Source organism: Alsobacter sp. R-9, assembly GCF_054612375.1.
The window spans coordinates 153,857-209,431 of record NZ_JBTSWJ010000005.1; the positions used below are offsets into that span (position 1 = coordinate 153,857).

General features: G+C 69.8%; 54 protein-coding genes, 1 tRNA gene and 1 riboswitch (2 of these 56 only partly in view). Of the genes, 27 read left to right on the plus strand and 28 right to left on the minus strand.

What is annotated here, in order from left to right; genetic code table 11:
- The 6 genes in view from ACX9GQ_RS10310 to ACX9GQ_RS10335 are tightly spaced (at most 10 nt apart) and all read right to left on the minus strand, a layout consistent with a single transcriptional unit that may run on beyond the window.
- Positions 1-95, minus strand: partial view of an FAD-binding oxidoreductase gene (locus ACX9GQ_RS10310; RefSeq protein ID WP_459629443.1) — the start only. 1,279 nt of this gene lie to the left of the window's left edge; only the first 95 of its 1,374 coding nucleotides appear in the window; its start codon is at positions 93-95; the stop codon falls past the left edge of the window.
- Positions 92-616, minus strand: a complete 525-nt coding sequence (locus ACX9GQ_RS10315) for a V4R domain-containing protein (protein WP_459629444.1) — start codon at positions 614-616, stop codon at positions 92-94. Before ACX9GQ_RS10315 ends, ACX9GQ_RS10310 begins: the two co-directional genes overlap by 4 nt.
- Positions 613-1,494 (minus strand): HpcH/HpaI aldolase family protein, encoded by an 882-nt coding sequence (locus ACX9GQ_RS10320; RefSeq protein ID WP_459629445.1) that lies wholly within the window; start codon positions 1,492-1,494, stop codon positions 613-615. Before ACX9GQ_RS10320 ends, ACX9GQ_RS10315 begins: the two co-directional genes overlap by 4 nt.
- 10 nt (positions 1,495-1,504) lie before the next feature.
- Positions 1,505-2,014, minus strand: a complete 510-nt coding sequence (locus ACX9GQ_RS10325; protein WP_459629446.1) for a flavin reductase family protein — start codon at positions 2,012-2,014, stop codon at positions 1,505-1,507.
- Between the two features lie 7 nt (positions 2,015-2,021).
- Positions 2,022-3,116 carry an LLM class flavin-dependent oxidoreductase gene (locus tag ACX9GQ_RS10330; RefSeq protein WP_459629593.1) on the minus strand — a complete coding sequence of 365 codons (1,095 nt, stop codon included), beginning with the start codon at positions 3,114-3,116 and terminating at the stop codon, positions 2,022-2,024.
- Positions 3,116-3,871, minus strand: coding sequence for a GntR family transcriptional regulator (locus ACX9GQ_RS10335; RefSeq protein WP_459629447.1), 756 nt, complete (start codon positions 3,869-3,871; stop codon positions 3,116-3,118). Before ACX9GQ_RS10335 ends, ACX9GQ_RS10330 begins: the two co-directional genes overlap by 1 nt.
- A gap of 101 nt (positions 3,872-3,972) precedes the next feature.
- On the opposite strand from ACX9GQ_RS10335, the gene argE reads away from it, so the two are divergent.
- Together argE and ACX9GQ_RS10345 are read left to right on the plus strand one after the other, a co-directional pair.
- A complete protein-coding gene (gene argE, locus ACX9GQ_RS10340) occupies positions 3,973-5,163 on the plus strand; it encodes an acetylornithine deacetylase (RefSeq protein ID WP_459629448.1) in 1,191 nt (396 codons plus the stop codon).
- A gap of 31 nt (positions 5,164-5,194) precedes the next feature.
- Positions 5,195-5,764: a MarR family winged helix-turn-helix transcriptional regulator gene (locus tag ACX9GQ_RS10345; RefSeq protein WP_459629449.1), complete on the plus strand. Its 570-nt coding sequence runs from the start codon at positions 5,195-5,197 to the stop codon at positions 5,762-5,764.
- 4 nt (positions 5,765-5,768) lie between these two features.
- Here ACX9GQ_RS10345 and ACX9GQ_RS10350 read toward each other — a convergent pair whose 3' ends face one another.
- On the minus strand, positions 5,769-6,617 hold the full coding sequence (locus ACX9GQ_RS10350) for an ABC transporter substrate-binding protein (RefSeq protein WP_459629450.1): 849 nt from the start codon (positions 6,615-6,617) through the stop codon (positions 5,769-5,771).
- Between the two features lie 65 nt (positions 6,618-6,682).
- A riboswitch (cobalamin riboswitch) is annotated at positions 6,683-6,886 on the plus strand.
- A gap of 33 nt (positions 6,887-6,919) precedes the next feature.
- Between ACX9GQ_RS10350 and ACX9GQ_RS10355 the strand changes: the two genes are divergently transcribed.
- The 5 genes from ACX9GQ_RS10355 (at position 6,920) to ACX9GQ_RS10375 (ending at position 13,500) form a co-directional block, all read left to right on the plus strand.
- Complete coding sequence (locus tag ACX9GQ_RS10355) at positions 6,920-8,935, plus strand: TonB-dependent receptor plug domain-containing protein (protein WP_459629451.1); 2,016 nt, start codon at positions 6,920-6,922, stop codon at positions 8,933-8,935.
- 25 nt (positions 8,936-8,960) lie between these two features.
- Positions 8,961-9,992 carry a FecCD family ABC transporter permease gene (locus ACX9GQ_RS10360; protein WP_459629594.1) on the plus strand — a complete coding sequence of 344 codons (1,032 nt, stop codon included), beginning with the start codon at positions 8,961-8,963 and terminating at the stop codon, positions 9,990-9,992.
- Positions 9,989-10,774, plus strand: coding sequence for an ABC transporter ATP-binding protein (locus ACX9GQ_RS10365; RefSeq protein ID WP_459629452.1), 786 nt, complete (start codon positions 9,989-9,991; stop codon positions 10,772-10,774). The genes ACX9GQ_RS10360 and ACX9GQ_RS10365 overlap by 4 nt, the downstream gene beginning before the upstream one ends.
- A gap of 68 nt (positions 10,775-10,842) precedes the next feature.
- Complete coding sequence (locus ACX9GQ_RS10370; RefSeq protein ID WP_459629453.1) at positions 10,843-11,445, plus strand: TetR/AcrR family transcriptional regulator; 603 nt, start codon at positions 10,843-10,845, stop codon at positions 11,443-11,445.
- 57 nt (positions 11,446-11,502) lie between these two features.
- The gene (locus ACX9GQ_RS10375; protein ID WP_459629454.1) at positions 11,503-13,500 is read left to right on the plus strand and encodes a polysaccharide biosynthesis protein; all 1,998 of its coding nucleotides are present in this window, start codon (positions 11,503-11,505) and stop codon (positions 13,498-13,500) included.
- Here ACX9GQ_RS10375 and ACX9GQ_RS10380 read toward each other — a convergent pair.
- Both ACX9GQ_RS10380 and ACX9GQ_RS10385 read right to left on the minus strand, forming a co-directional pair.
- Positions 13,421-14,362 (minus strand): NAD-dependent epimerase/dehydratase family protein, encoded by a 942-nt coding sequence (locus tag ACX9GQ_RS10380; RefSeq protein WP_459629455.1) that lies wholly within the window; start codon positions 14,360-14,362, stop codon positions 13,421-13,423. The two genes, ACX9GQ_RS10375 and ACX9GQ_RS10380, sit on opposite strands and share 80 nt — an antisense overlap.
- A complete protein-coding gene (locus tag ACX9GQ_RS10385; RefSeq protein ID WP_459629456.1) occupies positions 14,359-15,405 on the minus strand; it encodes an MraY family glycosyltransferase in 1,047 nt (348 codons plus the stop codon). The genes ACX9GQ_RS10380 and ACX9GQ_RS10385 overlap by 4 nt, the downstream gene beginning before the upstream one ends.
- 156 nt (positions 15,406-15,561) lie before the next feature.
- Here ACX9GQ_RS10385 and ACX9GQ_RS10390 point away from each other — a divergent pair, with 156 nt between their 5' ends.
- From ACX9GQ_RS10390 to ACX9GQ_RS10435, 10 genes are all read left to right on the plus strand, one after another.
- A complete protein-coding gene (locus ACX9GQ_RS10390) occupies positions 15,562-16,161 on the plus strand; it encodes a tetratricopeptide repeat protein (protein ID WP_459629457.1) in 600 nt (199 codons plus the stop codon).
- A gap of 129 nt (positions 16,162-16,290) precedes the next feature.
- Positions 16,291-17,889, plus strand: coding sequence for an ABC transporter substrate-binding protein (locus tag ACX9GQ_RS10395; RefSeq protein WP_459629458.1), 1,599 nt, complete (start codon positions 16,291-16,293; stop codon positions 17,887-17,889).
- Between the two features lie 171 nt (positions 17,890-18,060).
- Positions 18,061-19,074 (plus strand): ABC transporter permease subunit, encoded by a 1,014-nt coding sequence (locus ACX9GQ_RS10400; protein ID WP_459629459.1) that lies wholly within the window; start codon positions 18,061-18,063, stop codon positions 19,072-19,074.
- Positions 19,064-19,975, plus strand: a complete 912-nt coding sequence (locus ACX9GQ_RS10405; RefSeq protein ID WP_459629460.1) for an ABC transporter permease subunit — start codon at positions 19,064-19,066, stop codon at positions 19,973-19,975. Before ACX9GQ_RS10400 ends, ACX9GQ_RS10405 begins: the two co-directional genes overlap by 11 nt.
- A 3-nt stretch (positions 19,976-19,978) precedes the next feature.
- Positions 19,979-20,968 (plus strand): ABC transporter ATP-binding protein, encoded by a 990-nt coding sequence (locus ACX9GQ_RS10410; RefSeq protein WP_459629461.1) that lies wholly within the window; start codon positions 19,979-19,981, stop codon positions 20,966-20,968.
- Positions 20,965-21,924, plus strand: a complete 960-nt coding sequence (locus ACX9GQ_RS10415; protein WP_459629462.1) for a dipeptide ABC transporter ATP-binding protein — start codon at positions 20,965-20,967, stop codon at positions 21,922-21,924. Before ACX9GQ_RS10410 ends, ACX9GQ_RS10415 begins: the two co-directional genes overlap by 4 nt.
- A gap of 67 nt (positions 21,925-21,991) precedes the next feature.
- Positions 21,992-22,342 carry a RidA family protein gene (locus ACX9GQ_RS10420; protein WP_459629463.1) on the plus strand — a complete coding sequence of 117 codons (351 nt, stop codon included), beginning with the start codon at positions 21,992-21,994 and terminating at the stop codon, positions 22,340-22,342.
- 60 nt (positions 22,343-22,402) lie between these two features.
- Positions 22,403-24,016, plus strand: a complete 1,614-nt coding sequence (locus ACX9GQ_RS10425; RefSeq protein WP_459629464.1) for a GMC family oxidoreductase — start codon at positions 22,403-22,405, stop codon at positions 24,014-24,016.
- 1 nt (position 24,017) lies between these two features.
- Positions 24,018-24,524, plus strand: coding sequence for an MmcB family DNA repair protein (locus ACX9GQ_RS10430; protein ID WP_459629595.1), 507 nt, complete (start codon positions 24,018-24,020; stop codon positions 24,522-24,524).
- 4 nt (positions 24,525-24,528) lie between these two features.
- The gene (locus tag ACX9GQ_RS10435; protein ID WP_459629465.1) at positions 24,529-25,224 is read left to right on the plus strand and encodes a sulfate transporter family protein; all 696 of its coding nucleotides are present in this window, start codon (positions 24,529-24,531) and stop codon (positions 25,222-25,224) included.
- 6 nt (positions 25,225-25,230) lie between these two features.
- On the opposite strand, the gene ACX9GQ_RS10440 is transcribed toward ACX9GQ_RS10435, so the two are convergent.
- Both ACX9GQ_RS10440 and ACX9GQ_RS10445 read right to left on the minus strand, forming a co-directional pair.
- Complete coding sequence (locus ACX9GQ_RS10440) at positions 25,231-26,226, minus strand: complex I NDUFA9 subunit family protein (protein WP_459629466.1); 996 nt, start codon at positions 26,224-26,226, stop codon at positions 25,231-25,233.
- Positions 26,227-26,324: 98 nt separating this feature from the next.
- Entirely contained in the window at positions 26,325-26,660 is a 336-nt protein-coding gene (locus ACX9GQ_RS10445) for a hypothetical protein (protein WP_459629467.1), read from the minus strand.
- 171 nt (positions 26,661-26,831) lie between these two features.
- On the opposite strand from ACX9GQ_RS10445, the gene ACX9GQ_RS10450 reads away from it, so the two are divergent.
- A tRNA-Leu gene (locus tag ACX9GQ_RS10450) sits at positions 26,832-26,916 on the plus strand.
- A gap of 453 nt (positions 26,917-27,369) precedes the next feature.
- Positions 27,370-28,047, plus strand: a complete 678-nt coding sequence (locus ACX9GQ_RS10455) for a Crp/Fnr family transcriptional regulator (RefSeq protein ID WP_459629468.1) — start codon at positions 27,370-27,372, stop codon at positions 28,045-28,047.
- A 7-nt stretch (positions 28,048-28,054) separates the two neighbouring features.
- Here the strand turns inward: ACX9GQ_RS10455 and ACX9GQ_RS10460 are convergent, their stop codons facing one another.
- Complete coding sequence (locus tag ACX9GQ_RS10460; RefSeq protein ID WP_459629469.1) at positions 28,055-30,430, minus strand: cytochrome c3 family protein; 2,376 nt, start codon at positions 30,428-30,430, stop codon at positions 28,055-28,057.
- A gap of 244 nt (positions 30,431-30,674) precedes the next feature.
- On the opposite strand from ACX9GQ_RS10460, the gene ACX9GQ_RS10465 reads away from it, so the two are divergent.
- The 5 genes from ACX9GQ_RS10465 (at position 30,675) to lptA (ending at position 35,519) form a co-directional block, all read left to right on the plus strand.
- Positions 30,675-32,231 (plus strand): arylsulfatase, encoded by a 1,557-nt coding sequence (locus ACX9GQ_RS10465; RefSeq protein WP_459629470.1) that lies wholly within the window; start codon positions 30,675-30,677, stop codon positions 32,229-32,231.
- Between the two features lie 92 nt (positions 32,232-32,323).
- Positions 32,324-33,319 carry an HAD family hydrolase gene (locus tag ACX9GQ_RS10470; RefSeq protein WP_459629471.1) on the plus strand — a complete coding sequence of 332 codons (996 nt, stop codon included), beginning with the start codon at positions 32,324-32,326 and terminating at the stop codon, positions 33,317-33,319.
- Between the two features lie 122 nt (positions 33,320-33,441).
- Positions 33,442-34,056: a ribonuclease D gene (locus tag ACX9GQ_RS10475; RefSeq protein WP_459629472.1), complete on the plus strand. Its 615-nt coding sequence runs from the start codon at positions 33,442-33,444 to the stop codon at positions 34,054-34,056.
- Between the two features lie 114 nt (positions 34,057-34,170).
- Positions 34,171-34,857 carry an LPS export ABC transporter periplasmic protein LptC gene (lptC, locus tag ACX9GQ_RS10480; RefSeq protein WP_459629473.1) on the plus strand — a complete coding sequence of 229 codons (687 nt, stop codon included), beginning with the start codon at positions 34,171-34,173 and terminating at the stop codon, positions 34,855-34,857.
- Positions 34,854-35,519 (plus strand): lipopolysaccharide transport periplasmic protein LptA, encoded by a 666-nt coding sequence (gene lptA / locus ACX9GQ_RS10485; RefSeq protein ID WP_459629474.1) that lies wholly within the window; start codon positions 34,854-34,856, stop codon positions 35,517-35,519. The genes lptC and lptA overlap by 4 nt, the downstream gene beginning before the upstream one ends.
- A 70-nt stretch (positions 35,520-35,589) precedes the next feature.
- Here lptA and ACX9GQ_RS10490 read toward each other — a convergent pair whose 3' ends face one another.
- From ACX9GQ_RS10490 to ACX9GQ_RS10510, 5 genes are all read right to left on the minus strand, one after another.
- Positions 35,590-35,904, minus strand: coding sequence for an HPr family phosphocarrier protein (locus tag ACX9GQ_RS10490; protein WP_459629475.1), 315 nt, complete (start codon positions 35,902-35,904; stop codon positions 35,590-35,592).
- Positions 35,901-36,302 (minus strand): PTS sugar transporter subunit IIA, encoded by a 402-nt coding sequence (locus ACX9GQ_RS10495; protein ID WP_459629476.1) that lies wholly within the window; start codon positions 36,300-36,302, stop codon positions 35,901-35,903. The genes ACX9GQ_RS10490 and ACX9GQ_RS10495 overlap by 4 nt, the downstream gene beginning before the upstream one ends.
- Before the next feature lie 71 nt (positions 36,303-36,373).
- Positions 36,374-36,856, minus strand: a complete 483-nt coding sequence (locus ACX9GQ_RS10500) for an HPr kinase/phosphorylase (protein ID WP_459629477.1) — start codon at positions 36,854-36,856, stop codon at positions 36,374-36,376.
- Positions 36,853-38,631, minus strand: coding sequence for a stimulus-sensing domain-containing protein (locus ACX9GQ_RS10505; RefSeq protein WP_459629478.1), 1,779 nt, complete (start codon positions 38,629-38,631; stop codon positions 36,853-36,855). The genes ACX9GQ_RS10500 and ACX9GQ_RS10505 overlap by 4 nt, the downstream gene beginning before the upstream one ends.
- A 39-nt stretch (positions 38,632-38,670) precedes the next feature.
- Positions 38,671-39,369 (minus strand): response regulator, encoded by a 699-nt coding sequence (locus ACX9GQ_RS10510; protein ID WP_459629479.1) that lies wholly within the window; start codon positions 39,367-39,369, stop codon positions 38,671-38,673.
- 184 nt (positions 39,370-39,553) lie between these two features.
- On the opposite strand from ACX9GQ_RS10510, the gene ACX9GQ_RS10515 reads away from it, so the two are divergent.
- Both ACX9GQ_RS10515 and ACX9GQ_RS10520 read left to right on the plus strand, forming a co-directional pair.
- Positions 39,554-40,279 carry a HugZ family pyridoxamine 5'-phosphate oxidase gene (locus tag ACX9GQ_RS10515; protein ID WP_459629480.1) on the plus strand — a complete coding sequence of 242 codons (726 nt, stop codon included), beginning with the start codon at positions 39,554-39,556 and terminating at the stop codon, positions 40,277-40,279.
- Positions 40,280-40,528: 249 nt separating this feature from the next.
- Positions 40,529-42,142: a phosphoenolpyruvate carboxykinase gene (locus ACX9GQ_RS10520; RefSeq protein WP_459629481.1), complete on the plus strand. Its 1,614-nt coding sequence runs from the start codon at positions 40,529-40,531 to the stop codon at positions 42,140-42,142.
- A gap of 86 nt (positions 42,143-42,228) precedes the next feature.
- Here the strand turns inward: ACX9GQ_RS10520 and ACX9GQ_RS10525 are convergent, their stop codons facing one another.
- The 11 genes from ACX9GQ_RS10525 to ACX9GQ_RS10575 all read right to left on the minus strand — a co-directional run bounded on the left by ACX9GQ_RS10525 (position 42,229) and on the right by ACX9GQ_RS10575 (position 55,229).
- Positions 42,229-42,966, minus strand: a complete 738-nt coding sequence (locus tag ACX9GQ_RS10525; protein WP_459629482.1) for an anti-sigma factor — start codon at positions 42,964-42,966, stop codon at positions 42,229-42,231.
- Positions 42,963-43,526 carry a sigma-70 family RNA polymerase sigma factor gene (locus ACX9GQ_RS10530; RefSeq protein WP_459629483.1) on the minus strand — a complete coding sequence of 188 codons (564 nt, stop codon included), beginning with the start codon at positions 43,524-43,526 and terminating at the stop codon, positions 42,963-42,965. Before ACX9GQ_RS10530 ends, ACX9GQ_RS10525 begins: the two co-directional genes overlap by 4 nt.
- 101 nt (positions 43,527-43,627) lie before the next feature.
- Positions 43,628-45,259 (minus strand): HAL/PAL/TAL family ammonia-lyase, encoded by a 1,632-nt coding sequence (locus tag ACX9GQ_RS10535; RefSeq protein WP_459629484.1) that lies wholly within the window; start codon positions 45,257-45,259, stop codon positions 43,628-43,630.
- A 108-nt stretch (positions 45,260-45,367) separates the two neighbouring features.
- Positions 45,368-46,465: a sn-glycerol-3-phosphate import ATP-binding protein UgpC gene (locus tag ACX9GQ_RS10540; protein WP_459629485.1), complete on the minus strand. Its 1,098-nt coding sequence runs from the start codon at positions 46,463-46,465 to the stop codon at positions 45,368-45,370.
- 4 nt (positions 46,466-46,469) lie between these two features.
- Positions 46,470-47,321: a sn-glycerol-3-phosphate ABC transporter permease UgpE gene (gene ugpE / locus ACX9GQ_RS10545; RefSeq protein ID WP_459629486.1), complete on the minus strand. Its 852-nt coding sequence runs from the start codon at positions 47,319-47,321 to the stop codon at positions 46,470-46,472.
- A gap of 16 nt (positions 47,322-47,337) precedes the next feature.
- Positions 47,338-48,219: a sn-glycerol-3-phosphate ABC transporter permease UgpA gene (gene ugpA, locus ACX9GQ_RS10550; RefSeq protein ID WP_459629487.1), complete on the minus strand. Its 882-nt coding sequence runs from the start codon at positions 48,217-48,219 to the stop codon at positions 47,338-47,340.
- Positions 48,220-48,335: 116 nt separating this feature from the next.
- Positions 48,336-49,646 carry a sn-glycerol-3-phosphate ABC transporter substrate-binding protein UgpB gene (ugpB, locus tag ACX9GQ_RS10555; protein WP_459629488.1) on the minus strand — a complete coding sequence of 437 codons (1,311 nt, stop codon included), beginning with the start codon at positions 49,644-49,646 and terminating at the stop codon, positions 48,336-48,338.
- 179 nt (positions 49,647-49,825) lie between these two features.
- Entirely contained in the window at positions 49,826-51,361 is a 1,536-nt protein-coding gene (locus ACX9GQ_RS10560; protein ID WP_459629489.1) for a UxaA family hydrolase, read from the minus strand.
- 203 nt (positions 51,362-51,564) lie between these two features.
- Positions 51,565-52,596 carry an ABC transporter permease gene (locus tag ACX9GQ_RS10565; RefSeq protein WP_459629490.1) on the minus strand — a complete coding sequence of 344 codons (1,032 nt, stop codon included), beginning with the start codon at positions 52,594-52,596 and terminating at the stop codon, positions 51,565-51,567.
- A gap of 42 nt (positions 52,597-52,638) precedes the next feature.
- Positions 52,639-54,168, minus strand: coding sequence for a sugar ABC transporter ATP-binding protein (locus ACX9GQ_RS10570; protein ID WP_459629491.1), 1,530 nt, complete (start codon positions 54,166-54,168; stop codon positions 52,639-52,641).
- Positions 54,169-54,266: 98 nt separating this feature from the next.
- Entirely contained in the window at positions 54,267-55,229 is a 963-nt protein-coding gene (locus ACX9GQ_RS10575) for a substrate-binding domain-containing protein (protein WP_459629492.1), read from the minus strand.
- 266 nt (positions 55,230-55,495) lie between these two features.
- Between ACX9GQ_RS10575 and ACX9GQ_RS10580 the strand changes: the two genes are divergently transcribed.
- Positions 55,496-55,575, plus strand: the beginning of a protein-coding gene (locus ACX9GQ_RS10580; protein WP_459629493.1) for a hypothetical protein. The gene runs 682 nt beyond the window's last position; only the first 80 of its 762 coding nucleotides appear in the window; its start codon is at positions 55,496-55,498; the stop codon falls past the right edge of the window.

Consider the following 55,575-nt stretch of genomic DNA (forward strand, 5'->3'; position numbering starts at 1 on the left):
ACCTGGTCGTGCCAGTTGCGCTGGGGAATGTCGTCGCCGACCTTCACCAGGTCGGCACCCAGCGCGGCGCGCAGTTCCTCGACGGCGGCATTCATGCGGACGGTCCCCCCATGGTCTTGTCGTTCGGCGTCGCCTCGAAGAGGCATGATGGCGCACCGGCGGCGGCGCACGCCACCTCCCGTGCCGTCGCAGGCCGGTCGAACACGAGCGACGACACGGCCCGCACCATTCCCGTGATGGCGTGGCACACCGGTGTCGGCGACGAGCCGAAACCGGCGGCGAACGGGCTGTTGCGGACTTCGAGACGGATGAGATCGGGCGTGACGTCGAAGCGCCACAGGCCCCAGCCGAGCTGCGGCGCGGTCTCGGCGACGACGCGGGCCAGTTCGACGCCCTCCCCGCCCATGGTGCGGTAGGCGCGGGCGCTGTCGGATCCCTGCTCGAAGATGGACGCCTCCAGCGCATCGAGCGCCTCTGCCCGGGCCTGCGGCGGGAGGCGGCGGAACACGCCCATCAGCGCCTCCGGCCGAATCAGCATGTAGCGACGCGTCTGGTCGAGGATCTCGCCCCGGACGTCCGTCCAGGCCAGCCGCTCGCGGAAGGCGCTGGCGCTCATGGCCGGGCCTCGCTCGCGCTACCGGGCACGTAGCCGGCGCCGTTGGCAAGCTTCGCCGCTGGGGACGCCCCTTCGGCGGCGGGAGCGGGCTTCGGTTCCGCAGGAAGGCTGGGCGGCTGCGGCGTTCGGGCCGCGAAGCCGGCCGTCGCCTGCCCGAAGCCACGCGCGACGAGGTCGATGTCGTTGCACGTCACCACCATCCGGTAGCCCTTCTCGCGGCGGGCGCGGGCGGCGTCGAGCGATCCGGTGAAGGTGCCGCACAGCGTCCACTCAGCCCTGCAGGCGGCGTGGACGGCGGCGCAGGCCACCTCGTGACGTGCATCGAAGGTGGGGAACGTGCCGAGCGACAGCGCGAGGTCGCCCGTGCCGATGAACACCATGTCGACGCCGTCGACCGCGGCGATCTCGCGGGCGTTCCGAACGCCCTTGGCGGTCTCGATCATGACCACGACGACGATGCCGCGGTTGGCGCCCTCGACGTAATCCACGAAGTCCGACAGCGGCCGCACGCCGCCCCCGGAGCGCGAGCCGCGCGGCGGATAGAGCGCGGCGTCCACCGCCTTGCGCGCCTGCTTCGCCGTCTCGACGAGCGGCACGATGACGCCCTCGGCGCCCGCGTCGAGCGCCTGCCCGATGGCCATCGGCGAGTTCTCGGCCACGCGGACGAGCACCGGGATGTCCGACGGCACGGCACCGATCGCCTGCTCCATCGTCGTGCGCTCCCACAGGCCGTGCTGCAGGTCGAGGACGATGGCGTCCGGCCGGGCCTTCGCGGCGAGCTCGGCCATGGCGACGCTGCCGAGGGAGAGCCACGTGACCCCGAGCGTGTCGCCGCGGTCCAGCCGGTATCGGAGCGTGGGTCGGCGGGGGTCGAACATCCGGATACTCCTACTCGACGCTCTTGTACTGGCCGTCGCCGTAGACGAGCGCCTTGGAGCCCTCCGGCCCGAGGTGCACGTCGCTGACGCGGCCGATGACGATGTGATGGGAACTCCAGTCCATCACCTGCGCCACCTGGCACTCGAAACTGACACGGGCGCCGACGAGCAGCGGCACGTCGTGGTCGCTGCGCACCCAGTGCCCGAAGGTGAAGCGGTTCGGCCCGCGCACGCCGGTCTGGCCACCGAACGCTCGCGCCACGTCCATCTGGTCGTCGGCCAGGACGTTGACGCTGAACTCGACCCCCTCCCTCAGCGCGGGGGCGATCGAGGCGTTGCGGTTGACGCAGACGAGCAGCGAGGGCGGGTCGACGCTGAGCGAGCAGACGGCCGTCGCCGTGAGCCCCACCGCCATCCCCTCGTGGCCCTGGGCCGCGACCACGGTGACCGCGCCGACGAGCGAGCGCATGCCCTGCTTGAAGGGGGCCTGTCCGACGGTGCGGGGCGCGCGCATCAACATGAGGGCCTCAGTGGGTCCGCAGCCCGGCCTGCTTCATCAGCGGCAGGACGCGGTCGCAGAAGAACGGCAGCTCGTAGGTGTAGTTGACGAAGGTCAGGGCGGCGCCCGCATAACCCTCGTTCGAGATGCGGACCATGTCCTCGACGATCTTCTCCGGCGTGCCGACGAGCGGGTAGGACCCCGCGCCGCCGGCGAAGCGCTGGCGGTAGAGATCGTAGGCGCCCTTGTCGTGGGAGTTCGAGAACTCCTTCTTTCCGGCCATGTGCGCGTCGACGGCGGCGTGGTCGGCCTCCGTCACGGCGTAGCGGTGGTAGTAGTCCTCCGCCTCCTTCTGCGTCTCGCGGCAGACGACGTGGCATACGGTGTAGATGCCGACCTGCCGGCCGAAGTGCTGCGAGCGCTCGCGGATATCGGCGACGTGGCGGCGGCCGTCCTCGATGTCGGTGAAGGTGGAGAACAGATAGTCGCAGTACTTCGCCGCGAAGTCGCGGCCGGGCCCGCCGAAGGCGGCGTTCATGGTGACGGGGCGCGGCACCTGCACGCTGGCCGGGCGGCTGACGACGCCCTTGAGGTCGTAGTACTCGCCCTTGAAGTCGAAGGGCTCGTTCGACGAGTAGCAGCGCTCGATGATGTCGACCCACTCGGCCGCCTGGACGTAGCCCTTCTCGCCCAGCGCCACGCCGAACATGGCGAACTCCTGCGGGTTCCAGCCGCAGACGATGTTGAGGCCGGCGCGGCCCTTGGAAATGTGGTCGACCGTGGCGAGCGCCTTGGCGGCGTAGAGAGGATGCACGATCGGGACGTGCACGGTCATGAACAGGCCGATGCGCTCCGTGGCGCTCGCGAGGCCTGCGGCCCAGGTGAACGTCTCGAACGACCACTCGCGCACGCGGTTCTTGCCGCCGAAGCCCTTCCACCGGGCGATGGGCAGGAAGAACTCGATGCCGGCCCGGTCGGCGATGCCGACGGCGTTCAGGTTGTCGTCCCAGCGGGCGCGCCAGCGCTCCGGCACGTCGGTGATCGCGAGGCCGCCGTCGGCGTTGGCGGAGAAGACCCCCAGCTTGAAGCGGTTCGGCCCCTTCAGCGGGTGCGGCTTGACGATCATGGTCTCTGTTCCTCAGCGAGGGCGGCGCTTCTGGAGGCCGGCGGGGGAGACCCGTCCTCCCTCTCGAGTTCGGCCTTGCGGACGGCAAAGAAGGCCTGCTCGGCCGCGGCCATGAAGGTCGACATCCGGTCGGCCGCCGCCACGGGATCGCGGCGGACGAAGGCATCGTAGAGTCCCTCCAGCCCGTCGGCCACGACCTTGCGGGTCACCGGATCGCGCAGCGTGCCGAGGCGGACCGTCTGCACGTGATCGACGAAGCGGGCGATGGTGTTGGCGAGCCGCACGTTGTGCACCGCCCCGAGCCATGCAGCCCGGAACCGGATGTTGGCGGCGATGAGACGGTCGACATCGTCGGCGCGGGCGGCGGCGCGGGCCTCCTCGATGGCGGCCTTGAGCGCCTTGGCGGTCAGGGCGTCGAGGTCGCGCGCGGCGTTCGCGGCGGCGCGCGGCTCCAGCAGACGGCGAACCTCGAAGATGTCGCGGATGTCGTCGAGCGTCAGCTTCGGCACCATGAAGCCGCGCGTGGTGCCGACGAGATAGCCCTCGTTGGTCAGGCGAAGAAGCGCCTCGCGGACCGGCATCCGCGACGTGCCGTAGGCGCTGGCGATCTCGGTGTCGACGAGACGGTCGTCCGGCCCGATGTCGCAGTGCTGCAGCCGCTCGCGCAGGTCGGCGTAGATCCGTTCGCTCAGGCTGTCGGGCTTGGCGAGCCTGACCGGGCCTTCGGAGGATGCGCTGAGCCGTCGCGCCATGGGCCGCCATGCGGTTGCAGTGGATCCTGAATACCGTATACAGTTTGTCGATCAGCCGTCAACGTGACGCGGTTGCGGCGTCGCAGGGGGAGACGACCCGCATGGCACAGCCCGGCCCCGCAATGGCCCCGGATGCCCGGACGATGGCACGGCTCGGCGAGATCCTCGCCTTCGACACGGTCTCCCGCAATTCGAACCTCGCCTGCATCGACTGGGCGCGGGCACACATGGAGGCGCACGGCGCCACCTGCCGCCTCGACTTCAATGACGACCGGACCAAGGCGAACCTCTTCGCCACGTTCGGCGAGGGGCCCGGCGGGATCGTGCTGTCGGGCCATGTCGACGTCGTGCCCGTCGACGGGCAGGCCTGGACCGTGGATCCGTTCGCACTGACGGTCCGCGACGGCAAGGCCTATGGCCGCGGCGCCTGCGACATGAAGGGCTTCGACGCGGTGGTGATGGGCCACGTCCCCGACTATGCCGCCGCGGCGGCTGCCGCCGGCGAGCCGATCCATGTCGCCTTCACCTACGACGAGGAGCAAGGCTGCCTCGGCATCCCGCGGCTGATCTCCGCGCTGGAGGCGTGGGACATCCGCCCGCGCGGCGCCATCATCGGCGAACCCACCTCCATGCGGCTCGTCAGCGCCCACAAGGGCGGCTACGTCTGGCGCTGCCGCGTGACAGGCAAGGCGGCGCATTCATCGCTGACGCACCAGGCGGTCAACGCCATCGAGTACGCGGCGCGGATCGTCGCCCGCATCCAGGACATCAGCGACCGGGAGCGGACGTCGGGCCTGCGCGTCGAGGGTTTCGACGTTCCGTTCACGACGATCTCGACCAACCTCTTCTCGGGAGGAAACGGCCCGAACATCGTGCCGGCGCTGGCCGAGTTCCTGTTCGACTACCGCTACGTGCCGGGCTTCGACCCCGACACCATCATCGGGGAGCTGAGGGCGCTGGCGGCGGAGCTCGAGCCGCGGATGAAGGCGATCGACCCGGAGGCCGGCATCGCCTTCCTGCCCGTCAACCACATCCCTGCACTCGACGCGAGCCCGGAGGACGCCGTTTTCGGGCTCGTTCACGGCCTCCTCGAGGACCGGACCGTCGAGAAGGTCGCCTACGGAACAGAGGCGTCGTTCTTCCAGCGCTACGGGGTGCCGAGCGTCGTCTGCGGTCCGGGCTCCATCGCGCAGGCCCACAAAGCCGACGAGTTCGTCACGCTCGACCAGCTCGCCGCCTGCGACCGGATGATCGACGGGCTGCTGCATGCCATGGCCCGCCGGGGCGTTTGACAGCGGCGGGCGGGGGCGACACAAGCAGACCATGTCGGACACCATGCGCAAGACGCGAGCCACGCGGTCCGCCGGCCGGGCATCCCCGGCGGGACTGGCGACGCGCCGCGCGGTCGCACCGGCCGACGAGACGCCCGCGGTCGACCTGGAAACGCGCGTCGGCGCCGACCACCACCTATCCGTGCGGCTGTGGCTGCGCATGCTGTCGTGCACCAACATCATCGCGGCCGAGCTGCGCCGACGGCTGCGCGAGGAGTTCGATTGCACGCTCCCGCGCTTCGACCTGATGGCGCAGCTGGAGCGAGCGCCGGACGGGCTGAGCATGTCCGAGGTGTCGCGCCGGATGATGGTGACGAACGCCGCCATCACCGGCCTTACCGACCGGCTCGTGCAGGACGGGCACGTGGAGCGGGTCGGCGACAGCGCCGACCGCCGGGCCTTCCGCGTGCGGCTGACGCCGGAGGGCCGGCGCTACTTCCTCGCGATGGCCCGCAAGCACGAAGGCTGGGTGGTCGAGCTGTTCTCCGGGCTCGACGACCGCAAGAAGTCGCAGCTGCGCGATCTCACCGGCGAACTCAAGCGCAACCTGCGGAACGCCTGAGCGCCTACCGCGCCACCTTCGCGGCGGCCGCGAGCACGGTCTCCACCAGCTCGGGCACGGACGGACCGCCACAGATGGTCAGCCTGTCGGGGATCGTGATCCGCTTCGACGCGGGATAGCGTGCCGCCATGGCCGGATGGACGAGGAGGGCCGAACCCTGGTCCTCGGCGGAATCGTCGCCGTCCGAGACCACGAGGAAGTCGGGTCCCGCCCGGAGCAGGGCCTCCAGCGAGACGAAGCCTCCCTCCGAGAGGCCGAGGCCGGGCGCAGCGTCGGCGAAGCCGGCCGCCTTCAGGATGGAGACCGTCAATCCGCCCGAGGCGGGCACGTAGCCGCGGCGCTCGAACAGCAGGACGCTCCGCCCCGTGCGCGGCGCGGCGCGGGCCCGACCGAGGGCCTCGTCGATCCCCGCGACCAGCGCCTCGCCGCGCTCGGGGTGGCCGAGGCGGGAGGCGAGGGTCCGGATCTGCGCCCGACCGTCGTCGAGCGAGGTCCACGGGCCGAGTTCGAGCACGGCCAGCCCCTGCCGTCTCAGCATCTCGCGCGTCGCGCGGCTGTCATAGGGGCCGATCAGGACGAGGTCCGCAGAGAGGCGCGCGATGTCCTCGCCGCTGCCCCGGTTCTGCGGCAGCCCGCGGGCTAATGCGGCCATGTAGGAGAAGCGGGCGTCTGTCGCGAAAGGACTCAGCGAAGCGATCTGCTCGCGGTCGGCGAGCGCCAGCAGCAACTGGTCCGTGCAGAGGTTGGCGGATACGACGCGCCTCGGCGCCTGTTCAGCAGCGGCGTGGGCAACGCCGAGAAGCAGGGCCAGCGCGACCGCGCCGCTGCGTAGAAATGCGGACGTTGTTCCCAAGTCACACCGGTGGGGCTCGACCAAAGATGGCATTTCCGTGGCTTGCGGCCGACGGTCGCAACCCGTAACCATAAGGGGGCATGGGTGCCCCGGGTTCAAGCCGGGGTGAAACGGGAATGCGGTCGGATCCTCCGGGATCGATGCCGCAGCTGCCCCCGCAACTGTAGGCGGTGTGCCTTCTCCAGACGGCCACTGGGCGCGAGCGCCCGGGAAGGCGGAGGGAGGCGGAAGCCGCGAGCCAGGAGACCGGCCCGTGCTGTGTTCAACCCCGGATCCGTCGGAGGGACGGATGGAGGATAACCATGCACGCCGTACCCCGGCGTCGTGCATCCATGCACGGCGCACAACCTCCGATTGCCCCTAGCCGGGCCACAGGACGTCCCGCGCTGGCCGCTCTCGTCGCGGCCGGCCTCGCCGCCCCGGCCCTGCCGGCCCTGGCGCAGGACAGTGGCGAGAACGCCATCGTCGTCACGCCCTACCGCTCCCCCACCGCGATCAGCCGGGCCGGAACGGACATCACCGTCGTCAATCGCAAGGACATCGAGGAGAAGGGGCAGCGCAACATCCTCGACGCGATGCGCGGTCTTCCCGGCGTCGACGTCCGCCAGGCCGGCAACATCGGCAACATCGCCTACGTGACGCTGCGCGGATCCTCGCCCGGCCAGACGCTGATCCTCGTCGACGGTGTCCGCATGGGCGACACGACCTCGACCGACGGCTCCTTCGACTTCGGCACGTTCAACGCCACCGACATCGAGCGGATCGAAATCCTCAAGGGCCCGCAGTCCGCTCTCTACGGGTCCGACGCCATGGGCGGCGTGATCAACATCATCACCCGCAAAGGCAGCGGCCGGCCGAAGGGCTACGTCTCCGTCAACGGCGGCAGCTACGGATCGAAGGGCCTGCAGGCCGGCGTCTCGGGCGGCACTGAGACGCTGTCCTACTCCTTCTCGCTCAACGGGCAGGACACGACCGGATTCAGCAGCTACGGCTACCGCATCGGCCGCATCCCGCAGGTCCTGGAGAACGACAACTCGTCGAAGCTCGCCGGCACCGGGCGCATCGGCTGGAAGCCGGCCGACAACGTCGAGTTCGAGATCGGCGGGTCGAGCTTCTATACCTTCATCCAGTTCGACGACAACGCGGCCGACAACCCGCTGAACAAGCAGCAGGCCTACGTCTCGGCCGGCTACACCAAGGCGACGATGACCGGCTTCGACGGCCTGCTGCGGTCGAGCCTCCTCGTCTACCTCAACCGGACGGATCGGTTCACCAACACGTGGTTCCCTCCGGGCTTCTTCCCCGCCTTCTATGGCTCGACCGACTACCGTGGCACGCGCACGGGCGTGGAATGGCAGAACGACCTGAAGCTCGGGAACTATGGGCTGCTGATCTTCGGGCTCAAGTCGGAGACGGAAGCCGGCTACGCCAAGTACGGCGACGTTCCGCGCAACAAGTCCACCCAGACGATCTTCCTCGACGACACCCAGACGACGAACTCGGCCTTCACACTCTGGCAGGTGCCGGTGGGTGAGCGGCTGAGCCTGTCGTTCGGCGGCCGCGTGGACGACGTGACGACGGCCGGGACGTTCTGGACCTGGCGGACTACGGCCGCCTACCTGCTCGACGAGTACGGCACGAAGCTCCGCTCCAGCGCCGGCACCGGCGCGAAGGCGCCGACGCTCTACCAGAAGTTCAACACAGGCGACCCCAACGGGACCGACGACCTGCAGCCGGAGCATTCGATCGGCGTCGACGCCGGGATCGACCAGCGCTTCATGAACGGCCGCCTGACCTTCTCGGCGACGGCGTTCTACAACCGCTATCGGGATCTCATCGACTTCCGGTGGCTGCCGGGGTTCAACTTCGAGTACTTCAACGTCGCCCGCGCCGTGACGGCAGGCGTCGAGACCTCGGCCTCCTACGTCATCGTTCCGGACGAGTGGAGGCTCAACGCCAGCTATACCTACCTCTACGCCGAGAACCTCGAGACCAACACGCCGCTCCTCCAGCGCCCGCGCAACAAGGCCAGCGTCGGCCTCGTCTACACGGGCATCAGGAACCTGGAGATCGAAGGCCGCCTCATCGGCGTTTCGTCCCGCTACGACTTCCTGTCGCAGGACCTCGTGACCAACGACATCACGCGCGTGAAGCTGGCGCCCTATGCGCGGCTCGACGCATGGGTGCGCTACAAGGTCGACGACACGTGGTCGCTGTTCGCCAACGCGGTCAACCTGACGAACGCCCACTACCAGGAGGCCTACAACTACGGTACCGCAGGGCGGTCGTTCTACGCGGGGATCCGGGCGCAGTGGTGAGCAGCGAGGCAGCCGGGGCATGAGCATGGCGGCGGGAGCGCATCCGGCCGCTCGCGGAGCGGGAGACATCGGGCTCCTCGCCGGCCTCGTCGGCCTGCTCCTGCTGCTGATGCTGGTGTCGCTGGCGGTCGGTCCCGCCGGGCTCACGCTGCCCGAGGTCGTCCAGGGGCTCGTCGCCGGCGACGGGGTCGAGGGCCTCGTCATCCGCGACATCCGGCTGCCGCGCACTCTTCTCGCCGCCATCGTCGGCGCGACGCTGGGCATCGGCGGCGCCGCGCTCCAGGGGCTTCTGCGCAACCCCCTCGCCGACCCCGGCCTGTTCGGCGCGCCGCAGGCGGCAGCGCTCGGGGCCGTCATCGTCCTCTATGCAGGCCTTGCGGGCGCGCTGTCCTTCGCCCTGCCGGCAGCCGCCATCGCCGGAGCGGCGCTGTCGGTGATGCTCGTCGTGACCGTGGCCGGGCGCGATCCCGGCATCACGGTGCTGCTGCTCGCCGGCCTCGCCGTATCGAGCCTCGCGGGGGCCGGGACGTCGGTGGCTATCAACCTGTCGAGCAATCCCTTCGCCATCACGGAGATCGTGTTCTGGCTGCTGGGGTCCTTCGAGGACCGGTCGTTCCGCCACGTGCTGCTCGCGGCGCCCTTCGCGGTGGCGAGCTGGGCGCTGATCCTGTCGCAGGGGGAGGCGCTCAGGGCGCTGACGTTGGGCGACGAAGCGGCCGAGAGCCTCGGCGTGCCGGTGGCCCGGGTCCGGCTCCTGCTCGTCGCCGCGGTCGCCGTCGGCGTCGGGGCCTGCGTGGCGGTGACCGGAGCGATCGGCTTCGTGGGGCTCGTCGCCCCGCACCTCGTGCGCGGCGCGGTCGGCGCCGATCCGCGGCGCGTGCTGGTGCCATCGGCGCTTGCCGGCGCCGCGCTGACGCTCGCCGCCGACATCGCGACGCGGCTGATCCCCGCCACCACCGAGCTCAAGGTCGGGGCGCTGACGGCCATCATCGGCGTGCCGTTCTTCCTGTGGATCGTCTCCCGCAGCCGGGGGATGTTCGGCGGAGCGCCGGCATGACGGCGCAGCCGCTTCTCATCGCCGAGAAGGTGCGGGTCCTGCTCGGATCGCGCGTTGCCGTGCAAGGAATTGATCTACGGTTGTCGCGCGGCGAGTTCGCGTGCGTCGTCGGCCCCAACGGGGCCGGCAAGACGACGCTCCTGCGCGCGCTGGCCGGGCTGGTCGCGCACGAGGGCAGCGTACAGGTCGGCGTGGCGCCAGTGCGAGGGTTGCGTCCGGCCGAGCGGGCGCGCCGCGTCGCCTACCTGCCGCAGTCGGGAGCGGTGTCCTGGCCGCTGCCCGTGCGCGACGTCGTGGCCCTCGGGCGGATGCCGCACGGGGCCCGGATCGACGCGCTCGCGCCGGCGGACCTGGCCATCGTCGCCGATGCCATCGCACGAACCGGCCTCGAGGGCTTCGAGACGCGGCTCGCCACGGCCCTCTCCGGCGGCGAGCGCGCCCGCGTGCTGCTGGCGCGCGCCCTGGCGGTCGAGGCCGACGTGCTGCTGGCGGACGAGCCCGTGGCCTCGCTCGATCCCCGCCACCAGCTGGCGATCATGGGAGTCCTGCGGGCCGAGGCGCGGCGCGGGCGCGCGGTGGTGGCCGTGCTGCACGACCTGGCCCTCGCGGCGCGCTACGCGGATCGCATCGTGATGATGGAGGACGGTGCCGTCGTCGCCGACGGTTCGCCCCGTGACGTGCTCGATTCCGCCCGGATCGCCGCCGTCTTCGGCATCGACGCGATCACGGAGGACCGGGACGGTCGCCCACTCGTGATCCCGTGGTCCATTTCACGTCGCTGAGGGTGGTAAATCTTGACGATTGACGCCAATCGTCATAGATAAAGGCCCTCGGGGGAGACGGGAGAGCCATGTCCGACATCGCGGAGCACAAGGACGTCGACACGCGCTGTCGCATCATAGCACAGGCGGAGCGCTTCTTCCGCACCTTCGGCTACCAGAAGACGACCGTCGCCGACATCGCCAAGGCCCTGAAGATGAGCCCGGCGAACGTGTATCGCTTCTTCGATTCGAAGAAATCGATCAACGAGGCCGTGGCCCGACAGCTGATGGGCGAGGTGGAGGCCGCGCTGCAGGCGATCGCCGACGAGCACGGACCGGCCCAGGACCGGGTCGCACGGTTCGCCCGCACCATGCACCAGATGAACGCGTCGCGTTACGTCGGCGACCGGATGATGCACGAGATGGTGTCGGTCGCCCTCGACGAGAGCTGGTCGATCGTGCACGAGCATCTGGTGCGGGTTCGCAGGATGATGGCGAAGATCATCGCCGACGGCGTGGCTCAGGGCGTCTACACGGCAACGGACCCGATGGCGGCCGCAGGGTGCGTGCATGCCAGCCTCGTCAAGTTCTGCCATCCGCAGCTGATCGCCCAGTGCGCGGAAGGCGACCCGGGTCCCGACATCGACACGATGATCGGATTCATCCAGCGCGGGCTCGGCGCGCAGACCTGATCCGGCACAGCCGGCGGTCGATTGACATCGCCGGCTGCCGGACGGATACCCCAAGCCATGAGCGCACTCACCAGCCTCGGCCGGCACAAGAAGGCGGCGGTGGTCCTGCACGACGCGGTGGTGACCGCGGCGGCGTTCACCAGCACCTTCTTCCTGCGCTTCGAGGGACCGATCCTCGACGAGCGGCTGCCCTACCTGCCGTGGCTGGTGCCGCCGTTCGTCGCGCTCGCCGCGCTGGTGTACTGGTTCTTCGGCCTCTACCAGTCGCGCTGGCGCTTCGCCTCGATCCCGGACCTGTCCAACATCGTCAAGGCGGTGACGGTCCTCGCCGTCGCGCTCCTCGTGCTCGACTACCTGCTCGTGGCGCCGACGGCCTATGGCGGCTTCTTCTTCGGCAAGATCTTCATCTTCCTCTACTGGATGGTGCAGATCTTCGCGCTCGGCGGGCCGCGGATCGTCTACCGCTACGCGCGCTACATGCGCTCGCGCGAGCAGGGCGCGCGACGCGGCACATCCCCGGCGCTCGTGGTGGGGCGCAGCGCCGAGGCGGAGATCGTGCTGCGCGCCATGGAGGCCGGGCAGATCAAGCGTTTCCACGCCGTCGGCATTCTGTCCACGCGCGATGGCGATCTCGGCCAGACGATCCGGGGCGTGCCGGTGCGCGCCCACGTGCGCCGGCTGGAGGCCGTCGTCGCGGATTTCGTCGAGCGGGGCCAGTCGCCTCGCCGTCTCATCGTGACACCGTCGGCTCTCGCGCCCGATGCCCAGCCAGAAGTTCTCCTCGCCGCATCGCGCAGGCTCGGCCTCAGCGTCATGCGGTTCCAGACGATGGATGACACCGCCGCAGGCGACGTCGCCATGGCGCCGGTGGAGATCGAGGACCTGCTCCTGCGCCCGACGGTGGAGACCGACCGCGGCCGGCTGGACCGCCTCGTCCGCGGGCGCCGCGTGCTCGTCACCGGCGGTGGCGGCTCGATCGGCAGCGAACTTGCCCTGCGCATCGCGGCCTTCGCGGCCGCCGACCTCGCCATCGTGGAGAACGCCGAGCCGGCGCTCTACCAGATCACCGAGGCGCTGACGCGGCTCGACACGCCGACGCGGGTGCACGGGATCATCGGAGACGTGCGCGACCGCGACAGGATGCATCGGGTGATGGCCGAGTTCCGGCCCGACCTCGTGTTCCACGCGGCGGCGCTGAAGCACGTGCCCTACCTCGAGCAGGACTGGGACGAGGCGATCAAGACCAACGTCGTCGGGTCCGTGAACGTCATGGACGCCGCCGCGGCCGCGGGCGTGCGGACGATGGTGATGATCTCGACCGACAAGGCCATCGAGCCGGTGTCGATGCTCGGCGCGACCAAGCGCTTCGCCGAGATGTACGCCCAGGCGCTGGACGCCCGTTTCGCCGCCGAGGGCAAGGGCGATGCACCGCGCTTCGTCTCCGTGCGCTTCGGCAACGTGCTGGGCTCGAACGGGTCCGTCGTGCCGAAGTTCAAGGCGCAGATCGCCCATGGCGGGCCGGTGACGGTGACCCACCCCGACATGGTGCGGTACTTCATGACGGTGCGGGAGGCGGCGGAGCTGGTGCTCACCGCGGCGTCGCATGCCGATACCGACATGCGGGCGGCGGCTGCCGTGGAGGCGGGGGACCGCCCGTCCGTCTACGTCCTGAAGATGGGACAGCCCGTGCGCATCCTCGAACTCGCGGAGCGCATGATCCGGCTCGCCGGCTTCGAGCCCGGCACCGACATCGAGATCGCGTTCACCGGCGTCCGGCCGGGCGAGAGGATGCACGAGATCCTTTTCGGCAAGGAGGAGCCGACGGTCGAGACGGGCGTCGCCGGCGTCATGGCAGCGAAGCCGTTCTTTGCCGATGCGGACCGGATGGGCGCCTGGATCGAGCGGCTCAAGCGAGCGGTCGCGGACCACGATCGTGCCGCTGGCGAGGCCGTGCTGGCGGAGGCCGTTCCGGCCCTCAGCCGCGACGTTCCGGCGCCAGCCAGCGCTCAATCCCTTCCCGTGTCGACCCCACGGGTGGCCGCCAACCCTGCCTGACGAGCCGCCCTGGGCTCGCGACCAGCGGGCCTGCGACGCGGTCCCAGGCATCCCCGAGCCCGGCGAGGCGCAGCCCGGCGGCCAGAAGGGCCGACGGCAGCGGCAACAGCATCGGCGAACGACCCATGGCCTGGCGCATGATGCGCACCAGCTCGGCAAGGCTGACGGGAGCGGGATCGGCCACGATGAACGGGCCGCGCAGCGGCTCCGGCCGCTCGAGAGCGAACGCGGCCGCGTCGCAGACCGACCTCGCGGCGACCAGCGAGCGAGGAGCGTCGAGCCCCGCGAGCGGGAGCGGGACCGGCAGCCTCGCAAGCGAAAGGAGGCGGGCGACATTGCCCTTCACGCCGGGACCGTAGATGACCACCGGCCGCAGCGCCGTCACCGCGAGGTCGAGACGCGCGAGGCCTTCCTCCGCGGCGATCTTCGAGCGTCCGTAGGCATCGGTCGGGCGAGGCGCGTCGTCCTCAGTCAGGACGCCCGGCGCGGTCGGACCGGCCTGCGCCCGGATCGAGGAGACGAACACGAAGCGCCCGACGCGGCCCGCGGCGGCCTCGCCCAGGGCGAGTGTCGCGTCAGTATTCACGCGCCGGTAGAGATCCTCGTCCAGCCCCGGCCCGACATGGGCGATCGCCGCCGAATGGACGACGGCATCGACCCCCTCCAGCAGCGGGCGCCAGTCGCACGAGCCGCCGAGATCGGGCCCGGCCACGGTTTCCACGCCCGGTCCGAGGTCGAGCGGCTGCCGGAGCGGCGCGCGCACCTCCCAGCCCGTCGCCACGAGGGCCGGCACGAGCTGCCGGCCGAGAAAGCCCGACGCGCCGGTGACGAGGACCCTGCCTGGGCGGCGGGGCCCGCTCACGCGGCCACCGCCGCGCGCGGCCGCACGAGATCGGCCATGAGGATGGCGACGACGGCCACGGCTGCGCCACAGGCCGCAAGCACGCTGCCAACGGATCCCGCGAAGGCAGCCGCGATGGCCAGCGCCCCCAGCACGAGGTTCGCGGCGAAGATCCGGGTGACGATACCGCTGACGGTCAGGCCCCGGCCGGTCGCGCGTTGATAGAAATGCGTCCGGTGGGCCTCCCAGACCTTCTCGCCGCGGGCGAGGCGGCGCAGAAGCGTGATCGTGGCGTCGGCCAGATAGTAGAGCGGGAGGATCGCGGCGGACGCGAGCGCGCCCTGTCCGCCCAGGCGCACGAGAGCATAACCGGCAAGGAGGCCGATCGGGAGGCTGCCGACGTCCCCGAGGAAAAGCCGGGCGACCGGCCTGTTGTACGGCGCGAAGCCGAGCAGGGATCCGGCGAGGGCGGCGGCGACGACCGCCGCTGCCGCGGGCGCGATGCCCAGCACTCCCAGCAGCACGACCACGGCGGACAGCGGCACGAACTGCGCCGCCGTGATCCAGTCGATGCCGTCCATGAAGTTGGTCAGGTTGACGAACCACAGCCCCCCGATCACGAGCAGGCCCCGCTCGATGCCCGCGGGCAGCAGGCCCGGCAGAAGGCGGACCTCGGCCGGCAGCGCGGCCACCGTGGCGCCGACGGCGAGCAACTGGACGAGGAAACGCGGCAGGGCCGGCAGGGGCCGGATGTCGTCCCAGGCGCCGAGGACCGCCAGCACCACCGCCGATGCGAGAAGAACGGCGAGCGACCGGATCTCGTCCGCCGCCGGGGGACGGAGAACCGCCAGAAGAGCCAGGGTCACGACCGTCACGCCGACGACGGCGATCCCTCCCCCCTGCGGCGTGGGCTCGCGGTGGCTCGAGCGGGCATTCGGCCGCGCCAGGGCGTAGCGGCGCAGGAGCGGCATCAGCGGCGGGATGACCAGCGCCGCCGCCGCCGCGCAGGCGAGCGTCACCCCGGCGAGAGCCGGGACAGAGAGCAGCGTGTCGAAGTCGGTCATCAGCGCCGCACCTCCATGCCCGGCGATCCGGCGGCACCATAGCCAAGCCGCGACCGGCGACAAGCGGATTGCCGAACCCCGACATGCGGCGATTATCCGGTGCAACGTGTCCCCGGGAGCACTCCCTCCGCCGCCCCGCTGCCCTATGTTGGTGCCATGAGCATTCGCGTCGACGTCGCCCAGGATCCCGTCACCCGCCACGTCACCGGCAGCCGGATCGACGAGGTCTTCGCCCTCGTCATGGACCTCCCTCACCGCAAGCCGGCCGTCTCCCTGCCCCGGCGCCTCGACAGCCTGTTCCGGGAGCTCTCGCACCACGAGCCGGCGCGCCATCCCGACGACATCGAGGACCTGATCTGGGCGCACTGGATCTCGCACCCGGATTCCTCGGCCTCCGGTTCGATGGCCATCGCCATCGAGGCGATGGGCGCCGGGGCCCTCGACCTCGCCCTTCCGGTGCTCGACGACCTCGTGGAGGCGTTCCCGGACTGGGCGGAGGCCTGGAACAAGCGCGGCACGCTTCACTTTGTCGAGAAGCGGGACGCGGCGGCGGTCGACGACATCGCCCGCGCGCTTCAGCTCGAGCCGCGTCACTTCGGCGCGGTGTCCGGGTTCGGCCAGGTCTGCCTCCGGCAGGGACGGTTCGCGGAAGCCAAGGCGGTGTTCCAGGTGGCGCTGCGCATCAATCCGCATCTCGAAGGGCTTCGCGAAGCCATCGTGGAGATCGGCGACACCGACCGGGGCCTGCTCCATTAGGTCGCGGGCGCGACATTGTCCGTCGCGTCTGCGTGGATTGCGTGCCGCATTAAAACGAGATTAGTTTCTCCCCAGAACGCCCCTCGGACAGGCCATGAGGGCGCGACAATCGATCCAGAGGGGAGAACGATGAGCCTGAACGCGAAACGGGGACTGCTGGGACTGGGCCTCGCGGCCCTGCTGATGGGCACCACGGCGGTGTCCGCCAAGACACTCGTGTACTGCTCCGAAGGCAGCCCGGAGAACTTCACGCCGGCGCTGAACACCACGGGCACGAGCTTCGACGCCGCCCGCCCGGTCTACAACCAGCTTGTCGAGTTCGAGCGCGGCTCGACCAAGGTGGTCCCCGGCCTCGCCGAGAGCTGGACCGTCAGCGAGGACGGCACCGTCATCACCTTCAAGCTGCGCAAGGGCGTGAAGTTCCACAGCGTCACCGGCTTCAAGCCGACGCGCGACTTCAACGCCGACGACGTCCTGTGGTCGTTCAACCGCCAGTGGAAGGCTGACCACCCGTACGCGAAGATTTCCGGCGGCAAGTACGACTACTTCGCCGACATGGACATGCCCAAGCTGCTCAAGAGCATCGAGAAGAAGGACGACTACACGGTCGTCATGACGCTCAACGAGCCGAACGCGCCGATCATGGCCAACCTCGCCATGGACTTCGCGTCGATCCACTCTGCCGAGTATGCGGACCAGCTGCTCAAGTCCGGCAAGCCGGAGACGTTCGACCAGGTTCCCGTCGGCACCGGGCCGTTCTCCTTCGTCGCGTACCAGAAGGACGCGGTGATCCGCTACAAGAAGAACCCTGACTTCTACGGCGAGAAGGCGCTGGTCGACGACCTCGTCTACGCCATCACGCCCGACCCGACCGCGCGCTACTCGAAGCTGAAGGCCAACGAGTGCCAGTTCGTGCCCTATCCGCGCCCGGCCGACCTCGCCGAGATGCAGAAGGACCCGACCCTGCAGGTCATCAACCAGCCGGGCCTGAACATCGCCTACTGGGCGTTCAACAACCAGAAGCCGCCGTTCGACAAGAAGGAGGTCCGCCAGGCCTTCAACATGGCGATCGACAAGGCGGCGATCATCCGTGACGTCTATCTCGGCGCCGGCGTGGCGGCGAAGAACCTCATCCCGCCGACGCTCTGGTCCTACAACGACGCGGTGAAGGACTACCCGTACGACCCGGCCAAGGCCAAGGAGATGCTGCAGAAGGCGGGCGTGGCCTCGCCGCTGGAGATCGACCTCTGGTACATGCCGGTGCAGCGGCCCTACAACCCGAACGCCAAGCGCATCGCGGAGATGATGCAGGCCGACCTCGCCAAGGTCGGCGTCAACGCCAAGCTCGTGACCTACGAGTGGGGCGAGTACCGCAAGCGCGCCCAGCAGGGCGAGCCGATGACGGTGCAGCTCGGCTGGACGGGCGACAACGGCGATCCGGACAACTTCTTCTTCCTGCGCGGCTGCGCCGCGGCCCGTCCGGGTGGCCAGAACATCGCCAAGTGGTGCAACAAGGACTTCGACGACCGCATGAAGAAGGCGGCGTCGACGGCCGACGTGAAGGAGCGCACCAAGCTCTACGAGGAGATGCAGGCGATCATGAAGGAGGATGCTCCCGACCTGACGCTCGCGCACTCCATCGTCTTCGAGGTCATGCGCAAGGGCGTGACGGGCTACAAGCAGAGCCCGCTCGGCGGCCACAAGTTCAACGGCGTCGACGTCCAGTAAGGCGATCCTTGCCGGTCCCGTCGGGGCCGGCAGACCCTTCGCCGGCCCGCGGTTCGCCGCGGGCCGGTTCTTGCATGGAACTGCCGGTTCGGGGGCACACCTTGCCCCGGGGAATGACGCCTCCTCCATCAGCGAGCCCGCGTCCGCGCGGTCCCAGCCAGCCAAGGCCCGATGTTCAAGTTCCTGCTCCGGCGCGCCGCGCTGACCCTGCCGACCTTCTTCGCGCTGATGTTCGTGACCTTCGTCGCGATCCGCCTCGTGCCGGGCGATCCGGTGGAAGTGCGGACCGGCGAACGCGGCATCTCACCCGAGCGCCTCGCCCAGTTCCGCCACGAGCTCGGCCTCGACCAGCCCGTCTGGAAGCAGTTCCTCGACTACGTCTGGAACCTGCTGCACGGAGACTTCGGCACCTCGATCGTCACCAACGAGAAGGTGACGACGGAGTTCTTCCAGCTGTTCCCGGCGACGCTCGAACTCGCCTTCTTCGGCATGATGTTCGCCATCATCGTCGGCATCCCGGCCGGCGTGATCGCGGCGCTGAAGCGCGGCAGCATCTACGACCAGGCGCTGATGGGGCTGTCGCTGACCGGCTTCTCCATGCCGATCTTCTGGTGGGGCCTGCTGCTCATCATGTTCGTGTCCGAGCGGCTCGGCCTCACGCCGGTCTCCGGGCGCATCGACCTGATCAAGTACTATTTCGAGCCCGTCACGGGGTTCATGCTGATCGACGCCCTGCTGTCCGACCAGAAGGGCGCGTTCTGGTCGGCCCTGCACCACCTCGTGCTGCCGGCCATTGTGCTCGGCACCGTGCCGCTGGGCACGCTGGCGCGCATGACGCGCTCGTCGATGCTGGAGGTGCTGAGCGAGGACTACGTGCGCACCGCGCGGGCCAAGGGGCTGAGCCCGTTCCGCGTGATCGGCCTGCACGCCTTGCGCAACGCGCTCATCCCGGTCGTCACCATCGTGGGGCTCCAGGTCGGCTCGCTGATGGCGGGGGCCGTGCTCACCGAGACGATCTTCTCGTGGCCGGGCGTCGGGAAGTGGCTGATCGAATCCATCGGCCGGCGCGACTACCCGGCCCTGCAGGGCGGCATCCTGCTCATCTCGTCGGTCGTCATCCTCGTCAACCTGACCGTCGACATGCTCTACGGCTCGATCAATCCGAGAATCCGCCATGGCCGCTGACGTGACCCTCGCCAAGGCACCCGCAGCGGCGCCTGCGCCGCCCGGCCCGCTGCGCTCCTTCTGGCTGTCCTTCTCCGAGAACCGCGGCGCCGTCGCGGGCTTCGCGGTGCTGATGGCGATCGTCCTGCTGGCCGTCTTCGCGGACTTCATCGCCCCCCATTCGCCCGTCGAACAGTTCCGCGACTTCACCAAGCTGCCGCCGGCATGGGTTGATGGCGGCAACTGGAGCTTCCCGCTCGGCACCGACGCGCTCGGCCGGGACATGGTGTCGCGCCTGATCTACGGGGCCCGCATCTCGCTCTTCATCGGCCTCGCCGTGATGATCGTCTCGGTGCTGCTGGGCGTGGGACTGGGGCTCACCTGCGCCTTCCTCGGCGGCGTCTTCGACACGCTGGTGATGCGCGTCATGGACCTCATCATCTCCGTGCCCGGGCTGCTGCTCGCCATCCTGATCGTCGCGGTGCTCGGCCCGAGCCTCGCCAACACCATCGTGGCGGTGACCGTGGTGTTCCTGCCGCGCTACGTGCGCCTGGTGCGCGCCTCGGCGATGGGCGAGATCGGCAAGGAGTACGTCACCGCTGCGCGCGTGGCCGGCGTCGGGCGCCTGCGCCTCGCGCTGCGCACCGTGCTGCCGAACTGCCTCGCTCCCCTGATCGTGCAGGCGGCGCTCGGCGTCTCGGAGGCGATCCTGGAGGCGGCCGCCCTCGGCTTCCTCGGCCTCGGCGCGCAGCCGCCGATCCCGGAGTGGGGCGCCATGCTCGCCGACAGCCGCGAGTTCATCCGCTCAAACCCCTGGATCGTCACGCTGCCGGGCCTCGCCATCCTCGTCACGGTCATCTCGATCAACGTGATGGGCGACGGCCTGCGCGACGCGCTCGATCCCAAGCTGAAGAGGAGCTGAGCCATGAGCCTCCTCGAGATCCGCAACCTCTCGGTCTCGTTCACGACGCGATCCGGGCCATTCAAGGCGGTCGACGGCGTCGACCTCACGGTCGACCAGAACGAGGTGGTCTCCATCGTCGGCGAGTCGGGCTCCGGCAAGTCCGTGGCGATGCTCGCGGTCATGGGACTGCTGCCCTGGACGGCGACGGTGACGGCCGACCGGCTCGCCTTCGACGGCAAGGACCTGCTGAAGATGGGCGCGCGGGAGCGCCGCAGCATCGTCGGCCGCGACATCGCGATGATCTTCCAGGAGCCGATGACGTCGCTGAACCCATGCTTCACGGTCGGCTTCCAGCTCGGCGAGTCGCTCAAGACCCATCTCGGCATGGACCGGACCGCGCGACGCAAGCGCTCGATCGAGTTGCTGGAGGAAGTCGGCATCACCGACCCGACCCGACGCCTGACGGCCTTCCCGCACCAGCTGTCGGGCGGCATGAGCCAGCGCGTGATGATCGCCATGGCGATCGCCTGCCGTCCGAAGCTGCTCATCGCCGACGAGCCCACCACGGCGCTCGACGTCACCATCCAGGCCCAGATCCTCGACCTGCTGCTGCGGCTGCGGCAGGAGACCGGCATGGGCCTCGTGCTCATCACCCACGACATGGGCGTCGTGGCGGAGACCGCCCACCGCGTGGTCGTGCAGTATGCGGGACAGCAGGTGGAGCAGCAGGCGACGCAGGGCCTCTTCGCCGACCCGCACCACCCTTACACCTCGGCGCTGCTCGCGGCGCTTCCGGAGCGGGCCACGGGACGGGTGCTGCCGTCCATCCCCGGCGTCGTGCCGGGACAGTTCGACCGGCCCGCCGGCTGCCTGTTCTCGCCGCGCTGCGCCTTCGCCGACGAGCGCTGCCGCGCCGTGCCGCCACGGCCGGCGTCCCCCGCGGAGGGGTTGGCGCTGTGCCATTATCCGCTGGTCGGCGGCGTCCCCACCGGCAAGGAGCGCGCGGCATGACGGTCGTCCTGGAAGGGCGGGACCTCGCCCGCAACTACGAGGCGAAGCGCGGGTTCTTCTCGCCCGTCGCGCAGGTGAAGGCGCTCGCCGGCGTCTCCTTCGACCTTTCGGCCGGCAAGACGCTCGCCGTCGTCGGCGAATCCGGGTCGGGCAAGTCGACGCTGGCCCGCCTCGTGACCATGATCGAGCAGCCCACCGCCGGGACGCTGAAGATCAACGGCATCGACCTCGTCGGCGCCACGGCCGAGCAGCGGCGCACGCTGCGCCGCGAGGTGCAGATCGTCTTCCAGAACCCCTACGGCTCGCTCAACCCGCGCCAGACCATCGGCTCGGCGCTCGAGGAGCCGCTCGCCGTCAACACCGACATGCCGGCGGCCGAGCGGCGCGAGGCGGCGCGCGCCATGATGGCGCGGGTCGGGCTGCGGCCGGAGTTCGTCGACCGCTACCCGCACATGTTCTCGGGCGGGCAGCGCCAGCGCATCGCCATCGCCCGGGCGCTGATGCTGCGTCCGAAGATCCTCGTCCTCGACGAGCCGGTGTCGGCGCTCGACGTGTCGATCCGGGCGCAGGTCCTGAACCTGCTGGCCGAACTGCAGCAGGAGTTCGGCCTCGCCTACCTGTTCATCTCGCACGACCTCTCGGTGGTACGGCACATCGCCGACGACGTGATGGTCATCTATCTCGGCCACGCCGTGGAGGTGGGCACGCGCGAAGCGATCTTCAGCGCGCCGCAGCACCCCTATACCCGCGCGCTGCTGTCGGCCACGCCGGTGGCCGATCCCGGCGCCAAGAAGGAGCGGATCGTGCTGCAGGGCGAGCTGCCGTCGCCCTTCGACCCGCCGAAGGGCTGCCCGTTCAACCCGCGCTGCGCCCACGCGATGTCGCGCTGCAGCATCGAGAACCCGGCGCTGGCCGAGAAGCACGGGCGCAAGGTGGCCTGCTGGGCGGTGACCTGACGCGGGCGCAGTAGCGCAGCCGCCGGCGTCCTGCTACTCCACGGGTCCCATCGACAGGGAGTCCAGCATGACCATCCAGCGTATCGGCTGCGGCCCGCGCATGAGCGCCGGCGTCGTCCACGGCAACACCGTCTATCTCGCCGGCCACGTCGCCGACACCGCCCGCGGCAAGAGCGTCGGCGAGCAAACGCGCGACATCCTCGCCCAGATCGACAAGACGCTCGCCGAGGCCGGCACCGACAAGACGAAGATCCTGTCCGCCAACATCTGGCTGACGGACATCAAGACCTTCGCCGAGATGAATGCGGTGTGGGACGCCTGGGTGGTGCAGGGCCACACCCCGGCACGCGCGACGGTCGAGGCGAAGCTCGCGCATCCGGACTTCACGGTCGAGATCGCCGTCGTCGCGGCCCGCTGAGGCCTACCGGCGCCCCTCGCCGCCGCCTATCTTGGGCGGACGGGGGGCGCGGGACCGACCATGACGCAGGGCGCGGAGAGCTACGACTTCATCGTCGTCGGGGCGGGATCGGCCGGCTGCGTGCTGGCCAACCGGCTGTCGGCGGATCCCGGCCGGCGCGTCCTCGTGCTGGAGGCGGGGGGGCGCGACGACTGGATCTGGTTCCACATCCCCGTCGGCTATCTCTTCGCCATCGGCAATCCCCGCTCGGACTGGATGTTCAGGACCGAGCCGCAGCCCGGCCTCAACGGCCGGGCCATCGCCTATCCGCGCGGCAAGGTCATCGGCGGGTGCTCCGCCATCAACGCCATGATCTACATGCGCGGGCAGGCGGCCGACTACGACGGCTGGCGCCAGCTCGGTCTGCCGGGCTGGGGCTGGGACGACGTGCTGCCCGCCTTCATCGCGATGGAGGACCACGTCTCCCCGCCGAACGCCTTCCACCGCTCGGGCGGCGAGTGGCGCGTCGAGTATCCGCGCGTGCGCTGGGACATTCTCGACGCGTTCCAGGCGGCCGCGCAGGAGTGCGGCATCCCCCTCGTCGACGACTTCAACACCGGCGACAACGAGGGGGTCTCGTACTTCCAGGTGAACCAGAAACGCGGCCGGCGCTGGAGCGCGGCGCGCGGCTTCCTCAAGCCCGTGCTCGGCCGGCCCAACCTGCGGCTCGAGACTGGCGCGCTGACGGAGCGCATCCTCGTCGAGGACGGCCGGGCCGTCGGCGTGGTCTACCGGGTCGGCGGGCAGAAGCGGATCGCCAGGGCGCGCGAGGTGGTGCTCGCGGCCGGCGCGGTGGCGTCGCCGCAACTCCTCGAGCTGTCGGGCATCGGCAACGGGGCGCGCCTGCAGGCCCTCGACATCCCGGTGGTGCGCCATGCGCCGGGCGTGGGCGAGAACCTTCAGGACCACCTGCAGGTGCGCCCGATCTACAAGGTGCAGGGCGTGCGCACGCTCAACGAGGACTACCGCTCGCTCCTGAAGCGGGCGGCCATGGGCCTCGAATACGCGCTGTTCCGCACCGGGCCGCTGACGATGGCGCCGTCGCAGCTCGGCGCCTTCACCCGCTCGTCGGCCGACCACGCGACGCCGAACCTGCAGTTCCACATCCAGCCGCTGTCGCTCGACAAGTTCGGCGACCCGCTGCACCCCTTCCCGGCCTTCACGGCCAGCGTCTGCAACCTGCGGCCGGCGAGCCGCGGGCACGTGCATGCGACATCGCCGGACCCGACGGCCGCGCCGGCGATCAGCCCCAACTACCTCTCCGCCGAGGAGGACCGGCGCGTGGCGGCCGACGCCCTGCGGATCGTGCGCCGCGTCGTCGCGGCGCCGGCTCTGGCCCGCTACAGGCCGGAGGAGTTCCGCCCCGGCGCGCACCTGTCGGGCGACGATGAACTCGCCCAGGCGGCGGGCGACGTCGCGTCGACCATCTTCCACCCGGTCGGCACGGCCAAGATGGGCGTCGCCGAGGATCCGACGGCGGTGCTTGACGAGCGCCTGCGGGTGCGCGGCGTTCCCGGCCTGAGGATCGCGGACGCGTCCGCCATGCCGCGCATCACCTCGGGGAACACCAACTCGCCCACGATGATGATCGCCGAGAAGGGCGCCGCGATGATCCTGGAGGACTGCCGTGGCTAGGATCGTCGTGGAGCGCGTGATCGTCGGCATCGGGGAGGCCGCGCCCGCGCGGCAGGACGGCCGCCAGTCGGACACCTCGCTCGCGGTCGCGCGCGGCACGCGTCGGCTGCTCGCAGGGCTCGGCCTCGCCTCGCTCACCGAGGTGACGCTGGCCTCGGGGCGGCGGGCAGACATCCTGGCGGTCGGCGCCGACGGCACCGTCTGGATCGTCGAGATCAAGTCGAGCGTGCAGGACTTCCGTACCGACCGGAAGTGGCAGGACTACCGTGCCTTCTGCGACCGGTTGTTCTTCGCCATCCCCGAGAGCGTGCCTCCGGAGATCATGCCGGAGGACGCCGGCCTCATCCTCGCAGACTCCTACGGGGCCGAGATGCTGGCCGAGGCGCCCGAGCAGCGGCTCCCGGCAGCAACGCGAAAGGCGTTGCTGACCCGCTTCGGGATGCTGGCGGCCGCACGGCTGCACGGGCTCGAGGATCCCGACATCGCCGCCGTGCTCGCGGGGGAGTGACCGGATGATCGTCGTCGACGCCATCGCCGCCCTGGCTCAGATCCTGTCACCGCCCTTCCGCAAGGTGCTGTGGAAGTCGCTGGGGCTCACGCTCGCGCTGCTGGCGCTCGTCTGGCTGGCGCTCACCCGGCTTCTCAACTGGTGGCTGACGGGCAACCACCTCGTCGACAGCTACCCCTGGCTCGACGCCTATGCGGCGCTGCTGGCAGGGTTCGGGCTCGTCGTAGCGCTCGCCTTCCTCATCCCGCCGGTGTCGATGCTGGTGGCCGGATTCTTCCTCGACGACGTGGCCGATCTCGTCGAGCGCGAGTCGTTCCCGCAGGACCCGCCCGGCACCGCCCTGCCGCTCGGCCCGGCCATGATCGAATCCGCGAAGTTCGCGGCGCTCAGCCTCGGCGTGAACCTCGTCGCGCTGATGCTGCTGCTGGTGCCCGGGATCAACCTGCTGGCGTTCTTCCTCGCCAACACCGTGCTGCTCGGGCGCGAGTACTTCACGCTGGCGGCCGGCCGCTTCCGTCCCCGCGGGGAGGTGGCGGCGCTGCGGCAGCGCAACGGCGCGAGCATCCTGCTCGCGGGCGCCCTCATCGCGGCGCTGGTGCTCGTTCCGGTGGTGAACCTGCTCACGCCGCTGTTCGGCACGGCGCTGATGGTGCGCGTGCACAAGCGGCTGGCCTGGCAGGACGCCAGGCCAACGGCCTGACGGTCGTCAGGCCGGGCTGCGGTCGAACTGGCCCATGCGGCGATAGCGGGAGAGGTAGCTCGGCACGATTGCGGCGATCGCCTCCGGCTGGATCCCCAGCCCGGCGAGCGTGCGCCCCTCGGCGACGGCGGTCTCCGACACGACGTTGTCGCGGGCGAGCAGGTTGACCTGGTCGCGCGTCAGCAGGAACTCCTCGGGCAGAAGGCCGAAGCTCGCATACTTCACGAACTCGAGGACGCCGGCCTGCAGGCGCGCCACGCCGAAGGGCAGCGGAGCCAGGATGCGCCGGCGCCCGGTGACGGCGAGGACGTATTCGACGAGTTCGCGGAAGCTCTTCACCTCTGGACCGCCGAGCTCGTACACGGCGCCGGCCTTCGCCTTGCCGTCGATCGCCTGCGCGATCGCCTCGGCGACGTCGCCGACGAACACGGGCTGGAACCGCGTCTCGCCGCCGCCGACGAGCGGGATCACCGGGGAGATGCGGGCGAGCGTGGCGAACCGGTTGAAGAACCCGTCCTCCGGCCCGAACACGATGGAGGGACGCGTGACGACGGCGCCGGGGATGGCAGCGAGCGCCGCAGCCTCGCCGGCCGCCTTGCTGCGGGCGTAGGCGCTGTCGGAGGCCGCGTCGGCGCCGATGGCCGACATCTGGACGAAGCGGGTGACGCCGGCCGCGGCGGCGGCCTCCGCGACGGCGCGGGCGCCGTCTGCCTGGACCGCCTCGAAGGTCTGCTTGCCCTCCTCGGCCAGGATGCCGACGAGGTTGACCACGGCGTCGGCACCGTCCACGGCGCGCGCCAACGACGCGGGATAGCGCAGGTTCGCCTGCACGGCGTGGATCTGGCCGACATTGCCGATGGGCTGGAGGAACTGCGCGAGATCCGGCCGGCGCACGGCGACCCGGATCCGATAGCCGCGCTTCGCCAGCGCCCGCACGAGATGCCGGCCGACGAACCCGGAGCCGCCGAACACCGTCACGAGCTGGTTGGACGCGTGGGTCATGGTCGAAAGCCTCCGGAGATCCCCCGGAGGCTCTTAGTCAATGGCGTGCGTGCTGTACAGAGGCCGAAAAGTCGATGCCGCCGCGCCCCTGACGCCGGTCAGCGGTCGCGCCGGCTGCGCACCGGCACCCGCACGAGTCCGTCGCGGCCGCGCCGCCCGCCGCCCCCGCCGGGGCCGTCCTCGTCATGCGGCAGAAGCATGATGGCGCTGCCGGCGACGAGGCTGCCGAAAGTGATCATGAACCCCCCGGCGAGCAGCACGAACGCGACGAAACCGCTCTCCGAGCGCCACAGCAGCGATCCGATCCCGTGGGCGTCGACGGCCACGAGCACGACCGCGAACAGAAGTCCGAACAGCGAGCCCAGGAGGCTGTGCGACACCACCAGCCGCAGGGCGGGATTGCGGGAAAAGAGGCCGTCGCTGCGCTGCCGCATGGAACACTCCGGGGGCGTCACCGAGATGGTGGGGCGGCCCCTATAACGCGGCAAGTGGGAGTTCGGTCGCAGGGCCGCGCGAATTTCGATCACGCTCAATGCGTCATTTCCTTCCGGGCCCGGAGCGATGCCGTTGACAGGCCCCTCGACGCCCCGTAAGAACCCCACCGCGCCCAGGTGGCGGAATTGGTAGACGCGCTGGTTTCAGGTACCAGTGACGCAAGTCGTGGAGGTTCGAGTCCTCTCCTGGGCACCAATCCGCAGGTTTTTTATTCGTAGTCCAAGAGCTTCGGCTTTCGACCCCGGGAAGTCCCGCATTTGGGTCCACACGCCGGCTCCACTTCAGCCTTCAGACGCGCTTATGGCGGCCTCAGGCCCGGCGAACTTTATCGCCGAAAGAGTGCGCAGTCCGGCACGCTCCCCAAGCGCTGGCGCTGGCCGCCGGAGAACTGCGAAGGGAAGTGCCTCTCCGGGCCGCCGAGATGGACGAGCACGAGGGGCGGCGGTTTGGGCGCGCAGGCGTCAGGGCCGGCTCGAACCAGCGCTCGCGAGGCCAGTTCCATGGGGGAGGGTTCTCGCCATGAAGGTTCGCCGGATCTGCCGCAATCACGAAAGGACTATCCCGTCTCGGTCCGTTCCCCGATAATGGCTGCGCTGCAGCTGGCCATGCGCAGCAAGCCGCACGTGTGTCAGGGTCCGGAGACCGTCCGTGTCCATCCAGCACCTCCGCACCAGGCTCGATCCCCTGGACAGGGTCGGGTGGCTCGCCGAGCAGTCGGAGTCCTTCCGGACGTGGGTCGCGGAGGCGGCGCGCTGGCGGGAGTTCGACGCCGGGCAGTTCCTGTTCCAGGCGGGGGATCCCGCCGACGGCCTCTACGGGCTGGCGAGCGGCAGCCTCGAGCTGACGTTTCCGCTGGTCGCCGAGGAGCCGGTGATGATCTACAGGGCCGAGATCGGCTTCTGGATCGGCGACAACGCGGAGCTTGCGGATGAACCGCGCCTCGTCAGCGTCATGGCGGCGGAGCACAGCCGCGTCCTGCACCTGCCCTCCCACGCCATCCGGTCGCACCTCGCGGTCCTGCCCGAGGACTGGCAGGCCTTCTACCGCCTCAGCTCCAAGAACGTCCGCATGGCCATCATGGCGCTCTCGGAGGCGCTGGCCCTGACCGTGCGGGCCCGCGTGTGCCGGTGCCTCCTGCGGCTGGCCGAAAGGCCGGGACATGCCGCCATCACCCAGGAGGATCTCGCGAAACTCATCGGGGTGACGCGGACGACGCTCCGGCAGGTCCTGGCCCAGCTGGTCGAGGCCGGGGCCGTCGAGGTCGGATACCGAAGGGTCCTCATCCGCAACCGGGACGTCCTGCTGAAACTCCGTAACGAGCAGTAGCCGAGGGCTAGCGCGCTCCGCGCAGGCGAGCCGCGAGGCGCGCGAGCTCCGGATCGTCCGGGCGCAGGGACGACAGCCGCGCTGCGAGGGGCGCGGCCGCGGCGAGGTCGTTGCCCTGCAGCGCCTGCTGGAGGAGCGCGGCGAGGATCGAGACGTCCGACGGGTGGCGCCGGAGGGCGTCGTTCCAGACCTCCGCTGCGCGCGCCCGTTGCCCCGCCGATTGCAGCGCCACCCCATAGACATAGGCGAAGCGGGCGTTGCCCGGGTCGAGGCGCGCGGCCGCGGCGAGGTGCTCCATCGCCTCGGACGATCGCCGCGAGCGCACCAGCGAGAGGCCGAGGGCGTGACGCGGGGCGGCCGCTTCCGGCGAGACCGAAACGGCGGCGCGGAGCACCTGCTCCGCGGCGGCCTCGCGGCCACTGCGCTGGTAAAGGTCGGCGAGGTTGACCGACACCGCGACCGCCGAGGGCTCGAGGCGCAGGGCGGCGAGCAGCTCCGCCTCGGCCTCTGCCGTCCGGCCGCGCCGCGCGAGGAAGCTGGCCAGCCCGGCACGGGCCTCGGGCCTGTCGGAGTCGAGCCGGAACGAGGCCTCGAGCTCGCCGAAGGCCCGGAGCAGGGCTTCGCGCTCTGCGGGACCGAGCGTCTCCGGCCGCTGGTCGGCCAGTGCCGCGGCAGCGGCGAGGCGAACGATCCGCACGGGGTCGTTCGCGAGCGGCCCGAGCCGCCGCCAGCGGACGTCGAGCGGCTGCCCTTCCTGCGACCGCACGGCCGCGACCCGCACCAGCGGGTCGGGATCGGCCAGCGCGGACACGGCCGCGGCCTCGCCGTCGGCCGTGGGCCACGCCGCGAGGCCCGCCACCGCAGTGGCGCGGGCCACCGCCGGCGTCGCGGCGTCCCTCGCCACGGCGGCGAGACTCCTGACGGCCGCAGGGTCCTGCAGGCGCGCGGCGTGGAAGGCCGCCGCGTAGGTCTGGTGGCCCTTCCGGTTCGGCCCGTGCCAGCGCTCGACGGCCGCGGCGGCCCAGGCCGGCGGCTTGTCCTGGTGGCAGTCGTTGCAGGCATTGGGGGTGCCCAGCGTCACCGACAGGTCGGGCCGCGGAACCCGGAAGGAGTGATCGTGCCGGCGGTCGACCACCATGTAGGTGCGCGCGGGCATGTGGCAGGACACGCAGTCGGGCGCGCCCGCCGCAGGCGCGTGCCCGGTGTGCTCCCGGCTCGCGAACCGCTGCTGCTCGTGGCACTGGCTGCAGACCGCCGCACCCGCCGCGCGCAACCGGCCCGAGTGCGGATCGTGGCAGTCCCCGCAGGACACGCCCCGGGCGAACATCAGGCTCTGGCGGAAGGAATGGTCGTTGAAGACCTCGTCCTTCATCTGTCCATCGTCCTCGAAGAGGTCCGGCTCCAGCAGCACCGGCAGGTGGGTGTCGGCCAGCGGGCGGCCCGGCACCCAGGGCGCCCACACCTGCCCCCGCCGCGCGTGGCAGCGACCGCACGTCTCCACCTCGTCGCGGCGCGGCGACGCCGCCACCGGACGGGGCGAGCCCGTGGCGGGATCGATCGACCAGCGATCCGGCGCGAGGCGCGTCAGGGCCGCGGCGAACCCCTTGCCGGCCTGCTTCGGATCCGCCCCCGCCTCGGCCCAAGCGACGTGAGCACGTCCCGCGCCGTGGCACGCCTCGCAGCCGACGCTGACCTCCGACCACGTGGTCTGGTAGGTGTTCGCCCCGGCATCGTAGCCCTTCGACACCGCCGTCGAGTGGCACTCGGCGCACATGTGGTTCCAGGTCTGCTGGTAGCGGGTCCAGTGCCGGCTGTCCGACGGCGGGACCGCCTCGTCGCCATAGACGTGAAACCAGCGCTGCCCGCCGGACTCGCGCGGACGCGTGTCCCAGGCCCAGGGCAGTGCCTGCACGCGGCCGTCCGGGAAGGTGACGAGGTACTGCTGCAGCGGTTCGAGGCCGAAGGTGTGGGACACCGTGAAGGCCGCCGGCTTTCCGTCGCGGCCTTCCGTTTCCACGACGAAGGCCTCGCCGTCGCGATAGAACCGCCCGCGGCTGCCGGCCATCTCGGCGGTGACGCCGGAGAAGTCGCCGAGAACGCTGCGCGGCGTGGCCGCGGCCATGGCGTGGGCGTGATGGGAGGAGGTCCACGCGTCGAACTGGGGCTGGTGGCAGCTCGCGCAGGCGCGGGACCCCACATGGTCGGCCGGCGCCGCCGGGGAGCGGACCCCGATGTCCTCCCAGGGGAGTGCGGGCGGACCGCCGCCGCCGGCCGGGGCTGCGACCGCGAGGACCATCGCGACGACGAGTGCCACCGCTGCCGCGGCCGCGACGGCGGCCCATCGTGCCGGGAAAGGGCCGGGACCGCGTGCAACGTCGCTCAAGCCGCGCCCCCGTCGAAGGCCGCGGCCCGCGAGTTCACGCATCTGCAGCAGGCGCACAGGGCCATCGTCACTCCCCGTCGTGCGGGTCCGTTCTTCGTCCGGGTGCAGATATGCGACATGCACGTATTCAGATTGTGCAGATTTTGCCAATCTGCCGCTGGCTCGCCGTCATAATGCAGCGCCGACGCTTTGCCGTCGACAAGGGCGCGCGCCCTCGCACCGACACGCATCACCGGAGGTTGACATGACCATCTCACTCAGGAGGGGCTGCGCCGGCGCGGCGATCCTGGCCGTGGCCCTCGCGATGGCTGCGCCCGCCCCTGCCCAGCAGCCGGCCAAGAAGCCGAACATCCTCGTGATCTGGGGCGACGACATCGGCCAGTTCAACGTCAGCGCCTACAACATGGGCATGATGGGCTACAAGACGCCCAACATCGACAGCATCGCCCGGGACGGCGCGATCTTCACGGACTGGTACGGGCAGCAGAGCTGCACGGCCGGCCGCGCGGCCTTCGTGACGGGGCAGTCGCCGATCCGGACCGGCCTCACCAAGGTCGGCCTGCCGGGAGCGCCGGAAGGGATGAAGCCGGAAGACCCGACCATCGCCACGCTGCTCAAGCCGCTCGGCTACGTGACGGGCCAGTTCGGCAAGAACCATCTTGGCGACCGCGACGAGATGCTGCCGACCGCGCACGGCTTCGACGAGTTCTTCGGCAACCTCTACCATCTCAACGCCGAGGAGGAGCCGGAGAACGTCGACTACCCGAAGGACCCCGAGTTCAAGAAGCGGTTCGGGCCGCGCGGCGTGATCCACAGCTTCGCCGGCGGCACGATCACCGACACCGGCCCCCTCAACCGCAAGCGGATGGAGACGGTCGACGACGAGGTCACCACCCGCGCCCTGGCGTTCATGGACAAGGCCGTCAAGGACGACAAGCCATTCATGCTGTGGTGGAACTCCACCCGGATGCACATCTTCACCCACCTCAAGCCGGAGTCGGAGGGCAAGACGGGGCTCGGCATCTACGCCGACGGCATGGTGGAGCACGACGGGCATGTCGGGCAGCTGCTCGCCCGGCTGAAGCAGCTCGGCATCGAGGACAACACGATCGTGATGTACTCGACCGACAACGGCGCCGAGACCTTCACCTGGCCCGACGGCGGGACGACGATGTTCCGCGGCGAGAAGAACACCAACTGGGAAGGCGGCTACCGGGTGCCGACCATGATCCGCTGGCCCGGCGTCATCAAGCCCGGCACGGTGGTCAACAGCATCGGCGCCCACGAGGACATGCTTCCGACCCTGCTCGCCGCAGCAGGCGCGCCCAACGTCAAGTCCGAGCTCCTGCAGGGCAAGAAGGTCGGCGAGCGCACCTACAAGGTGCACCTCGACGGCTACGACCTCGGCCCGGCCCTGCGCGGCCAGGGCGCGTGGCCCCGCCGCGAGTTCATCTACTGGACCGACGACGGTTCGGTGGCGGCGCTGCGCTACGACAACTGGAAGGTGACGTTCCTCAAGCAGAAGGAAGAGGGCCTGAAGGTCTGGCAGGCGCCCTTCGAGGTGCTGAGGGCGCCCTCTCTGACGAACCTGCGCATGGACCCCTTCGAGCGGGCCGAGCAGGAGAACGCCATTGGCTACCAGCGGTGGTATCTTGAGCGGATGTTCGCGATCGCCCCCGCGGGCGCGTTCGTCGGCGCCTGGCTGCAGAGCTTCCGCGATTTCCCGCCGCGGCAGAAGCCGGGCAGCTTCAACCTCGAGCGGGTGATGGAAGCCGTCGTCACGGGCGCCGGCGCGAAGTAAGCCCTTCTCATCGGCGAAGCGCCGCGGCATCGGCCGCGGCGCTTCGTCCCGTCCCTCATGCGGGAGCCTCCCGCGTCGTCGGGGTGCCATCGATGCGTTTCATCGGCAGGTCCATCGTCGCCGCGCTGGCGTTCACCCTCTTTGCCGGGTCGGCGTTCGCGCAGGCGCGGGACGTCCTGTCCTCCTGGAACGAAGGGCCGGCAAGGCAGGCCATCGTCGCCTTCGTCGACGCCGTGACCACGGCCGGGTCGCCCGACTTCGTGCCCCCGGCCGAGCGGATCGCGGTCTTCGACAACGACGGGACGCTCTGGCCGGAGCAGCCCCTCTACGTTCAGCTCGCCTTCGCTCTCGACCGCGTGCGGGACCTCGCGCCGGCCAATCCCGACTGGAAGGACCGTCCGCCCTTCAGCGCCGTCCTGGCCAACGACGAGGCGGGCGTCGTCGCTGCGGGACAGCGAGGCCTGGTGGACCTCGTCATGGCCACGCACACGGGCATGACCACGGACGATTTCGCCGGGCTCGTGGAGTCCTGGCTTGCCAGGAGCCGGCACCCGCGCTTTGGACGTCCCTACACGGACCTCGCCTACCGACCCATGCTCGAAGTGCTGCAGTACTTGCAGGGAAAGGGCTTCCGCACGGTGATCGTATCGGGCGGAGGGGTCGAGTTCATGCGCCCATGGACTCCGCGGGTCTATGGCGTCGCCGCGGCAGACGTCATCGGGTCCAGCGTGCGGACCCGGTTCGAGATGAAGGACGGCCGGCCCGTCCTCGTTCGCCTGCCCGAGCTGAATTTCTTCGACGACGGCCCGGGAAAGCCGGTCGCCATCAACCTTCACGTCGGCGCGAGGCCGATTGCCGCCTTCGGCAACTCGGATGGCGACCTGCAGATGCTGCAGTGGGTCACCATGTCCGGGCGTCGCAGCCTCGGGGTCATCGTCCGGCACACGGATGCGGTGCGGGAATACGCCTACGACCGCCAGTCCCCCGTCGGGCGTCTTGACAAGGCGCTCGACGCGGCCGGCCCGAACGGCTGGGTCGTGGTGAGCATGAAGGACGACTGGAAGCGCATTTTCGCCTTCGAACCCTGACCCGCGAACCGCATGGCGCGCTTCCGGCCATTTTCGGGTGGTCGGCGGGCGCGCTCTCGTGGTAGGGCGGCGGCCAATCGTTTCACCGAACAGGGCGGGGATTTCCGCCGGGGCGTCCGCTCATGACCATCCGCCTGCATCACGGCGACCTGCCGGCTGACCTCGACCTCGGTCCCGTCGTCGCCGTCGACACCGAGACCCTCGGGCTCAACCCCCTGCGCGACCGGCTGTGCCTCGTGCAGCTGTCGCGGGGCGACGGCAGCGCCGACCTGGTGAAGATCCCCCGCGGTCCGGTGAAGGCGCCGCGCCTCGCGGCCCTGATGGCCGATCCGGCCGTGACGAAGCTGTTCCACTTCGCGCGCTTCGACCTTGCGGTGCTGTTTCACAACCTCGGCGTGATGCCGACGCCGGTCTACTGCACCAAGATCGCCTCGAAGCTGGTGCGCACCTATACCGACAGGCATGGTCTGAAGGACATCACGCGCGAACTGCTCGGCGTCGAAATCTCGAAGCAGCAGCAGTCGTCGGACTGGGGCGCGGAGACACTGAGCGACGCGCAGATGGCCTACGCGGCCTCCGACGTGCTGCACCTGCACGCCCTGAAGGCGGCTTTCGACGCGCTTCTCGCGCGTGAGGGGCGGCGCGACCTCGCGGACGCGGCGTTCGCGTTCCTGCCGACGCGGGCGCGGCTCGACCTGATGGGCTGGCCCGAGGACGACATCTTCGCCCACAGCTGACGGCATCCGGTCGGACCGCGGCCGACCTTAAGAAGCCCTCAATCGATCATCGACTTATCTTCGCCACACGGGTGATCCAACGCAGGGCTTCTCAACACGGGAACGGGACGCCGCATGACGCTGACAGCATCGCACCCCGGTTCGGCCCTGGTGGCGGCGTCGACGCCGGACACCCGCTATGCCGCCGCGCTGCGCCATTCGCGGCGTGTCCGTCTGCTGCGCAAGGCGATCCCGATCGGCTCGCTCCTCACCGTCATCGCGCTGTTCACGATCGTTTACATCGGGCCGTTCCGCGCGCTGCCGGACGGGGTGTCGATCGGCGCGGTGAGCCTCAACGGCAGCCGCGTGACGATGGAGCTGCCCCGCCTGACGGGCTTCAAGAAGGACAACCGGCCCTACGAGGTGACGGCGCAGTGGGCGTCGCAGGACATCAAGCAGCCGAGCATCATCGAGCTGCGCGACCTCAAGGCCCGCATCGCGCTGCAGGACCGCAGCACGGCGACCGTCGAGGCCGTCGATGGCATCTATGACAGCACGTCCGAGAAGCTCGACCTGCGCACCGACGTCCGCGTGCGGACCGAGCAGGGCTACGACGTGCGGATGAAGTCGGCGAACGTCGACTTCAAGGCCGGCAACGTCACCAGTGCCGATCCCGTGACGGTGAAGTTCAACGGCGGCACGATCGATGCCTCCCGCGTCGACATGTACGACAGCGGTGCGCATATTGTGTTCCACGGGCGCGTCAGGTCCGTGATGCAGCCCGCGGCGGGCGCCCCGACGAGCAAGGACAAGACGCCATGATCCGACCGATCCACCTCGCCGCCGCGCTGGCCGTGATCCTGGCCGCCGTCGCGCCGGGGGCCCCGGCCCTTGCGCAGGCGCAGAAGAAGGCGGCCGGCGGCCCGCCCGGCTTCGGGTCGAACTCCAAGGAGCCGATCCAGATCGACGCGGACAAGCTGGAGGTGTTCAGCAAGGAGCAGCGCGCGGTCTATTCCGGCAACGTCATTGCGGTCCAGGGCGAGACGACGATCAAGTCCGCCACGATGATCGTGTTCTACGATCGCCAGAACCAGACGCCTGCCGGGCAACCCGCCTCCGGGCAGGCGGCCGCGAGCCCGACCGCGGACGGCGAGGGCGGCACGGCGCTGCGCCGGGTCGAGGCGAAGGGCGGCGTCACCGTGATCTCCAAGGACCAGGTGGCGACGGGCAATGAGGGCGTCTTCGACCGCCAGTCGAACAAGATCATCCTCACCGGCAACGTGGCGTTGAGCCAGGGCGAGAACGTCACCAAGGGCGAGAAGCTCGTCTATGACACCGAGACGGGTGTCGCGGTGGTGGAGAGCGGCGCGACAGCGCCTGGCGGGCGCGTCCGCGGCGTCTTCGTCCCCGGCGAGGACAAGAAGGACGCGAAGCCCGGCGCGAAGCCGGCGCAGCAGGATCCCAAGCAGAAGCCGAAGAGCTGAACCGGCGACCGCGTTCCCGTGTCGCGGGTGCGCGGTTTCCGTCCCTCGGTGGGGAACCGCAGCGGCGCGGCTACTCGTCCTCGCCGAAGCGGTTGGCCACGAGCGCGGCAAGGGCCGCGACGGCCTGATCGGCATCCGGCCCCACGGCCGACACGGTGATCGTGGTCCCGATCCCGGCGCCGAGCGTCAGGATGCCCATGATCGACGTGCCGCCGACCGTCTCGCCGCAGCGGGTTACCTGGATCTGCGATTCGAACGCCTCGGCGCACTGCACGAACTTCGCCGTGGCGCGCGCGTGGAGGCCCTTCCGGTTGACGATGGTCAGCTCGCGCACGACGGCGCCCTCGGGCGCGACGGCGGGGGGACAAGGCTCGGTATCGTTCATTTGCCGGCGAGCACCCTGCTCGCCACGTTGATGTACTTGCGGCCGGCGTCCTGCGCCTGCACCACGGCGCGATCGAGGTCGCACTCCCCGCGGACGCTCGCGAGCTTGATGAGCATCGGCAGGTTGATCCCGGCGATCACCTCGGTCTTGCCACCGTTCATGACGGAAATGGCGAGGTTCGAAGGCGTGCCGCCAAACATGTCGGTGAGGATGACCACGCCGTCGCCGGTATCGACCGATTCCACCGCGGCAAGGATGTCCCGGCGGCGCTGGTCCATGTCGTCGTCGGGACCGATGGTGATGGTCTCAACCTGACGTTGCGGACCGACGACGTGCTCCATCGCGGCACGGAACTCGACGGCAAGCCGCCCGTGCGTCACGAGCACCATCCCGATCATGAAAGGACTCTCCAGCGCGCCAGCGAGGCGCACACTCCCATTTTGTGCGACGCAGCCAGAAGTGCAACCCCTCAGAACGCCGACCTGCTGTCGGCGGTTCCGCCGGGCACCGGCGGCGGCCATGCGGCGTCGAGCACCAGCAGCACGAGGTCCGGCTGGTCGTCCCGGGCCTCCACGCGCGGAAGCTGCAGGCCGCCGATCGTCACCCGGCGATGCTCGTCGTCCGGCAGGCGTGGCGGCGCGGCGCCGCCGACGTCCACGACGAGCCGGATCACCGCGGCCGGATCGTGCGACACGGCCGCGATGCCCGATCCGCGCACCTCCATGGCGCCAGCGATGGCGGCATGCGGGCGGGCGGTCAGGCGACCATTGGCGCAATCGAGGAGGACGCGGTCGTCCGCCACGAGGCGCGCGAATCGACCGCGCCGCCCTGCTTCCTCGACGATGCGGCGCGCCAGCGTCGACTTCCCCGCGCCGGACGGCCCGCGCAGGAGGATGCCCGCTTCCCCGACGAGGACGCAGGTCGCATGGACCGCAGAAGGGGGCCGGGTCACCGCGGCGCAGCCGGCAGCCGGACGAAGAACAGCGCCCCGGCGACCGACCCGTCGGGGCCCTGCCGGTTCTCGGCCCAGATGCGGCCGTGATGGGCGACCACGATCTGGCGCGAGATCGAGAGGCCGAGCCCGGAATTCTGCCCGAAGCCCTGGTCCTCGGGACGGTCGGTGTAGAAGCGCTCGAAGATCCGTTCGAAGGCGTGTGCGGGGATGCCCGGTCCGTCGTCCTCGACGCGGATCTCCACCTCGTCGCCGATGCGCCGCAGTCCGACGCGGACCTCGCCACCTTTGGGCGAGAAAGACCGCGCGTTCTCGACGAGGTTGCTGATCACCTGTCCCAGCCGGGAATCGTGCCCCATGACCCGGAAGGCGGCGCGCCCCATGGGCGAGGGCGCGATGTCGAGGCGGATGCTGACGCCGTCGTCCCGGCGCACCTCATTGGCGACGCCGGTCACCGTCTGGAGCAGGAGCGCCATGTCGACGGGCCGGGCATCGGCGCGCACCAGTTCCGCGTCGAGGCGCGATGCGTCGGAGATGTCGCTGATCAGGCGGTCGAGACGGCGCACGTCGTGCTGGATGACGGAGAGGAGCCGGCCTCGGCTCTCGTCGGAGCGCGCCAGCGGCAGGGTCTCCACCGCGCTGCGCAGCGAGGTCAGGGGGTTCTTGAGCTCGTGGGCGACGTCGGCGGCGAAGCTCTCGATGGCCTCGATGCGGTCGTAGAGCGCCTGCGTCATCTCGCGCAGCGAACCCGAGAGGTGGCCGATCTCGTCCGACCGCGCGGTGAAGTCCGGGATCTCCTCGCGCGCCTTGATGTCGCGCCGCACCCGGTCGGCCGCCGCGGAGAGGCGGCGGATGGGGCCTGCGATGGTCCCGGCGAACAGCACCGACAGCACGATCATGATGCCGGCGGCGACGCCGAAGACGCGCAGGATCGCCATGCGCTCCGAGGCGATGATGCCGTCGATGTCGCCGCCCTGGGTCGACAGGAGGAGCGCGCCGCGCACGGCCCGGAAGCGCTGGATCGGCACGGCGACCGACACGATCGTCTCGCCCGCGGAGTTGACGCGCACGACGCTCGCCGGGGACCCGCCCAGCGCCCGCGACACCTCCGGCAGCGTCTTCCCGTCGGTGGTGGTGGACGCGTCGTCATTGAGCGGCAGCCCGGTACGGCCGAAACTGCGCTTCATCTGGCTCCAGGTACGCTCGATCAGCGTGTTGTCGTCGTCCTCCGGCGGCGGCAGGGGCCGCGAGATGATGTCCGGGCGCCCCGAATAGGCGCGCGAATCGATCATCAGGAAGCCGTCGCGGTCGTAGATGCGGGCGCGGGTGCGCGTCGGCATCACGAGGCGGCGGAGCAGCGGGGCGACCCGCTCCGGGTTGATCGAGAACTCGATGCCGCCGTCCTCGCCCGGTCCGAGGCTCTCTCCGGCCTGCAGCTGCAGCAGCTTGTCGGGATCGATGGTGATCTGGTCGGTATCGACGGTGGCGGATGCGGCCACGGCGCCGGCGATGATCTCGCCCTGCGTCAGCAGGCTCTGCACGCGGGCGTCGATGAGGCCGGCGCGGAACTGGTTGAGGTAGAGGAACCCGCCCAGCAGGGCCACGAGGCCGGCGAGGTTCAGCACCACGATGCGGCGCACGAGGCTCGATGCCGCCCGCTGGCTGAAGAGGCGCGCGAGGCGCTGGGCGCGCAGGCGCAACAGGGCGCCCAAGGAACGGCGTCCCGTTGCGGGGGACCGGGTGTCCCGGACTCCGGTGTCGACGTTCGCCGTCATGTCCTCCGCCGGCCGCCGCGGCGGCCCGCCGTCACGGGATCAGGTTTCCTTGAAGCGATACCCGACGCCGTAGAGCGTCTCGATCATCTCGAAGTCGTCGTCAACGGCCTTGAACTTCTTGCGCAGGCGCTTGATGTGGCTGTCGATGGTCCGGTCGTCCACATAGACCTGGTCGTCATACGCGGCGTCCATGAGCGCGTTGCGGCTTTTGACCACGCCCGGGCGCATGGCCAGCGCCTGCAGGATGAGAAACTCCGTGACCGTGAGCGTCACCGGCTCGCCCTTCCAGGTGCAGGTGTGGCGCTCCGGGTCCATCTTGAGCAGCCCGCGCTCGAGCACCTTGGCGTCGCCTTCCTTGGGGGCGGCGGCCTCCTTGCCGGAGGCCCGACGCAGCACGGCCTTGACGCGCTCCACCAGCAGGCGCTGGGAGAACGGCTTCCGGATGAAGTCGTCGGCGCCCATCTTCAGGCCGAACAGCTCATCGATCTCCTCGTCCTTGGACGTCAGGAAGATCACCGGCAGGTCCGACTTCTGCCGCAGGCGGCGCAGCAGCTCCATGCCATCCATGCGCGGCATCTTGATGTCGAAGATGGCGAGGTCGGGCGGGTTCTGCTTCAGGCCGTCCAGGGCCGAGGCGCCGTCGGTGTAGGTCTGGATCCGGTATCCTTCCGCCTCCAGGGCGATGGAGACGGAGGTGAGGATGTTGCGGTCGTCGTCGACCAGGGCAATCGTCGGCATCTCGTTTTCCGTTTCGGCGCGGGTGGCGCGTCGGGCCGGGACGCTCCGTGACAAGCGCGGCTGAAATGTGGCTGGGCCGCCGCGACGGCCCTTGCCGGCTTCCTGAGCGGCGAATGTAATGCGGCACGCACGATTCCGCCACGATTTGCCGCCGTGATGGCGGAGACAGCCGAGGATGCGCCCGATGTCGTCGCCACCCGCCTTCAATGCCCGCGCCGAGGCCCGGCGGCTCATGCGCACGTCCCGATATGCGACGCTGGCGACGCTCGACCGCAGGACGGCCGGTCCGTACGCCTCCCTCGTCTCGACGGCGACCGACGTGGACGGCACGCCCATCGTGCTCATCTCGCGGCTGGCGCTGCACACGCTCAACCTCGAGGAGCGCGCGGCGTCGTCGATCCTCTTCGCCGAGGTCGGGGGCGGCGACCCGCTCGTCCACCCGCGCGTCAGCGTCACCACCCGCGGCGAGCGCACCGACGACGAGCGCGTGCGGCGGCGCTTCCTCGCGCGGCATCCGGCGGCAGAGATGTACGCAGGCTTCGCGGACTTCTCCTTCTGGCGCCTCGTCCCGGAAGGCGGGCACCTCGTCGCGGGGTTCGGTCGCATCGTCGACCTCGCTGCGACGGACCTCCTCGTCGATCTTACGGGGGCCGAAGGGCTCCTCGAGGCCGAGGCGGAGGCGGTCGCCCATGTCAACGAGGATCACCCCGACACCGTTTCGCTCTATGCCACGCGCCTCCTCGGAGAGGCCGCCGGACCATGGCGGATGACGGGCATCGACCCGGAGGGTTGCGACCTCGCCTGCGAGGACCGTTTTGCCCGGCTCATCTTCCCCGAGCGCGTCGAAGGGCCCGCCGGTTTGCGCAAGGCATTCCAGGCGATGGCCGAAACGGCACGGACGTTACAGTAGAAATCCGACTTAAAACGTTTCGACTCCTCGCGACGTTAAGAAACATCATGGAAACCGGGAGCGGCGCCGGTGGAACGTCTTGTTCTTCGGCGCGTCTCGTGATGATTGAACTGAAAGTCGCACTTGCCGGACGTGCGGCCGCTCAGTAGAGCAGTCGCGCCAGAGGTGGAGACCGCGACTTCGAGCGGCGTGCCGCCGTTCGGTCGAGACAGGGGGCGCCCGCAAGCCGCGGGCGCGAGGAGAGACGACGTGGACAATATCGGCACCTACAACGGCTCCCACGGAGCGGATGCCTTCGGCTTCAAGGGCCTGAAACGGGTCTTCTGGAACCTGCAGGCACCGCAGCTCTACGAGGAGGCGCTGCAGCGCCGCGAGGCGCGGGTCGCCGCCGGCGGCGCGCTGGTGGCCGAGACGGGCGTCCACACGGGCCGCTCGCCCAAGGACAAGTTCGTGGTCCGCGATGCCCTCACCGCCGACACCGTGTGGTGGGACAACAACGGGGCGATGGAGCCCGAGAAGTTCGACCTCCTGCTCTCCGACATGCTCGCCCACGCCCAGGGCAGGGACCTCTTCGCGCAGGACCTCTTCGGCGGGGCCGACCCGGCGAACCGGGTGAAGGTCCGCGTGTTCACCGAGTACGCCTGGCACTCGCTCTTCATCCGCAACCTGCTGATCCGTCCGGAGCGCGCGGAGCTCGTCGGCTTCGTGCCGGACATGACGATCGTCGACCTGCCGTCGTTCAAGGCCGACCCGGCCCGCCACGGCTGCCGCACCGACACCGTGATCGCCTGCGACTTCTCGCGCCGCATCGTCCTGATCGGCGGCACGAGCTACGCCGGCGAGATGAAGAAGTCGGTTTTCACCTACCTGAACTTCACCCTGCCTGCGAAGACCGTGATGCCGATGCACTGCTCGGCCAATGTCGGCTCGCGCGGCGACGTCGCGGTGTTCTTCGGCCTGTCCGGCACCGGCAAGACGACACTGTCCGCCGACCCCAACCGCACGCTGCTCGGCGACGACGAGCACGGCTGGAGCCCGGCCGGCGTCTTCAACTTCGAGGGCGGCTGCTACGCCAAGGCGATCCGGCTGTCGCGCGAGGCCGAGCCCGAGATCTACGCCACCACCGAGCGCTTCGGCACCGTGATGGAGAACGTCGTCCTCGACCCGCAGACGCGCGTGCCCGACTTCGACGACGGCTCGAAGACCGAGAACACCCGCATCGCCTACCCGCTCGACTTCATCCCGAACGCCTCCGAGACGGGCCGGGCCGGCGTGCCGAAGAACATCGTCATGCTGACCTGCGACGCCTTCGGCGTTCTGCCGCCGATCGCCAAGCTCACGGCGGCGCAGGCGATGTACCACTTCCTCTCCGGCTACACTGCCAAGGTGGCTGGCACGGAGAAGGGCGTGAAGGACCCGGAGGCGACGTTCTCCACCTGCTTCGGTGCGCCGTTCATGCCGCGCCACCCGTCGGTCTACGGCAACCTGCTGCGCGACCTCGTCGGCAAGCACGGCGTCGACTGCTGGCTCGTCAACACGGGCTGGACCGGCGGCAAGTTCGGCGTCGGCCGGCGCATGCCGATCCGCGTCACCCGCCGCCTGCTGACGGCGGCGCTGGACGGCTCGCTGAACCGCGCCGACTTCCGCACCGACCCCTATTTCGGCTTCGCGGTGCCGACCTCGGTGCCGGGCGTCGAGCCGCACATCCTCTACCCGGTCAAGACGTGGGCCTCGAAGGCGGAGTTCGCCGAGACGGCGAAGAAGCTCGTCTCGATGTTCCGGACCAACTTCCAGAAGTTCGAGCAGCACGTGGACGCCGACGTCCGCGCCGCGGCGCCGGCGAGCCAGCTCGCCGCGGAATAAGTCAGAAGAAACGACCCAAGGACCTGCGCGAGCCCGGGCCGGCGACGGCCCGGGCTTCGTCGTTCAGGGGTACGCTTCCAGGGCCTCTAGAGGGTCGGGCTCGTCGTGCCCTTCATGAGCACCGGTCCCGTCGGGCGGCCGGTCGGCGAGCCGGTAGCCGGCTCCAGCGTGATCTCGAAGAGCTGGTCCGGGCGGCGCGGCAGGCCGTCGAGCCTGAGATCGACACGGCGGGCGGCGTCGATGAGCCCGACCGAAACGGGGCCGCGCGCGCGGTCCCACAGCGTCCAGATCTCCAGCGCCTTGCCGGGCGGAACGGCGATGGCATCGAGCGGAATCAGCTCCGTGCGGCCATCGGCGAAGGCGTTGACGACGGCGGCGGGCCGGCTGGAGTCGGTGAGCAGCACCGCGACGAGCACGGGCGCACGCTGCGCGCGCTGCACCGCGACGCCGAGACCCACGGCCAGCAGCATCGCGGCAAAGCCCGCGGTGAGGGCCGCCGGTCGCCAGAAGCCCAGGCTGAACCACCAGCCCGGCCGGGCCGGCGTGGGTGGCGTCGGGACGGCGCCGGCCTCGGCTTGCATGGCCGAAGGCGCGACAGGGGCGCCGGCCGGCAGTGCGGCGGCGATGCGGGACCACAGCGCCTCGCCGACAGGCAGCGGCTGCGCGTGGCGGTCGAGCTCGGCGAGGCGGCTGTTCCAGTCAGTCACGGCCCGGGTGAAGGCCGGATCGGTCGCAAACAGCGCCTCCGCCTGGTCGAGGTCGCGTCCCTCCAGCACCCCGAGGGCGTACTCGGCCGCCAGCCGCTCGCGGTCGGACGGGTTCACGACAGGCACTCCTTCAGCGCCATCAGGCTGCGGCGGATCCAGGACTTGATGGTCCCAAGCGGAATCTGCATCCGCCCGGCGATCTCGCCATGGGTCAGGCCGTTGACATAGGCGAGCAGGATCGCCTGCCGGCGGACGGGGTCGATGCGCTCGAGGCAGTGCTTCAGCGCACCGGCGTCGGAGAGCCGAGCCATGGCCTGCTCGGGGTTTTCCCCCGGGGCCTCGAGTCCCATCGGCTCGAAATCGTCGACGAGGTCCGTCCGCGATTCGCCGCGCAGGATCGACAACGCCCGGTTGCGGAGGATGGTGTACATCCAGGCGCGCGGGTCGCCACGCGCCTCGTCGAACATCGCCGCGCTGTTCCAGATCTTCAGGAACGTGTCCTGCACCGCCTCCTCCGCGAGGTCGCGCCGGCGCAGCAGGCGCACCGCGATGCCGAGCATGCGCGACGCCTCCTGGTCGTAGATGGCGCGCAGGGAGGCGCGGTCGCCCGCCGCGCAGCGCCGAAGGGCGGCGCCCACGTCGAGAACCGGGGTCGAGAGCGTCTGGGCCTGGGTCACCCGCACCGTCCTGTCGGGAGGGACTACTCTCGACGGAGGCTAGCGGATGCAGTGGAAACGAAGTCTCACCACAACCTTGACTGGCAAGGACCCGTGACGGCTCAGTCGAGCTTGCCGACCGCCTGCTCGACCGCCTCCAGCACCGCGCCCGAGCGCACGAGGTCCAGCGCCTGCCGCATCTCGGTCGCGTACCAGCGATCGCCGTCGAGGGCCGGCGGGATGACCGCGCGGATCGCCTCCAGGGCGGCGCGGGAGCCCGTGCCGATGGGATGGTCCTTAGCGATCGGCTCGACGAGACTCAGCGCCTGCGCCGCCATGAGCAGCTCGCCCGCGACGATCTGCTCGACGTTCTCCACCACCGTGCGGGCCTTGCGGGCGCACCAGGTGGAATTGGAGACGTGGTCCTCGGCGTTGCTCTTGCCGGGAATCGAATCCACCGAGCCGGGCATGCAGAGCGTGCGGTTCTCCATGACCAGCGCCGACATGGAGCACTGCACGGTGGCGAAGCCCGTGTTGAGGCCCTTCTTGCCGGCCAGCAGGTTGCGCGGCAGGCCGTAGCTCATCGTAGGGTCGATGAGGCGGGCGAGGCGGCGCTCGCAGATCGAGCCAAGGTCGGCGACGGCGATGGCGAGCAGGTCCATGGCCTGCGCCACGTATTGCCCATGGAAGTGGCCGCCCGAGATCGAGACGTAGCCGTCCTTGCCGTCGTCGAAGATGAGCGGGTTGTCGGTCGCCGAGTTGATCTCGGTGCCGATGATGCGCCCGACATAGTCCAGCGCCTCCAGCACGGGCCCATGCACCTGCGGCGCACAGCGCAGCGAGTAGACGTCCTGCACGCGCGGCGGCGGCGGCGTGCCGGGGGCCCGGTTCTCCTCCGGATAGACGGTCATGCGGGCCGCCGCGGAACAGCGCTTCGAATCGCCGATCAGCTTCAGCACGTTGCGGGCGATGGCCGCCTGCCCCGGATGGGGGCGCGCTGCGTGGACGCGCGGATCGAAGGCGGCGAGCTCGCCGCGCATCGCCTCCAGCGAGAGGGCGAGCGAAATGTCGGCCGTACGCCGCAACCGGCGCGCGTCCTCCAGCGCCAGAACGCCGACGGCGAGCGAGACGGTCGAGCCGTTGATCAGCGCCGAGGCATCCTTGGCGCCGAGGTCGAAGTCCGGCGAGAACCCGGCCTTCGCGATGGCGTCGCGGGCCGGCATGCGGCGGCCCTTGTAGACCATCTCGGCCTCGGGGAAGCCGCACACCGCGCCGGCGAGGTGCGCCAGAGGGGCGAGATCGCCGGAGGCGCCGACCGAGCCCTTGGCCGGGATGACCGGGTGCAGGCCGGCGTTGAGGAAGGCGATCAGCCGCTCGACGAGCTCGACGCGCGGGCCGGAATAGTTGGAGGCGAAGGCGTTGGCGCGCAGCAGCATCGTGGCGCGCACCGCGTCCTCGGGCAGCGGCTCGCCAACGCCGGTGGCGTGCGCGAAGATGGTCTTGGTCTGGTAGGGGACCATCTCGGACATCAGCACGCGCTGGTCCTTGAACAGGCCGACGCCGGTGTTGAAGGCGTACATCAGCGGCGCGTCGTCGTGCATCCACTGCGCGTCGATGTAGCGCCGCGTCGCCGCGATGCGCTCGCGCGCGCCCGGGTCGAGCGCCGCCTTCTCATAGCGGCCGGACGGCCCCGGCCGCGCCACGCGCACCACGCCCTCGGCCTTCAGCCTGCGTCCGTCGATCCTGACCGTCATGGAATGCCCCCACCGTGCCGTCTCCCCTCCCTAGCGCATGCCGCAGGATGGGGGAATCCGGCATTTCGCATCCGGCATGCGAATGCCGGGCCAGCCTCGCGCCGAGGGTCAGGCGGCGATGGAGGCGGCCTCGCGGCCGATACGCTCGCCGGTCTCGCGATCGAAGACGTGGATCAGCGAGGGCGCGACGGACAGGGCGAGCGTTCTCGCCGTCACCGGGACCTTTCCGGTCGGGCACTGCACGGTGACGGGCGTGCCGCCGAGCAGGCCGTGGAACAGCTGCGTCGCGCCGAGTTCCTCGACGAAGTCGACGTCCATCACCGGGTGCGATCCGGCGGCGCCGGGCTCGACGACGAGGTCCTCGGGCCGCAGGCCGACATCGACCGCCGTCCCCGCCGGCAGGCCCGGGCGAAGGTCGTCGACGGGAAGCGGCACCCCGGCCACGGTCACCCGGCCATCGCCGGCCACCGTGCCGGGCACGATGTTCATCGGCGGCGAGCCGATGAAGGTGGCCACGAACTTCGTCGCCGGGCGGCGGTAGACGTCCGTCGGCGTGCCGATCTGCTCGACGCGGCCGACGTTCATCACCACGAGCTTGTCCGACAGCGTCATCGCCTCGACCTGGTCGTGGGTGACGTAGATCGAGGTGACGCCGAGGGCGCGCTGCAGCTTCTTGATCTCGACGCGCATCTGCACGCGCAGCTTGGCGTCGAGGTTGGAGAGCGGCTCGTCGAACAGGAACACCTGCGGCTTGCGGACGATGGCGCGTCCCATGGCGACGCGCTGGCGCTGGCCGCCGGAGAGCTGGCGGGGCTTGCGCGCGAGGAACGGCTCGATGGCGAGGATGCGCGCCGCCTCCTGCACGCGGCGGTCGATCTCGTCCTTCGGCGTGCCGCGGTTGCGCAGGCCGTAGGCGATGTTGTCGTAGACCGTCATGTGCGGGTAGAGCGCGTAGTTCTGGAACACCATCGCGATGTCCCGGTCCGCCGGCTCGATCTCGTTGACGACGCGGCCGCCGATGTTGATCTCGCCCGAGGTGATCGTCTCCAGTCCCGCCACCATGCGCAGCAGCGTGGACTTGCCGCAGCCCGAGGGGCCGACGAGGACGCAGAAGCCGCCGTCGGGAATGTCGATGTTGACCCCCTTCACCGCCTCGACGTTGCCCGCATAGACCTTGCGGACGTTCTTCAGGGTCACGACGGCCATCGGCCTACTTCTCCGTTTCCACGAGGCCGCGCACGAACAGCTTCTGCATCAGCAGGACCACCAGCACCGGCGGCAGCATGGCCAGCACGGCGGTGGTCATGGCGAGCTGCCATTCGGTGAGCGCGTCCTGCGTCACCAGCATCGTCTTGATGCCGATGACGATGGTCTGCATGTTGTCCTTCGTCGTGATCAGCAGGGGCCAGAGATACTGGTTCCAGCCGTAGATGAACTGGATCACGAATAGCGCCGCGATGGTGGTGACCGACAGCGGCAGCACGGTGTCCTTGAAGAACTTGAACGGCCCGGCACCGTCGATCTTCGACGCCTCGACCAGCTCGTCCGGGATGGTCATGAAGAACTGGCGGAACAGCAGCGTGGCTGTCGCCGAGGCGATGAGCGGGACGGCGAGGCCGGCATAGGTGTCGAGCATGCGCAGCTGCGCAACGATCTCGTAGGTCGGGTAGATGCGCACCTCGACCGGCAGCATCAGCGTGATGAAGATCAGCCAGAAGGCCGCCATCCGGAACGGAAAGCGGAAATAGACCACCGCATAGGCCGAGATGATCGAGATGCAGATCTTCCCGACGGCGATGGTGATCGCCATGATGAAGCTGTTCAGCATCAGCACGCCGACCGGCTGTCCCGTGGTGCGGCCGGCGCCCACGAAGATGGTGCGGTAGTAGTTCTCGACGGCGTAGGGCCCCGGCACGATGGGCATCGTGCCGTTGGCGATCGTCGCGGCGTCCCAGGTGGAGCCGACGAAGGCGAGCCACACCGGGAAGGCGACGATGAACACGCCGATCAGCAGGATCACGTGCGGCAGCGCGTCGGTGAACCAGTGACGCTTCTCGACCATCAGCCCCGCCCCCGCATCAGTAGGTCACCTTGCGCTCGACGTAGCGGAACTGGATCGCCGTGAGGCTGATGACGATGATCATCAGGATCACGGACTGGGCCGCCGAGCCGCCGAGATCGCCGCCGAGCCGGCCGTCGTTGAAGACCTTGTAGACGAGCGTCTCCGTCGCCTTGGCCGGCCCGCCCTTGGTAATGGCGTCGATGATGCCGAAGGTGTCGAAGAAGACGTAGGTGATGTTGACGACGAGCAGGAAGAAGGTCGTCGGCGACAGCATCGGGAACACGATCGTCCAGAAGCGCCGCACGGGGCGGGCGCCGTCGATCGCCGCCGCCTCGATGAGGCTCTTGGGGATCGACTGCAGGCCGGCGAGGAAGAAGAGGAAGTTGTAGCTGATCTGCTTCCACGTCGCCGCCAGGATGACCAGCACCATGGCGTGCGTGCCGTTGAGCAGGGGGTTCCAGTCGTATCCCATGCCGCGCAGCATCCGGCCGACCATGCCGAGCGACGGCTGGAACATGAACAGCCACAGCACGCCGGCGATGGCCGGGGCCACGGCGTAGGGCCAGATCAGGAGCGTGCGGTAGGCGGTGGCGCCGCGGATCTGCTTGTCGGCCATGACGGCGAGCAGCAGCGCCGACGACATCGACAGGAAGGTGACGCAGGTGGAGAAGATCACCGTCGTCCACATCGCCTCGTAGTAGGCGCGGGACTTGAACAGCTCGGTGTAGTTCTCGAACCAGACGAACTCGGTGGCAGTGCCGAAGGCGTCCTGGATGCGAAACGACATCCACGCCGCCTGCGAGGCCGGCCAGTAGAAGAAGACGAGGGTGATGGCGAGCTGCGGCGCCAGCAGCAGGTACGGCAGCAGGCGATTGCTGAAGACCGAACGCTTTTCCATGCTGCTCCGGAGGGCCGGGGAAGGCGGGGGCGGGATGCGCGGGCGCGCCCCACTCTAGGCGAGGCTTCGCGCATGGAAAAGGCGCGCCCGCGGTTGCGGGCGCGCCTTCGTCACGATCAGCGGCCGGCGGTGCGCTCGAACTGGCGCAGCGTCGCGTTGGCGCGGCTCACGGCGTCGTCCAGCGCCTGCTGGGGCGACTTCTTGCCGGCGAGCGCGTTCTCGAGCTCCTCCGAGATCATGTCGCGGATCTGCACCATGTTGCCGAAGCGCAGGCCGCGGGAGTTCTCGGTCGGCTCCTTGTTGGTGAGCGACTTGATGGGCGTCTCGCGGTCCGGGTTCTGCTGGTAGAAGCCCGACGCCTTCACCTTCTCGTACGCCGCCTTGGTGATCGGCAGGTAGCCCGACTCGATGTGCAGCTTGGCCTGCCGGTCGGTGTCGGAGAGGAAGGTGAAGAACTTGGCGATGCCCTTGTACTCGGCCGCGGACTTGCCGCCCATCACCCACAGCGAGGCGCCGCCGATGATGGAGTTCTGCGGCGCGCCGGCGACGTCGGGGTAGTACGGCATCAGCGCCGAGGTGAAGTCGAACTTGGCGTTCGCCTTGACGTTGCCGAAGAAGCCCGACGAGGTGAGCATGATCGGGCACTCACCCGAGGTGAAGCGGCCCTCGTTCTCGTTGGCGCGACCCGAGTAGTCGTAGGTCTTGTCCTTCTGGAGGTTGACGAGGTCCGTCAGCAGCTTCACGTGCGTGGGGCTGTTGAACTTCATCTCGGTGTCGAAGCCGTCGAGGCCGTTGGCCTTCGTGCCCATCGGCACGTTGTGCCAGGCCGAGAACTGCTCGACGAGCGCCCACGGTGACCACGCGGCGGTGAAGCCGCACTTGTCCCACCCGGCCGCCTTCAGCTTCTTGCCCGCCTCGAACACCTCGGGCCAGGTCTTCGGGATCTCGGTGATGTTGGCCTTCTTCAGCGCGTCGCGGTTGATCCACATGACCATCGTCGACGAGTTGAAGGGGAACGACAGCATGTCGCCCTTGGCGGTCGAGTAGTAGCCGGTGATCGCCGGGAGGTACGACTGCGGATCGAACTTCTCGCCCGCCTCCTTCATCATCTCCTGCACCGGCTTGATGGCGCCCTTGGCGGCCATCATCGTGGCGGTGCCCACCTCGAACACCTGCATGATGTGCGGCGCGTTGCCGGCGCGGAAGGCGGCGATGCCGGCGTTCAGCGTGTCGGCATATGAGCCCTTGTAGGTCGCGACGACCTTGTACTCGTTCTGCGAGGCGTTGAAGTCGGCCGCCAGCTTGTTGACCACGTCGTTGTTGGCGCCGGTCATGGCGTGCCACCACTGGATCTCCGTCTGCGCGAGCGCGGGCGCGGCCGTGAGGACGGCGACGACGGAGATGGCGGCTTTCAGGTGGTGCTTCATTCGGTTTCTCCCTCTGGTCCCAACATCCCGCCCGGCGCGTGCCGGCTCCTTGATGGAACGGATGTTGTGGTTTGTTTGCAGCTTAACATGAACGTTCCACGACAGTTCAACGACAAAATCGAAAGCGGAACCGAAACCTGCGACGTGTCGTCGCCGGTGTAGTCGCGCTGACGCTGCCGTCACATCGTGGCGCCGACCGTCCACGGCACGAACTCGGCGTCGCCGTAGCCGAGCTGCTCCGACTTGGAGCGCTCGCCGGAGGCGACGCGCAGCACCATGTCGAAGATCTCCCGGCCCTTCTCCTCGATGGACACGCCGTCGAGGATGTCGCCGCAGTTGATGTCCATGTCGTCGATCATGCGGCGGTAGATCTCGCTGTTGGTCGCGAGCTTGATGGAGGGCGTCGGCTTGCAGCCGTAGGCGGAGCCGCGCCCCGTGGTGAAGCAGAGCATGTTGGCGCCGCCCGCCACCTGCCCCGTGGCCGACACGGGGTCGTAGCCGGGCGTGTCCATGTAGACGAAGCCCCTCGCGTCCACGGGCTCGGCGTAGTGGTAGACCCCCGCCAGCGTCGTGGTGCCGCCCTTTGCGGCAGCGCCGAGCGACTTCTCGAGGATGGTGGTGAGGCCGCCGAGCTTGTTGCCCGGCGAGGGGTTGTTGTTCATCTCCATCTTGTTGCGGGCGGTGTAGTCCTCCCACCAGTGGATCATGGACACGAGCTTCTCGCCGACCTCGCGGCTGGCGGCGCGGCGGGTGAGCAGGTGCTCCGCGCCGTAGATCTCCGGCGTCTCGGAGAGAATCGCCGTGCCGCCGTGACGCACCAGGAGGTCCACCGCGGCGCCCAGCGCCGGGTTGGCGGTGATGCCGGAGTAGCCGTCCGAGCCGCCGCACTGAAGCGCGAGCATCAGTTCGGAGGCGGGGCAGGTCTCGCGCTTCACCGCATTGGCGATGGGCAGCATGTGCCTGATCGCCTCGACGCCGGCGGCGACGGTCTTGCGGGTGCCGCCGGTCTCCTGGATCGTCATCGTGCGGAAGGTGTCGCTCTCGGAGACGCCGTAGGCCTCCTTCCAGCGCGGGATCTGGAAGCCCTCGCAGCCGAGGCCGACCATCACCACCCCGCCGACGTTGGGGTTCGTGGCGTAGCCCCACTGCGTGCGCTTGAGGATCTCGTAGCCCTCGCCCTTCACGTCAAGCGCGCAGCCGCCGCCCTGCACCAGCGGAATCACGCCGTCGATGTTGGGATAGTCGGCGAGGATGCCGGAGCGGTTGATCTCCTCGGCCATGAAGCGGGCGACCGTCGCCGAGCAGTTCACCGAGGTGAGGATGGCGATGTAGTTGCGCGTGCCGACCTTGCCGTTGGCGCGGCGGAAGCCTTGGAAGGTCGCCTGCTGCGCGACGGGCAGCACCTCCTCGAGCCGGGCGTCCTCGGCGAAGCGGTAGTCGCGGGCGAAGGCGTGCATCTCCACGTTGTGCTCATGCACCCAGTCGCCGGCGGCGATGTCGGTCGAGGCGAAGCCGATGATCTGGCCGAACTTGAGGATCGGCTGGCCCTTCGGGATCGCGACCGTCGCCATCTTGTGGCCGCGCGGTACGCGCGCCCGCGCGACGACGCCCTCCACGACCGCGCCCGCCTCGATGGGATCGACCGACACCACGACGTTGTCGGCGGGCGAGAGCCGCACGACACGGGGGGCCTGGGGACGGGCGGGGGCATTCATGGGCGTTCTCCCGGACGGGGCGTTTCTGAGGTCAAGGCGCGACCGCGCCGCATGCTAGAGCATCATCCCGCCAAGTGGAAACCGGTTGGCGGACAAAGATGATGCTTTTCAAGAATCTACACCGGGAGAGGACCTGACGCCGTCAGGTGCTCTCCCGCTGAGGAGCAAGCGCATTCGGTCGGAAACCAGCGGAAGCCGCGCCGTCAGCGGCGCTGGCGGCGCAGGCCGTCGAAGTAGACGATGAGGATGATCAGGCCGCCGGTGATGATGAACTGCCAGAAGGAGTTCACGTTCATCAGGTTGGCGCCGTTGCGGATGGTGGCCAGGATGAAGGCGCCGAGCAGCGGCCCCCACACCGAGCCCACCGCGCCGAACAGGCTGGTGCCGCCGATCACGGAGGCCGCGATCGCCTCCAGCTCGAAGCCGATGGCCTGCGTCGCGTTGCCGGTTCCGGTGCGCGAGGCCAGCATGACGCCGACGATGGCGGCGCAGAGCGAGGACAGGATGTAGGCGGTCGCCGTCACCGCCTGCACGTTGACGCCCGACAGGCGCGCCGCCTCGGCGTTGGAGCCGACGGCGTAGAGGTAGCGGCCCCAGCGCGACAGGTGCAGGTACACGAAGGCCGGCACGGCGACGACGATCACCACCATGAACAGGTTGGGGATGCCGAGGAACTCGCCGCGCGAGAAGCCGGTGAAGGTGTCGTTGGTGACGTTGATCGTCGACCCGTTGGTCATCAGCAGGCCGATGCCGCGCAGGGCCGTGAAGGTGGCGAGCGTGATGATGAAGGGCGGCAGGCCCATCTTCACCACCCCGAAGGCGTGGAAGGCGCCGATCGCCATGCCGAGCATCAGCGAGGCGAGGATCACCACCCACAGCGAGACCACGTTGGCCGCCGCCTCCGGCAGGCCCACCGATACCATCCACGCCGTCATGCCCGGGGCGATGCCCTGGATCAGCATGGCCACGACGACGGTGATGAAGCTCGCCACGGCGCCGACCGAGAGGTCGATGCCGGCGGTGATGATGACGAAGGTCTGCCCCAGCGCGAGGATGGCGAAGATCGCCCCCTGCCGGGCGAGGTTCGAGAGGTTGCCCGGCGTCGCGAAGGTCGAGGTCTTCCACGACAGGAACAGGAACATCGCCAGCAGCACGCCGATCAGCGTCAGCCCGAGCAGGCGCGAGAACTCGAAGCGCGCCTTGGCGGGTCCGGCGGCGGCAGCGGTGTCGGTCATGGTCCGGGTCCTTGGAGTGGCTCGGGCGGGGGCTCGGGCGGGTCAGACGCCGATGGCTTCGGTGAGGATCTGTTCGTGGCTCACGGCCTTGAAGCCGTGGGTTGCAACCTGTCGGCCCGCACGGAAGACGTGCAGTTCGTCGGCGAGCTCGTAGACCTCCGGCAAGTAGGACGAGATCAGCAGGATGCCCGCGCCCTGCGCGAGCAGGCGGCCGAAGAGGCGGTAGATCTCGGCCTTGGTGCCGACGTCGACGCCCACGGTCGGCTCGTCGAAGATGAACAGCTTGGCGCCGTGGTTGAGCCACTTGCCGATGACGATCTTCTGCTGGTTGCCGCCGGAGAGGCTGAGCGCCAGGGCGTTGCGCCCCGCGGTCTTGATGCGCAGGTCGCCGATCTGCCGTTCCGCCGCCTCGCGCTCGAGGCCCGGCACGATCGTGACGCCACGGGTGAGCCGGTCGAACACGGGCAGGTTGATGTTCAGGCCGACGCCGAGGTTGAGGCACAAACCCTGGTCGCGACGGCTCTCCGGCGCCAGCGCCATGCCGAGGTCGATGGCCTGGCGCTCGCTGCGGATCGACACCGGCCGGCCCTGCCAGCGCACCTCGCCGGCCGAGCAGGGCTGGCGGCCGTAGACGCCCATGACGAACTCGCTCCGCCCGGCGCCGATGAGCCCGTAGAGCCCGACGATCTGCCCCTCGCGCACGGTGAGGGACACGTCGCTGAAGCCCGGCCCGGAGAGGCCGCGTGCCTCGAGGATCGGCGCTCCGACCGCAAAGCCCTCCTTGTGGTAGACCTGCTCGATCGAGCGGTTGATCATCAGCGCGATCAGCTCGGCGTCCGAGGTCTCGCTGACCCTGCGCGTGCCGACGAGCGTGCCGTCACGCAGCACCGACACGCGGTCCGCGAGCTCGAAGATCTCCTCCATGCGGTGCGAGATGTAGACGATCGTCACGCCCTCCTGCCTGAGGCGGCGGATGAGCGCGAAGAGCTGCGCCGCCTCCTGGCGCGTCAGGTAGGCGGTGGGCTCGTCGAAGATCAGGAAACGGGTGCCGCGGCTGGCGGCGCGCGCCGTGGCGATGAGCTGCTGCTGGCCGATGGTGAGGCTCGAAAGCAGCACGTGCGCCGGCAGCGAGAAGCCGAGGTCGTCGAGGATCTTCTGGGCATCGCGCACCATGGCGCGGTCGCGCAGCAGCCCGCGGTGGGTCTGCTCGTCGCCGAGGAAGATGTTGGCGGCGACCGTGAGGTGCGGGCAGAGCACGACCTCCTGGTGGACGGCGTTGATGCCGAGCGCGATCGCCTCGTTCGGTGTCGAGAGGTCCGTGGGGCGGCCCATCCAGACCATCTCGCCCGCCGTGCGGGGCGTGACGCCAGTGAGCAGCTTGATGAGGGTGGACTTGCCCGCCCCGTTCTCGCCGACGATGGCGTGGATCTCGCCGGTCTCGAAGGCCAGCGTCGTCGGCTTCAGGGCGTGGGTGCCGGTGTAGCGCTTCTCGAGGCCGCGCAGCTCGAGGATCGGGCCGGCGAAGGCCGGCGCGGACGGGGTCGGGGCGATGCTCTCGTGCAGGGTCGACACGCGCGGGGATCCGTCCGGGAGAAGGCTCAGGGCGTCAGGCGCGGAAAGCCGCCTCCGGGCGCGGGCCCGGAGGCGTCGTCAGCGGGCCGGGGCCCGGATCACTTCACCTTCGGGTTCAGGAGCTCCTGCGCCCGGGCGCCGTTCATGTTCTCGCCGGTGATCAGGTTGGCACCGGTGTCCACGAACGCCTCGACCTTCTCGCCCTTGGAGGCGGCGAGCGCGGTCTTCACGCCGTCATAGCCCATGCGATAGGGGTCCTGGACGACGGTGGCGGCCATGACGCCGTCCTTCAGCGCCTTGACGAGCTTGTCGTCGCTGTCGAAGCCGACGAGCTTCACCTTGTTCTGCGCCTTCGACTCGGCGATCGCCTGGATCGCGCCCTGAGCCTGGATCAGGTTCGAGGCGAAGATGCCGCGCAGGTTCGGGAAGGCGGTCAGCAGGTCGGTCGTGATGTTCAGGCCGCCGTTGGCCGTGCCGTCGGAGACCTTGTCGGCGACGAGCTTGATGCCCGGGTACTTGGAGGCCAGCTGCTCCTTGAAACCCTTGGCGCGCTCGTCGAGCGAGCCGACGCCCGGCAGGTGGGTGATCAGCGCCACCTCGCCCTCGGCCTTGCCGTACTGCTTGGTGATGGCGGCGGCGAGGCCGTCGGCGGCGATGCGGCCGCCCTGCACGTTGTCGGTCGTGAGGAACGACGTGAAGGCCTTCGAGTCAGCGGCGGAGTCGATGCCGATGATCTTGACCGACTTGGCGGCCTCGTCGATCGGCTTGCCGAGGGCGGCGCGCTGCGTCGGCGAGATCACGATCGCGGCCGGCTTCGACGACACGGCGTTCTCGAGAATGGCGATCTGGCCGTTGATGTCGGCCTCGGACTGGGCGCCGAGCTCGGGCACCTTCACGCCGAGGTCCTGACCGGCCTTGCGGGCGCCGGCGAGCACGATCTGCCAGTAGAAGGACGTCGTGTCCTTGACGATGATCGGGATGGTGGGCTGCTGGGCGGCCGCCGGCTGCACGAAGGCAGCGGTCGCGGCGAAGAGCCCGGCGATGAGCCAGGATGCCTTCATGGTGGTTCCTCCTCGAGGCCCGTGGCCCCGCTTTTCGTTTCTTGACGAGGCCGCGGCCCTCCCGGCCGCGAGCGCGGAAACGATAGAACGGTTCTTCCGCCCCTCGCAAGAACCGGCATACGCGTTTCACCGCCGTGGGCCCGGACCGGTGGTCGCAGCGTCGGGGAAGGGAGCAGGCCGCACCGATTCAGCCGGCGTTAGCCGGTCCCGCATCACAAGAGCTTCATCGCGGCTGTCCGTGGGGCGGGCCCCGGCCCGGGTCGACCATGAAGCACGTCATCAAGGCGGGGACTGACGGGGCAACGCTGTGCGCCTTCGACACCGCTGCGCTTCCGCCCGACATCGA

Excerpts from the sequence above, each read along its gene's own strand:
- ACX9GQ_RS10515 (WP_459629480.1), top strand. The coding sequence starts at position 39,554 with ATGTCGTCGCCACCCGCCTTCAATGCCCGCGCCGAGGCCCGGCGGCTC.
- ACX9GQ_RS10445 (WP_459629467.1), bottom strand. The coding sequence starts at position 26,660 with ATGCGGCAGCGCAGCGACGGCCTCTTTTCCCGCAATCCCGCCCTGCGG.
- ACX9GQ_RS10365 (WP_459629452.1), top strand. The coding sequence starts at position 9,989 with ATGACGGCGCAGCCGCTTCTCATCGCCGAGAAGGTGCGGGTCCTGCTC.
- argE (WP_459629448.1), top strand. The coding sequence starts at position 3,973 with ATGGCACAGCCCGGCCCCGCAATGGCCCCGGATGCCCGGACGATGGCA.
- ACX9GQ_RS10440 (WP_459629466.1), bottom strand. The coding sequence starts at position 26,226 with ATGACCCACGCGTCCAACCAGCTCGTGACGGTGTTCGGCGGCTCCGGG.
- ACX9GQ_RS10505 (WP_459629478.1), bottom strand. The coding sequence starts at position 38,631 with ATGACGGCGAACGTCGACACCGGAGTCCGGGACACCCGGTCCCCCGCA.
- ACX9GQ_RS10540 (WP_459629485.1), bottom strand. The coding sequence starts at position 46,465 with ATGGCCGTCGTGACCCTGAAGAACGTCCGCAAGGTCTATGCGGGCAAC.
- ACX9GQ_RS10400 (WP_459629459.1), top strand. The coding sequence starts at position 18,061 with ATGTTCAAGTTCCTGCTCCGGCGCGCCGCGCTGACCCTGCCGACCTTC.
- ACX9GQ_RS10405 (WP_459629460.1), top strand. The coding sequence starts at position 19,064 with ATGGCCGCTGACGTGACCCTCGCCAAGGCACCCGCAGCGGCGCCTGCG.
- ACX9GQ_RS10560 (WP_459629489.1), bottom strand. The coding sequence starts at position 51,361 with ATGAATGCCCCCGCCCGTCCCCAGGCCCCCCGTGTCGTGCGGCTCTCG.
- ACX9GQ_RS10315 (WP_459629444.1), bottom strand. The coding sequence starts at position 616 with ATGAGCGCCAGCGCCTTCCGCGAGCGGCTGGCCTGGACGGACGTCCGG.
- lptC (WP_459629473.1), top strand. The coding sequence starts at position 34,171 with ATGACGCTGACAGCATCGCACCCCGGTTCGGCCCTGGTGGCGGCGTCG.
- ACX9GQ_RS10565 (WP_459629490.1), bottom strand. The coding sequence starts at position 52,596 with ATGACCGACACCGCTGCCGCCGCCGGACCCGCCAAGGCGCGCTTCGAG.
- ACX9GQ_RS10395 (WP_459629458.1), top strand. The coding sequence starts at position 16,291 with ATGAGCCTGAACGCGAAACGGGGACTGCTGGGACTGGGCCTCGCGGCC.
- ACX9GQ_RS10510 (WP_459629479.1), bottom strand. The coding sequence starts at position 39,369 with ATGCCGACGATTGCCCTGGTCGACGACGACCGCAACATCCTCACCTCC.
- ACX9GQ_RS10370 (WP_459629453.1), top strand. The coding sequence starts at position 10,843 with ATGTCCGACATCGCGGAGCACAAGGACGTCGACACGCGCTGTCGCATC.
- ACX9GQ_RS10575 (WP_459629492.1), bottom strand. The coding sequence starts at position 55,229 with ATGAAGGCATCCTGGCTCATCGCCGGGCTCTTCGCCGCGACCGCTGCC.
- ACX9GQ_RS10495 (WP_459629476.1), bottom strand. The coding sequence starts at position 36,302 with ATGATCGGGATGGTGCTCGTGACGCACGGGCGGCTTGCCGTCGAGTTC.
- ACX9GQ_RS10490 (WP_459629475.1), bottom strand. The coding sequence starts at position 35,904 with ATGAACGATACCGAGCCTTGTCCCCCCGCCGTCGCGCCCGAGGGCGCC.
- ACX9GQ_RS10470 (WP_459629471.1), top strand. The coding sequence starts at position 32,324 with ATGCGTTTCATCGGCAGGTCCATCGTCGCCGCGCTGGCGTTCACCCTC.
- ugpB (WP_459629488.1), bottom strand. The coding sequence starts at position 49,646 with ATGAAGCACCACCTGAAAGCCGCCATCTCCGTCGTCGCCGTCCTCACG.
- ACX9GQ_RS10385 (WP_459629456.1), bottom strand. The coding sequence starts at position 15,405 with ATGACCGACTTCGACACGCTGCTCTCTGTCCCGGCTCTCGCCGGGGTG.
- ugpE (WP_459629486.1), bottom strand. The coding sequence starts at position 47,321 with ATGGTCGAGAAGCGTCACTGGTTCACCGACGCGCTGCCGCACGTGATC.
- ugpA (WP_459629487.1), bottom strand. The coding sequence starts at position 48,219 with ATGGAAAAGCGTTCGGTCTTCAGCAATCGCCTGCTGCCGTACCTGCTG.
- ACX9GQ_RS10420 (WP_459629463.1), top strand. The coding sequence starts at position 21,992 with ATGACCATCCAGCGTATCGGCTGCGGCCCGCGCATGAGCGCCGGCGTC.
- ACX9GQ_RS10355 (WP_459629451.1), top strand. The coding sequence starts at position 6,920 with ATGCACGCCGTACCCCGGCGTCGTGCATCCATGCACGGCGCACAACCT.
- ACX9GQ_RS10425 (WP_459629464.1), top strand. The coding sequence starts at position 22,403 with ATGACGCAGGGCGCGGAGAGCTACGACTTCATCGTCGTCGGGGCGGGA.
- ACX9GQ_RS10475 (WP_459629472.1), top strand. The coding sequence starts at position 33,442 with ATGACCATCCGCCTGCATCACGGCGACCTGCCGGCTGACCTCGACCTC.
- ACX9GQ_RS10345 (WP_459629449.1), top strand. The coding sequence starts at position 5,195 with ATGTCGGACACCATGCGCAAGACGCGAGCCACGCGGTCCGCCGGCCGG.
- ACX9GQ_RS10465 (WP_459629470.1), top strand. The coding sequence starts at position 30,675 with ATGACCATCTCACTCAGGAGGGGCTGCGCCGGCGCGGCGATCCTGGCC.
- ACX9GQ_RS10410 (WP_459629461.1), top strand. The coding sequence starts at position 19,979 with ATGAGCCTCCTCGAGATCCGCAACCTCTCGGTCTCGTTCACGACGCGA.
- ACX9GQ_RS10390 (WP_459629457.1), top strand. The coding sequence starts at position 15,562 with ATGAGCATTCGCGTCGACGTCGCCCAGGATCCCGTCACCCGCCACGTC.
- ACX9GQ_RS10435 (WP_459629465.1), top strand. The coding sequence starts at position 24,529 with ATGATCGTCGTCGACGCCATCGCCGCCCTGGCTCAGATCCTGTCACCG.
- ACX9GQ_RS10325 (WP_459629446.1), bottom strand. The coding sequence starts at position 2,014 with ATGTTGATGCGCGCGCCCCGCACCGTCGGACAGGCCCCCTTCAAGCAG.
- ACX9GQ_RS10415 (WP_459629462.1), top strand. The coding sequence starts at position 20,965 with ATGACGGTCGTCCTGGAAGGGCGGGACCTCGCCCGCAACTACGAGGCG.
- lptA (WP_459629474.1), top strand. The coding sequence starts at position 34,854 with ATGATCCGACCGATCCACCTCGCCGCCGCGCTGGCCGTGATCCTGGCC.
- ACX9GQ_RS10335 (WP_459629447.1), bottom strand. The coding sequence starts at position 3,871 with ATGGCGCGACGGCTCAGCGCATCCTCCGAAGGCCCGGTCAGGCTCGCC.
- ACX9GQ_RS10360 (WP_459629594.1), top strand. The coding sequence starts at position 8,961 with ATGGCGGCGGGAGCGCATCCGGCCGCTCGCGGAGCGGGAGACATCGGG.
- ACX9GQ_RS10320 (WP_459629445.1), bottom strand. The coding sequence starts at position 1,494 with ATGTTCGACCCCCGCCGACCCACGCTCCGATACCGGCTGGACCGCGGC.
- ACX9GQ_RS10535 (WP_459629484.1), bottom strand. The coding sequence starts at position 45,259 with ATGACGGTCAGGATCGACGGACGCAGGCTGAAGGCCGAGGGCGTGGTG.
- ACX9GQ_RS10375 (WP_459629454.1), top strand. The coding sequence starts at position 11,503 with ATGAGCGCACTCACCAGCCTCGGCCGGCACAAGAAGGCGGCGGTGGTC.